Source organism: Curtobacterium sp. VKM Ac-2865, from assembly GCF_015350905.1.
Lineage (GTDB): Bacteria > Actinomycetota > Actinomycetes > Actinomycetales > Microbacteriaceae > Curtobacterium.
The window spans coordinates 167,859-225,529 of record NZ_JADKRZ010000003.1 but is presented as its reverse complement, the minus strand read 5'-3'; the positions used below and the strand labels follow the sequence as shown (position 1 = coordinate 225,529).

General features: G+C 70.0%; 48 protein-coding genes and 1 pseudogene (2 of these 49 cut by a window edge). 28 read left to right on the top strand and 21 right to left on the bottom strand.

Translation table 11 applies throughout. The features are described from left to right. Positions 1 to 1,087 carry the 5' portion of a hypothetical protein gene (locus ITJ54_RS09865; protein ID WP_194627827.1) on the bottom strand. Its footprint begins 620 nt before the window's first position, so only the first 1,087 of its 1,707 coding nucleotides appear in the window; it begins with the start codon at positions 1,085 to 1,087; the stop codon falls past the left edge of the window. Positions 1,088 to 1,163: 76 nt separating this feature from the next. Between ITJ54_RS09865 and pyrE the strand changes: the two genes are divergently transcribed. Both pyrE and ITJ54_RS09855 read left to right on the top strand, forming a co-directional pair. Continuing rightward, positions 1,164 to 1,715: an orotate phosphoribosyltransferase gene (pyrE, locus tag ITJ54_RS09860; RefSeq protein WP_071272457.1), complete on the top strand. Its 552-nt coding sequence runs from the start codon at positions 1,164 to 1,166 to the stop codon at positions 1,713 to 1,715. After that, a complete protein-coding gene (locus tag ITJ54_RS09855; RefSeq protein ID WP_194627826.1) occupies positions 1,712 to 3,370 on the top strand; it encodes a hypothetical protein in 1,659 nt (552 codons plus the stop codon). The genes pyrE and ITJ54_RS09855 overlap by 4 nt, the downstream gene beginning before the upstream one ends. A 70-nt stretch (positions 3,371 to 3,440) precedes the next feature. Here ITJ54_RS09855 and ITJ54_RS09850 read toward each other — a convergent pair whose 3' ends face one another. Further along, complete coding sequence (locus ITJ54_RS09850; RefSeq protein ID WP_194627825.1) at positions 3,441 to 4,394, bottom strand: aldo/keto reductase; 954 nt, start codon at positions 4,392 to 4,394, stop codon at positions 3,441 to 3,443. Between the two features lie 91 nt (positions 4,395 to 4,485). Here ITJ54_RS09850 and ITJ54_RS09845 point away from each other — a divergent pair, with 91 nt between their 5' ends. Beyond that, the gene (locus ITJ54_RS09845) at positions 4,486 to 5,130 is read left to right on the top strand and encodes a HEAT repeat domain-containing protein (RefSeq protein ID WP_194627823.1); all 645 of its coding nucleotides are present in this window, start codon (positions 4,486 to 4,488) and stop codon (positions 5,128 to 5,130) included. A 64-nt stretch (positions 5,131 to 5,194) separates the two neighbouring features. Here the strand turns inward: ITJ54_RS09845 and ITJ54_RS09840 are convergent, their stop codons facing one another. Continuing rightward, the gene (locus ITJ54_RS09840; RefSeq protein ID WP_194627820.1) at positions 5,195 to 5,884 is read right to left on the bottom strand and encodes a metal-dependent transcriptional regulator; all 690 of its coding nucleotides are present in this window, start codon (positions 5,882 to 5,884) and stop codon (positions 5,195 to 5,197) included. Positions 5,885 to 5,905: 21 nt separating this feature from the next. Here ITJ54_RS09840 and ITJ54_RS09835 point away from each other — a divergent pair, with 21 nt between their 5' ends. Further along, positions 5,906 to 6,835: a CPBP family intramembrane glutamic endopeptidase gene (locus ITJ54_RS09835; protein WP_194627818.1), complete on the top strand. Its 930-nt coding sequence runs from the start codon at positions 5,906 to 5,908 to the stop codon at positions 6,833 to 6,835. 103 nt (positions 6,836 to 6,938) lie between these two features. Then, positions 6,939 to 8,510: a phosphatase PAP2 family protein gene (locus ITJ54_RS09830; protein WP_194627816.1), complete on the top strand. Its 1,572-nt coding sequence runs from the start codon at positions 6,939 to 6,941 to the stop codon at positions 8,508 to 8,510. A 781-nt stretch (positions 8,511 to 9,291) separates the two neighbouring features. Here the strand turns inward: ITJ54_RS09830 and ITJ54_RS09825 are convergent. Further along, positions 9,292 to 10,098: a methyltransferase domain-containing protein gene (locus tag ITJ54_RS09825; RefSeq protein WP_194627814.1), complete on the bottom strand. Its 807-nt coding sequence runs from the start codon at positions 10,096 to 10,098 to the stop codon at positions 9,292 to 9,294. Between the two features lie 4 nt (positions 10,099 to 10,102). Continuing rightward, complete coding sequence (locus ITJ54_RS09820; protein ID WP_194627812.1) at positions 10,103 to 10,900, bottom strand: HAD-IIA family hydrolase; 798 nt, start codon at positions 10,898 to 10,900, stop codon at positions 10,103 to 10,105. A gap of 95 nt (positions 10,901 to 10,995) precedes the next feature. On the opposite strand from ITJ54_RS09820, the gene ITJ54_RS18310 reads away from it, so the two are divergent. Together ITJ54_RS18310 and ITJ54_RS09810 are read left to right on the top strand one after the other, a co-directional pair. Then, positions 10,996 to 11,685, top strand: coding sequence for a TetR/AcrR family transcriptional regulator C-terminal domain-containing protein (locus tag ITJ54_RS18310; RefSeq protein ID WP_194627810.1), 690 nt, complete (start codon positions 10,996 to 10,998; stop codon positions 11,683 to 11,685). Further along, positions 11,682 to 12,326, top strand: a complete 645-nt coding sequence (locus tag ITJ54_RS09810) for a TrmH family RNA methyltransferase (protein ID WP_194627808.1) — start codon at positions 11,682 to 11,684, stop codon at positions 12,324 to 12,326. Before ITJ54_RS18310 ends, ITJ54_RS09810 begins: the two co-directional genes overlap by 4 nt. A 66-nt stretch (positions 12,327 to 12,392) precedes the next feature. Here the strand turns inward: ITJ54_RS09810 and ITJ54_RS09805 are convergent, their stop codons facing one another. Then, positions 12,393 to 13,400 (bottom strand): LacI family DNA-binding transcriptional regulator, encoded by a 1,008-nt coding sequence (locus ITJ54_RS09805; protein WP_228509062.1) that lies wholly within the window; start codon positions 13,398 to 13,400, stop codon positions 12,393 to 12,395. A 188-nt stretch (positions 13,401 to 13,588) separates the two neighbouring features. On the opposite strand from ITJ54_RS09805, the gene ITJ54_RS09800 reads away from it, so the two are divergent. Together ITJ54_RS09800 and ITJ54_RS09795 are read left to right on the top strand one after the other, a co-directional pair. Then, a complete protein-coding gene (locus tag ITJ54_RS09800; RefSeq protein WP_323741670.1) occupies positions 13,589 to 15,040 on the top strand; it encodes a sugar porter family MFS transporter in 1,452 nt (483 codons plus the stop codon). A 226-nt stretch (positions 15,041 to 15,266) separates the two neighbouring features. Then, positions 15,267 to 16,067 (top strand): NAD-dependent epimerase/dehydratase family protein, encoded by an 801-nt coding sequence (locus ITJ54_RS09795; RefSeq protein WP_194627804.1) that lies wholly within the window; start codon positions 15,267 to 15,269, stop codon positions 16,065 to 16,067. 42 nt (positions 16,068 to 16,109) lie between these two features. Here the strand turns inward: ITJ54_RS09795 and ITJ54_RS18305 are convergent, their stop codons facing one another. From ITJ54_RS18305 to ITJ54_RS09780, 3 genes are read right to left on the bottom strand one after another with little or no spacing between them, the layout of a single operon-like run. Further along, positions 16,110 to 18,341, bottom strand: a complete 2,232-nt coding sequence (locus ITJ54_RS18305; RefSeq protein ID WP_194627802.1) for a YhgE/Pip family protein — start codon at positions 18,339 to 18,341, stop codon at positions 16,110 to 16,112. Next, positions 18,338 to 19,033, bottom strand: a complete 696-nt coding sequence (locus ITJ54_RS09785; protein WP_194627800.1) for a hypothetical protein — start codon at positions 19,031 to 19,033, stop codon at positions 18,338 to 18,340. The genes ITJ54_RS18305 and ITJ54_RS09785 overlap by 4 nt, the downstream gene beginning before the upstream one ends. Further along, positions 19,030 to 19,683 carry a TetR/AcrR family transcriptional regulator gene (locus ITJ54_RS09780; protein WP_194627799.1) on the bottom strand — a complete coding sequence of 218 codons (654 nt, stop codon included), beginning with the start codon at positions 19,681 to 19,683 and terminating at the stop codon, positions 19,030 to 19,032. The genes ITJ54_RS09785 and ITJ54_RS09780 overlap by 4 nt, the downstream gene beginning before the upstream one ends. A 151-nt stretch (positions 19,684 to 19,834) precedes the next feature. Between ITJ54_RS09780 and ITJ54_RS09775 the strand changes: the two genes are divergently transcribed. Continuing rightward, positions 19,835 to 23,434 carry a S8 family peptidase gene (locus tag ITJ54_RS09775; RefSeq protein WP_194627796.1) on the top strand — a complete coding sequence of 1,200 codons (3,600 nt, stop codon included), beginning with the start codon at positions 19,835 to 19,837 and terminating at the stop codon, positions 23,432 to 23,434. A gap of 186 nt (positions 23,435 to 23,620) precedes the next feature. Further along, complete coding sequence (locus ITJ54_RS09770; RefSeq protein ID WP_194627794.1) at positions 23,621 to 23,791, top strand: hypothetical protein; 171 nt, start codon at positions 23,621 to 23,623, stop codon at positions 23,789 to 23,791. Between the two features lie 73 nt (positions 23,792 to 23,864). On the opposite strand, the gene ITJ54_RS09765 is transcribed toward ITJ54_RS09770, so the two are convergent. The 3 genes from ITJ54_RS09765 to ITJ54_RS09755 form a co-directional block, all read right to left on the bottom strand. Continuing rightward, the gene (locus ITJ54_RS09765) at positions 23,865 to 24,038 is read right to left on the bottom strand and encodes an antitoxin (protein ID WP_194627792.1); all 174 of its coding nucleotides are present in this window, start codon (positions 24,036 to 24,038) and stop codon (positions 23,865 to 23,867) included. 89 nt (positions 24,039 to 24,127) lie between these two features. After that, entirely contained in the window at positions 24,128 to 25,006 is an 879-nt protein-coding gene (locus ITJ54_RS09760; protein ID WP_194627790.1) for a L,D-transpeptidase, read from the bottom strand. A gap of 74 nt (positions 25,007 to 25,080) precedes the next feature. Then, positions 25,081 to 26,370 carry a hypothetical protein gene (locus ITJ54_RS09755; RefSeq protein WP_194627788.1) on the bottom strand — a complete coding sequence of 430 codons (1,290 nt, stop codon included), beginning with the start codon at positions 26,368 to 26,370 and terminating at the stop codon, positions 25,081 to 25,083. 379 nt (positions 26,371 to 26,749) lie between these two features. On the opposite strand from ITJ54_RS09755, the gene ITJ54_RS09750 reads away from it, so the two are divergent. Both ITJ54_RS09750 and ITJ54_RS09745 read left to right on the top strand, forming a co-directional pair. Beyond that, positions 26,750 to 28,048 (top strand): adenylosuccinate synthase, encoded by a 1,299-nt coding sequence (locus ITJ54_RS09750; RefSeq protein WP_194627786.1) that lies wholly within the window; start codon positions 26,750 to 26,752, stop codon positions 28,046 to 28,048. Then, on the top strand, positions 28,048 to 28,662 hold the full coding sequence (locus ITJ54_RS09745; RefSeq protein ID WP_194627783.1) for a low molecular weight phosphatase family protein: 615 nt from the start codon (positions 28,048 to 28,050) through the stop codon (positions 28,660 to 28,662). The genes ITJ54_RS09750 and ITJ54_RS09745 overlap by 1 nt, the downstream gene beginning before the upstream one ends. A 57-nt stretch (positions 28,663 to 28,719) precedes the next feature. Here ITJ54_RS09745 and ITJ54_RS09740 read toward each other — a convergent pair whose 3' ends face one another. Then, positions 28,720 to 29,697 (bottom strand): hypothetical protein, encoded by a 978-nt coding sequence (locus ITJ54_RS09740; RefSeq protein WP_194627781.1) that lies wholly within the window; start codon positions 29,695 to 29,697, stop codon positions 28,720 to 28,722. Between the two features lie 85 nt (positions 29,698 to 29,782). Here ITJ54_RS09740 and ITJ54_RS09735 point away from each other — a divergent pair, with 85 nt between their 5' ends. Continuing rightward, the gene (locus ITJ54_RS09735; protein WP_194627779.1) at positions 29,783 to 30,226 is read left to right on the top strand and encodes a hypothetical protein; all 444 of its coding nucleotides are present in this window, start codon (positions 29,783 to 29,785) and stop codon (positions 30,224 to 30,226) included. 9 nt (positions 30,227 to 30,235) lie between these two features. Here ITJ54_RS09735 and pip read toward each other — a convergent pair whose 3' ends face one another. From pip to ITJ54_RS09720, 3 genes are all read right to left on the bottom strand, one after another. Continuing rightward, positions 30,236 to 31,207, bottom strand: coding sequence for a prolyl aminopeptidase (gene pip / locus ITJ54_RS09730; protein ID WP_194627777.1), 972 nt, complete (start codon positions 31,205 to 31,207; stop codon positions 30,236 to 30,238). A 118-nt stretch (positions 31,208 to 31,325) separates the two neighbouring features. After that, complete coding sequence (locus ITJ54_RS09725; RefSeq protein WP_194627775.1) at positions 31,326 to 32,618, bottom strand: PP2C family protein-serine/threonine phosphatase; 1,293 nt, start codon at positions 32,616 to 32,618, stop codon at positions 31,326 to 31,328. A 107-nt stretch (positions 32,619 to 32,725) separates the two neighbouring features. Continuing rightward, positions 32,726 to 33,448, bottom strand: a complete 723-nt coding sequence (locus tag ITJ54_RS09720; RefSeq protein ID WP_194627773.1) for a CPBP family intramembrane glutamic endopeptidase — start codon at positions 33,446 to 33,448, stop codon at positions 32,726 to 32,728. Positions 33,449 to 33,607: 159 nt separating this feature from the next. Between ITJ54_RS09720 and ITJ54_RS09715 the strand changes: the two genes are divergently transcribed. From ITJ54_RS09715 to ITJ54_RS09690, 6 genes are all read left to right on the top strand, one after another. Beyond that, positions 33,608 to 35,050, top strand: coding sequence for a polysaccharide biosynthesis tyrosine autokinase (locus tag ITJ54_RS09715; RefSeq protein WP_194627771.1), 1,443 nt, complete (start codon positions 33,608 to 33,610; stop codon positions 35,048 to 35,050). 13 nt (positions 35,051 to 35,063) lie between these two features. Beyond that, complete coding sequence (locus ITJ54_RS09710) at positions 35,064 to 36,020, top strand: hypothetical protein (protein ID WP_194627769.1); 957 nt, start codon at positions 35,064 to 35,066, stop codon at positions 36,018 to 36,020. Further along, positions 36,004 to 37,500 (top strand): sugar transferase, encoded by a 1,497-nt coding sequence (locus ITJ54_RS09705; protein WP_194627767.1) that lies wholly within the window; start codon positions 36,004 to 36,006, stop codon positions 37,498 to 37,500. The genes ITJ54_RS09710 and ITJ54_RS09705 overlap by 17 nt, the downstream gene beginning before the upstream one ends. Further along, entirely contained in the window at positions 37,500 to 38,714 is a 1,215-nt protein-coding gene (locus ITJ54_RS18465) for a glycosyltransferase family 4 protein (RefSeq protein WP_416354902.1), read from the top strand. Before ITJ54_RS09705 ends, ITJ54_RS18465 begins: the two co-directional genes overlap by 1 nt. Positions 38,715 to 38,779: 65 nt before the next feature. Then, on the top strand, positions 38,780 to 39,988 hold the full coding sequence (locus ITJ54_RS09695) for a hypothetical protein (protein WP_194627763.1): 1,209 nt from the start codon (positions 38,780 to 38,782) through the stop codon (positions 39,986 to 39,988). Beyond that, positions 39,988 to 41,289 (top strand): O-antigen ligase family protein, encoded by a 1,302-nt coding sequence (locus ITJ54_RS09690; protein WP_194627761.1) that lies wholly within the window; start codon positions 39,988 to 39,990, stop codon positions 41,287 to 41,289. Before ITJ54_RS09695 ends, ITJ54_RS09690 begins: the two co-directional genes overlap by 1 nt. A 23-nt stretch (positions 41,290 to 41,312) precedes the next feature. Here the strand turns inward: ITJ54_RS09690 and ITJ54_RS18460 are convergent. The 4 genes and pseudogenes from ITJ54_RS18460 to ITJ54_RS09670 all read right to left on the bottom strand — a co-directional run. Next, positions 41,313 to 41,483, bottom strand: a pseudogene (locus tag ITJ54_RS18460) (DapH/DapD/GlmU-related protein); the annotation flags it as partial. Between the two features lie 356 nt (positions 41,484 to 41,839). After that, positions 41,840 to 42,928, bottom strand: coding sequence for a glycosyltransferase family 4 protein (locus ITJ54_RS09680; protein ID WP_194627759.1), 1,089 nt, complete (start codon positions 42,926 to 42,928; stop codon positions 41,840 to 41,842). Continuing rightward, on the bottom strand, positions 42,925 to 44,097 hold the full coding sequence (locus tag ITJ54_RS09675; RefSeq protein WP_323741668.1) for a glycosyltransferase: 1,173 nt from the start codon (positions 44,095 to 44,097) through the stop codon (positions 42,925 to 42,927). The genes ITJ54_RS09680 and ITJ54_RS09675 overlap by 4 nt, the downstream gene beginning before the upstream one ends. 641 nt (positions 44,098 to 44,738) lie before the next feature. Next, the gene (locus ITJ54_RS09670; protein ID WP_194627755.1) at positions 44,739 to 45,887 is read right to left on the bottom strand and encodes a glycosyltransferase family 4 protein; all 1,149 of its coding nucleotides are present in this window, start codon (positions 45,885 to 45,887) and stop codon (positions 44,739 to 44,741) included. A 113-nt stretch (positions 45,888 to 46,000) separates the two neighbouring features. Here ITJ54_RS09670 and ITJ54_RS09665 point away from each other — a divergent pair, with 113 nt between their 5' ends. The 6 genes from ITJ54_RS09665 to ITJ54_RS09640 all read left to right on the top strand — a co-directional run bounded on the left by ITJ54_RS09665 (position 46,001) and on the right by ITJ54_RS09640 (position 52,316). Next, complete coding sequence (locus ITJ54_RS09665) at positions 46,001 to 47,266, top strand: glycosyltransferase family 4 protein (RefSeq protein ID WP_323741667.1); 1,266 nt, start codon at positions 46,001 to 46,003, stop codon at positions 47,264 to 47,266. Next, the gene (gmd, locus tag ITJ54_RS09660; RefSeq protein ID WP_194627753.1) at positions 47,263 to 48,291 is read left to right on the top strand and encodes a GDP-mannose 4,6-dehydratase; all 1,029 of its coding nucleotides are present in this window, start codon (positions 47,263 to 47,265) and stop codon (positions 48,289 to 48,291) included. Before ITJ54_RS09665 ends, gmd begins: the two co-directional genes overlap by 4 nt. Beyond that, a complete protein-coding gene (locus ITJ54_RS09655; RefSeq protein WP_194627751.1) occupies positions 48,291 to 49,262 on the top strand; it encodes a GDP-L-fucose synthase family protein in 972 nt (323 codons plus the stop codon). Before gmd ends, ITJ54_RS09655 begins: the two co-directional genes overlap by 1 nt. A 98-nt stretch (positions 49,263 to 49,360) precedes the next feature. Next, positions 49,361 to 51,115 (top strand): DUF4012 domain-containing protein, encoded by a 1,755-nt coding sequence (locus tag ITJ54_RS09650; RefSeq protein ID WP_194627749.1) that lies wholly within the window; start codon positions 49,361 to 49,363, stop codon positions 51,113 to 51,115. A 374-nt stretch (positions 51,116 to 51,489) separates the two neighbouring features. Further along, complete coding sequence (locus ITJ54_RS09645; RefSeq protein WP_194627747.1) at positions 51,490 to 52,050, top strand: sortase; 561 nt, start codon at positions 51,490 to 51,492, stop codon at positions 52,048 to 52,050. Between the two features lie 80 nt (positions 52,051 to 52,130). Further along, positions 52,131 to 52,316, top strand: coding sequence for a hypothetical protein (locus ITJ54_RS09640; protein ID WP_194627745.1), 186 nt, complete (start codon positions 52,131 to 52,133; stop codon positions 52,314 to 52,316). Here the strand turns inward: ITJ54_RS09640 and ITJ54_RS09635 are convergent. Continuing rightward, on the bottom strand, positions 52,303 to 53,193 hold the full coding sequence (locus ITJ54_RS09635) for a VanZ family protein (RefSeq protein ID WP_194627744.1): 891 nt from the start codon (positions 53,191 to 53,193) through the stop codon (positions 52,303 to 52,305). The two genes, ITJ54_RS09640 and ITJ54_RS09635, sit on opposite strands and share 14 nt — an antisense overlap. Positions 53,194 to 53,416: 223 nt before the next feature. Here ITJ54_RS09635 and ITJ54_RS09630 point away from each other — a divergent pair, with 223 nt between their 5' ends. Together ITJ54_RS09630 and ITJ54_RS09625 are read left to right on the top strand one after the other, a co-directional pair. Next, complete coding sequence (locus ITJ54_RS09630) at positions 53,417 to 54,187, top strand: hypothetical protein (protein ID WP_194627742.1); 771 nt, start codon at positions 53,417 to 53,419, stop codon at positions 54,185 to 54,187. Positions 54,188 to 54,214: 27 nt separating this feature from the next. Beyond that, a protein-coding gene (locus ITJ54_RS09625; RefSeq protein ID WP_194627739.1) for a hypothetical protein crosses the window boundary here: on the top strand, positions 54,215 to 57,671 show its 5' portion. Its footprint extends 302 nt past the window's final position; 3,457 of the gene's 3,759 nt are visible here — the first part of the coding sequence; it begins with the start codon at positions 54,215 to 54,217; the stop codon falls past the right edge of the window.

The window sequence follows — 57,671 nt, the reverse complement described above, 5'->3', positions numbered from 1 at the left end:
CGATCGTCACCGCGGGCAGCAGCGACGCCACGAGGACGGTCCTGGCAGTGCGGACCCGCCAGGCCCACACCGTCCCGCCGACCGCGAGCAGGACCCCGACGAGCATCAGGAACAGCCCGACGTCGCCCTCGCCGGACCCCGCGCGGTCGTCGGTCAACGACGCGAAGAACCCGAGGGTCGACGCCGCGCGCGACGGGTGCACGTACGACGAGGGGTCGAGCGACACGAACGGCCGGAGCGGGATGCGCACCAGGGACCCGACGACCGCGCCGGCCACGACGACGCCGGACAGCCACAGTGCCGGCCGCCACGGCACCCGGCGCAGCAGCGCCACCAGGAGCAGCGTGACGACGACCGGCCCACCGGACCACGGCACGTACAGCGGGTTCGACGCCGTCGTGCACGCGGCGACGAGGCCGAGCGTGACGAGGACCGCCACGGACGCCCGCCCGACCCGGACCGCACGGAGCACGAGCGCCGCCGTGGCGAGCAGCGCCAGCACGACGCCGTAGTAGTACGTCGTGGTCAGGAGCAGCGACGTGAGCTCGAGCGACGTCGCCGAGGCCGAGGACTCCGTCAGGACCTGCAGCGTGAGGAACCCCACGGCCAGCACGGCGACGGCGATCCGCGCCGACCGACGCGCGGAGGGCATCAGCTCGTTGGCGACCGCACGGACGAGCGCGTAGACGCCGAGGAGCACCAGCACGCCGTTGAGCGCCAGTGCCTGCTGCGGCGTGGCGGTGACGACCGAGCAGAGCAGGTAGACCGGCAGCTCCGGGAAGAAGAACAGCGCGGGTGACATCGCCCACTCGAAGGGCTCCCCGGCCCGGATCGACCGGACTACCAGGGGCAGCAGCACCGAGTCGCCGTCGTACCAGAGCAACGAGACCCGGGCCGAGGCGAGCACGTGACGGAGGGCGATGACGGCGAGGGCGACCGCGACGAGGGCGCCGAGGGCCTCGCGACCGACCGCGCCGACGCGGTCCCGCGGCGACCGCCCACGGTCGAGCTCACGGTCGCGCCCGCGGTCGGCCCCGGCACGACGGGACCCGCCGGCCGCTGGACGCGACGGGCGTTCGAGGGACACACCAGGCAGCGTACCGACGCCTCCCCGACAGCTCCGATGAGCGCCGTGTGGGCGGGACCGACTACCCTTGTGCGCTGTGACGGACGCGCGCGAGCAGTTGATCGACCACATCACGGCTGAGGCCGTGTTCCACGGTGACTTCACGCTGACCAGCGGCAAGAAGGCGACGTACTACATCGACCTCCGCAAGGTCAGCCTGGACCACCGCGTCGCCCCGCTGATCGGCCAGGTCATGACCGACCTGATCGCCGGTGTGCCCGACGTCTCGGCCGTCGGCGGGCTCACGATGGGCGCCGACCCGATCGCCGCCGCCGTGCTCCACCAGTCGGCAGCGCGAGGCGGCACGTACGACGCCTTCGTCGTCCGCAAGGAGCCAAAGGACCACGGCCGCGGCAAGCAGGTCGAGGGCCCGGACCTGCGCGGCAAGCGCGTCATCGTCCTCGAGGACACCTCCACCACCGGCGGCTCCCCGCTCAAGGCCGCCGAGGCCCTGGAGCGCGAGGGCGCGATCGTGGTGGGCGTCGCGGTCGTCGTCGACCGGGACACCGGCGCCAAGGAGACGATCGAGGCAGCCGGGTACCCGTACTTCGCGGCGATCGGACTGGCCGACCTGGGGCTGTCCGCGTGACCGCGGAGCGTCCGGACGACGCGCGCGAGCCCGACGACGCCGCCCGCCCCGAGCACGGGGCAGACGGCCAGGAGGCCCCGCCCGCTCCCGCCACGGACGCTCGCTTCCCGGGACTCCGCAGTGCCGCCGACATCTTCGGTGCGCCGCGGACCGCCGACGAGTGGCCCTCGCGCCGCGAACGTCGCGAGGCGGAGCGCGCCGCCGCCGAGACCGGCGAACCGCTCCCGGAGCCCTTCGAGCCCGCCACCCTGCCGGACGCGGAGCCCGCCACCGCGCCGGCACCCGAGCCCGTCACACCGGCGGACGCCGAACCCGCCTCGGCGCCGGCACCCGAGCCCGCACGCGCGCCGCTCGACGCGGACGCCACCCAGGCCATCTCGATGCCCGAGCAGCTCGCGGCCCCCTCGCACCCGGCCTCCGACCCCGACCGGTCACTGCTGAGCGGTCGCATCCCGCCGGCCTCCGCGGTCCCGCCGAGCACCACCGCGCCGCACCCCAGCTCGATCCAGCTGCCGTTCGCGCAGACGAACCGCGACCAGCGCGCCGCGGAGACCCAGGCGATCGAGGACGAGCGCCGACGCACCGACCCCCTCGGGCTCGGCCGTGACGACGTCGACTTCCTCGGCCGCGCCACCGGCTCGCGCCCGACCCCGACCGGTCCCCTCGCACAGCAGCCGCTCGGCGTGGGGAACGCGCTGCCGCCGAGCGACGAGCCGCCGACGTTCACCGAGCTCCTGCGCCTGCCCGGCGGTGACGGTGCCGAACGCCCCGACGCGGGACGCCCCTTCGACTGGGCCGTCCACGACGACGACGCGGGCGAGGTCCCGACCACGCTGACCTCGGACTCGTTCGACACCACCACGCTCGGCGGCGGGTGGTCGTTGGCGGACGAGGCCGACGACGACGCCGTCATCGACGACGAGCCCGTGGGCCCTGCGACCGTGGCGATGTCCGTCCCCACGCCGCCGGTCCCCGCGTCGGCACTGCCCGTACCGGAGACCATCGACTCCGACGACGCCGGCAGCTGGTCCCTCAGCGACGACGCCGCCCGTACCGGCGAGGTCTTCCCCGGCGACACGATGGACACCGAGCGCCCGGCGCCGCCCGTCGAGCACCAGGCCCCGCCCGTGGAACACCAGGCCCCGCCCGTCGACCGTCAGGCCCCGCCCGAGCGCCCCGTCACGCCCCCGCCCGCACGGCTCGACCTCGACGAGCTCGACCAGTCCGAGTGGGACGGCCGCGAGACCAGCGACACGAGCGCGATCAAGGACCTCTTCGGCACCCAGGCCGTCAACCAGCTCGGCTCCACCGGGTACGACCCGCACGACACCGGCACGCAGATGATGCCCGCCGTCCACACCCCGGCCCCGACGCCGGCCCGGTCGCCGTCCCAGGCAGCTCCGACAGCGCCCTCGGCAGCGGACGGCGGCAACTTCATCAACGAGGGCTTCGCCCGCCTGCGCGGCGAGGGGAAGCGCGGCAAGCAGCTCCTCATCGGCGGCGCGGTCGTGATCATCCTCCTGATGCTCCTGGCGGTGGTCCTCATCTCGCTGTGGATCCGGTCGAACACCCTCGACGAGCAGCTCACCCCGACGAAGTCACCGGCGGCGGCAGCGATGGTCACCACGGGCGGTCCACCCGCCTCGACGGCGTAGCCAGCCCCAGGACAGACGGGAGGCTCCCCACCGGACCGGTGGGGAGCCTCCCGTCCGTCACGGGCCGCGGTCAGACCGCGGTCGGCACCTTCGCGGAGGCGTCGGCGAGCGTCTGCAGCTCCTCGACGTCGAGTTCGAGGTCGGCCGAGGCGAGGAGCGCCGGCAGCTGCTCGGTGTTCCGCGCCGACGCGATCGGCGCGACCACGTCGGGCTGGGCCTGCAGCCAGGCGAGCGCGACCGTGGCGATCTCGACGTCGTGTGCGGTCGCGATGCCCTCGAGCGCGTCGACGACCGCGAGCCCGGCGTCGGAGAAGTAGCCGGAGACCTGGCCCTCGCGGTCCTTGCCGGCGAAGTCGTCCTTGGTGCGGTACTTGCCCGTGAGGAACCCGGCGGCGAGCGAGAAGTACGGCACGACTCCGAGGCCGGCGTCGTGTGCGAGCGGGGCGATCTCCGACTCGTACGGCTGGCGGGTCACGAGGTTGTAGTGCGGCTGGATCGCGACGGGTCGGGCCAGGCCGTTCGCCTCGGCGATGCGGATCCACTCGGCGGCACGCTCGCGTGAGTAGTTCGAGATCGCGGTGTACCGGACCAGGCCCTCCTGCACGAGCTGGTCGAACGCGCGCACGGTCTCCTCGAGCGGGGTGTCCTGGTCGTCGAAGTGCGCGTAGTACAGGTCGATCCGGTCGGTGCCGAGGCGCTGCAGGCTCGCGCGGGCACCCTTCGCGACGTTGTCGGCCGACAGCCCGGGGAACTCGGGGTGCTGGGAGACCTTCGTGGCGATCGTCACGTCGTCGCGCTTGCCGGACGCGGCGAACCACGAGCCGATCACGGTCTCGGACTCACCGCCGGAGTTGCCGTCGGCCCAGGCGGAGTACACGTCGGCGGTGTCGATGAAGTCGCCGCCGGCGGCCGTGTAGGCGTCGAGGACCCGGTGCGAGGTGGACTCGTCCGCGGTCCACCCGAAGACGTTGCCGCCGAGGGCGAGGGGGAACACGTGCAGGTCGCTGCTGCCGATGCGGGGCATGCGGATTCCTTTCAGGTCGGAACGGTTCGTCGTCCACGCTAGGCCGGTGCGCTTGACAACGTCGCAGCGTCAGGGTGTCGTGGACCGGGACATGACCACGCTTGCCTCGTACCTCGCCGACCCCCACCCCGCCGTGCGCCTGCGGGCGGTGATGGCAGCAGGCACCGAACCGTCGACGGACGACCTCGAGCTGTTGGTCGAACAGTGCGCGCACGAGCCCGACCTGCAGGTGCGGGAGATGCTCACGTGGGCGCTGCTGCGGCTGCCCGCGGAGGTCGTCGTGCCGCGGGTGCTCCGGGAGCTCGACCGTCCGGAGCCGCAGGCGCGGAGCCAGGCGCTGCACACCCTGTCGAAGATCCGCGACGGGTCGGTGTACCCGCAGGTCGCAGCCCGGCTGGAGGACCTGGACCCCGGAGTCGTCCGCACCGCCTGGCGTGCCGCCGTCGTGCTCGTGCCGGATGCGGCCCGTGCCTCGCTGGCGGCGTCGCTCGCGGTGCAGCTCGGGCAGGGCGACCGGGAGACGCGGCTCGCCCTCAGCCGGGCGCTCGCCGGACTCGGGGCCGAGGTCACAGCTCCCGTCCTCGACGCGGCGGCCGAGCACCGGAACCCCGACGTCCGCGAGCACGCGGCCGACACCGAACGGCTGCTGCACGACCCGGACGCCGGGTCCGCGCTGGCGCTCGAGCGGGCTCGTCGCGAGGTCGCCCTCGGGCGCACGCGGTCCGCGAAGGGCTGACCGGGCGCCGGGCGCGCGGCGAGCGCTGGGCGCCGTGCGCCGTGCGCGCGGCGAGCGTCTGGCGTCAGTCGTCGTCCGGCGCGAGCCAGATCGCCGCGGCCGCCGCTGCCGGCAGGTCGACGAGCGACTCGGTACCGTCGGCGTCCCGGCGCGCCACGGCCACCACGCCCGCGTAGTCGCGGACCTGCTCCACGCGGAGGTGGGTGCCGAGCCCCACGCCGAGCTCGTCGAAGTACCGCAGCAGGGACGGGTCGTCGTCGGAGACCCGGTCGACGGTGCCGCACGCTCCGGGCACCACCGTCGTGAGCAGGGCGCCCGGCGAGGACGGCAGGGACCCGTCGGCGCGGGGGATCGGGTCGCCGTGCGGGTCGTGCGTCGGGTGCCCGAGGTCGGCGTCGACCCGGTCGAGGAACGTCTCCGACACCGCGTGCTCCAGCGCCTCGGCCTCGGTGTGGACCTCGTCCCACGAGTACCCGAGCCGGTCGACCAGGAACGACTCGATGAGCCGGTGCCGTCGGACCATCGCCACGGCGACCTGGTGCCCGAGCGGGGTCAGCACGACGCCGTAGTACGGGGTGTGCTCGATGAGGCCGTCGCGGTCGAGCTTCCGCAGGTTGCCGGACACCGTCGATGCCGACACCCCGAGCGCAGCGGCGATGTCCCGCGTCGCGATGCCCGGGTCGCCGCGCTCGGCGGCCTTCCAGATCAGCTTGACGTAGTCCTCCGCCATGGTGGAGAGCGGAGGGAGGCGCATACGGCAATGGTACAAACAGGCATGCCCGTCGATCCCACGACCACCCGGCGTCGCCGTCGTCGGTGGCCCGTCCCGCCCTCGCTCCTGGTCGGCCTGGCCCCGCTCGTGCTCTTCGCGGCGATCAGCGCCTGGCGCGCCCGGCCGAGCGACGACTACCCCTCGCTCGGTCTCACGGTCGACAGCGTCGTCTCCGCGCTCGTCGTTCCCGAGGGCATCGCGGCGCTCGTGCTCGCCGTCATCGTCACCGGGCTCGGGTGGTGGCGCATCGCGACGGTCGACGCCACCAGGGGGCGTCCGCGCTGGGCCTGGATCGCCCCGGCGCTCATCGCCGTCGTGTGCCTGGTCCGGCTGCCGCTCGTCGGGTGGGGTGCGCTGCCGTGGCACTACTTCGCGTTGCTCGCGCTCGGGGTGCTGTTCGTCGGGGTGTTCGAGGAGCTGATGACCCGCGGCGTGCTGCTCGTGGGGCTGCGCCGACGCCTGCCCGAGTTCGGCGTCTGGATCGTGTCCTGCGTGCTCTTCGGGCTGCTCCACCTGCTGAACGCGCTCGCCGGCGCGGGCATCGGCGTCACCGTCGTCCAGGTCGTCTTCGCCGCGTCGTTCGGGTCGACGCTCTACGTCGCGCGACGCCTGAGCCGCGGTCTGCTGCTGCCCGTGCTGCTCCACGCCTTCTGGGACTTCGGCTCGATCGCCGTCTCCGCCACCGTGCGGCAGGGGGCCGGTGACCTCATCGCGGCGGGTGGCATCGGGCTGTTCGCGTTCGCGGTCCTGGCGTTCGGCATCGTCGCCGGCGGCATGGTGGCCTGGCGCGACGACCGTCCGCGGCGGCTCCGTCGACGCTGGCGCGGGGTCCCGCGGAACCCCGACGCCGATCCGCTCCCCGCATCCGAGGTCGTTCCGGCGTGGAACGGTCTGCGAACCCCCACAGACACCCCGGCCGGTTCACCCGCCTGACGGGGACTGTTCGCCTGCTGGACACCGGGTCTCCGCACCATGGCCGGGATCCCAGTCGGTCCACAGAGAGGAGCGTCGCCTGCGTCGCAGGCGGCCACCACGAATGCGTTCATCTGCACGCGCGATCGCCACCGGGGTGACGGTCGCAGCGATCGCGACCTCCCTGGTCGTCGGCAACCCCCTCGCGGCCTCCGCCGCCACCTACCCGAGCGACAGCACCCCGCCTGACCTCGTCTCGCTGCTGAGCGGCTACGACTCCTTCTGGCAGTCCAGCGGGGCGAACGACCTGCACGGCACCGTCGTCGGGCCCGCGACCCTCGCCCAGAACGACGCACTGACGTCCTGGATCAACCAGCACGCCACCGCGGCGCAGCAGTTCAAGGCGCTCCAGGACTCCGAGTACGAGAACGCGACGAACACTGCGTACGACCAGTCGTCCACCGTGTCGCAGGGGCTCGGCGACGTGCTCGAGAAGGCCTACGTCCAGGGCCGCGCGTCCGGGGCGCTCCCCCTGACGAGCGCGTTGATCAACAGCTCGAACGGCACGTCGGGCGCCTACGTCGGCACCGGCACCGCGAAGGCGCACTTCAGCTACCCGCGGCCGTACCTGCCGGCGTCGACGACGGCCACGCTGCCCGCCGGCGACGACCAGGTCGGCTGTGCGCCCACGACGGTGAACAGCTCCTCGGTCGCACCGAACCGCGTCGGCAAGGCGTACGCGAGCGCCGACGGCAGCCTCGACGTCACCCGCGTGGCACCGCAGACGGACACCACGAAGGAGTTCTCGCCGAACGACGTCGTGCTCGACGCCGGCTACGGCACGAAGGGCATCTGCACGGGCGGCTCGTTCCCCAGTGGCCACACCACGACCGCGTACCAGGCGGGCATCACCCTCGCCACGCTCGTGCCCGAGCTCGCGCCCGAGATCCTGGCCCGCACCTCCGAGGCCGGCAACGACCGCATCGTCCTCGGCGTGCACTACCCGCTCGACATCATGGGCGGGCGCATCGACGGTGAGGCTGCACTCGCCGCCCGCTGGTCCGACGCGTCGTACCGCACCGCTGTCCTCGAGCCGGCCCGCAAGGAGCTCGTCAGCTACCTCGAGACCGCCTGCGGCACCACGCTCTCGAAGTGCATCACGGCCGAGAAGCCGTACCAGGACGACCCCTACGGCGGGGCAGCGATCCCGGGTGGCACCGCGCAGGTCGTCACGGACCGCGCCTCGGCCGTCAAGGTCTACCAGGAGCGCCTGACCTACGGCTTCGCCAAGACCGGCACCACCGGCCTGCCCGCCAGCGTCCCCACCGGCGCCGAGAACCTGCTGCTCACCACGTTCCCGACGCTCACTGCCGCCCAGCGCACCGCGGTGCTCGCGCAGACCGAGATCGCGTCGGGCTTCCCGCTCGATCAGTCCGGGTCCGCAAACGGGTCGTGGGAGCGCCTGGACCTCGCCGCCGCCACCAGCGCGACGGTCGCCGTCGCCCAGGACGGTTCCGTGAAGGTCGTCTCCACCGGTGGTCAGGCACGCGTCCTCGCCCCTGCGGCGACGCCCACCCCCACGCCGACCCCGACTCCGGTCACGCCCGGCACCCCGGTCGCACCGGCTCCGGTGTCGGACCCGGGCACCGCGGGCACCGTCCCGACCGGCGTCCACCTGCCCGTCGTCAGCGGCTGAGCAGAGACCAGCCGACCGACGCGCACCTCGCGTCGGTCGGCTGGTGCCGGCCCACCCGGCCAGGAGGCGCGACTCGCCTGCACGGGACCGCGCCAGCGAGCGTGGCCTCACCGCCGCGACCCTCGCACCGCCACCGCCACCGCCACCGCCACCGCCACCGCCACCGCTACCGCCACCCGCCGTCGACGGCGAGGGCGAGGGCGGACTTCGTTTTCAGCGGTGACGGATCTGGTGGTCTCGGCCCGCGTTCCGTGAACCGGATCCGTCATCGCGCCGGAAGGAAACGGGTGAGTTCCGCCGTTGCAGTGGCCGACCCCGTCCCCGTCCCCGTCGCCGTCGCCGTCGGCGCCGCGGGACGGATTTCGTTCTCGGCGGTGACGGATCTGGTGGTCTCGGCCCGCGTTCCGTGAACCAGATCCGTCATCGCGCCGGAAGGAAACGGGTGGGTTCCGCCGTCCCCGTCCCCGTCCCCGTCCCCGTCCCCGTCGCCGTCGCCGTCGGCGCCGCGGGACGGATTTCGTTCTCGGCGGTGACGGATCTGGTGGTCTCGGCCCGCGTTCCGTGAACCAGATCCGTCATCGCGCCGGGAGGAAACGGGTGGGTTCCGCCGTTGCCGTTGCCATGGCTGTCCCCGTCCCCTCCGCAGCGCCGTCGGCGTCGTCGACGCGGGACGGTCTTCGTTCTCGGCGGTGACGGATCTGGTGGTCTCGGCCCGCGTTCCGTGAACCAGATCCGTCATCGCGCCGGGAGGAAACCGCTCAGGAGGCCGAGGGGCGTCCGGTCAGCGCTTGCGGCCGACGGCGAACACGCGGCGGAACGGGTAGACCGTGCCGTGGGGGCCGCTCGGGTACGCCTGCCGGAGTCGGGCGGCGTAGGCGTCCTCGAACGCGGCGGTCAGCCCGCCCTCGGGGTCGGCGGTGTCGAGCGCGGCGAGGGCCGGTCGGAGTCCCGTGCCCCGGACCCAGGCGAGCACCGGGTCCTCGCCCGACAGCAGCTGCAGGTACGTGGTCTCCCACGCCACCGTCGCGAAGCCGGCCGACTCGAACAGGTCGAGGTAGCTGGCACCGTCGAGGACCGGGTCGGCACGCAGCACGCCGTCGAGCGCCGACGCCCACGGGCCCTCGGAAGCCACGGCCCGCATGAGCGCGTGCGAGGGGGAGTCGAAGTTGCCGGGCACCTGCATCGCGAACCAGGCGCCGTCGGGCATCGCCTCCAGCCACTGCGGCAGGATCGTGGTGTGGGACGGGACCCACTGCAGCGCCGCGTTCGTCACGACGACGTCGTCCTCGGGGCCGGGTGTCCAGTCCTCGATGGCGCCGAGCTCGAACGACAGCCGGGAGTGGTCATCGGCCAGCGGTGCCGCGTCCGCCAGCATCTCCGCCGAGGAGTCGACCCCGACGACCTGGGCCGTCGGCCAGCGGTCGGCGAGGGTGGCCGTGAGGGCCCCGGGACCGCAGCCCAGGTCGACGACGCGACGGGGAGCCTCCTGGCCGTCCTGGAAGGGACCACTGATGCGGGCGACCAGGTCGTGGAACGGCCGTGACCGCTCGTCGGTGAAGGCCGCGTAGCGGGCTGGGTCCCAGCGCACCGTCCTACATCTCGACTTCGATGGGCTCCGCGCGGACGAGCTCGTGGACGCCGGAGATGACCTCGCTCGGGCGGAACGGGTAGCGGTCGATCTCGGCCTGGTCGCTGATGCCGGTCATGACGAGCACGGTGTGCAGCCCGGCCTCGATGCCGGCCTGCACGTCGGTGTCCATCCGGTCGCCGATCATGCCGGTGTTCTCCGAGTGGGCGCCGATGCGGTTCATCGCCGAGCGGAACATCATCGGGTTCGGCTTGCCGACGACGTAGGGCTGCTTGCCGGTGGCCTTCTCGATCATCGCGGCGATGGCCCCGGTGGCCGGCAGGACGCCCTCGGCGCTCGGGCCCGTCGCGTCGGGGTTGGTGACGATGAAGCGGGCACCGTCGCGGATCAGCCGGACGGCCTTGGTGATCGCCTCGAACGAGTAGTTCCGCGTCTCGCCGACGACGACGTAGTCGGGGGAGGTCTCGGTCATGATGAAGCCGGCCTCGTGCAGGGCGGTGGTCATGCCGGCCTCGCCGATCACGAACGCGGAGCCGCCGGGCATCTGGGACTTGCAGAAGTCGGCCGTCGCGAGGGCGGAGGTCCAGATGCGGTCCTCGGGCACGTCGATGCCGGACCAGCGGAGCCGGGCGCTGAGGTCGCGCGGGGTGAAGATCGAGTTGTTCGTGAGCACCAGGAACTCGGTGCCCTCGTCGAGCCACTGCTGGATCAGCTCGGGTGCTCCTGGCAGTGCGTGGTTCTCGTGCACGAGCACGCCGTCCATGTCCGTCAGCCAGCACTCGACTTCGTCGCGGGATGCCATGGGGCTCACCCTACTGGCCGTCCCTGCCACGCTCAGGTGCGTCGAGACCGACCTCGCTAGGGTCTTCCGGACAGTCCCGATCCGAGGAGGAGCTCGTGCTCGTCGACCCGACCGCCACGGCCACGTCCCCCGGTCCCGCGACCCAGCCGCGTCGTCGCGGGCGCCCGAACGTCCTGAGCCGCGAACAGGTGGTCGACGCCGCGACCGCCATCGCGAACGAGGACGGCCTCGACCGCCTGTCCTTCCGCGCGCTCGGGCTCCGACTCGGCGTCGCCCCGATGACCGTCCACCGGACGATCGGCGGCCTCGACGACCTGCACGCCGAGCTCGTCCGCCGCACCGTGGACGAGTTCACCGCCACGTTCGTGTGGCCGGACGCGTGGCAGGACGTCGTGCGGACCTTCGCCGTGACCTTCCGCGAGCTGATGACCACACACCCGCTCGTGCTCGAGTCCCACAGTCGCCGGGCGCCGCTGGTGTCGAGCGAGTCAGACGTCGTCCTCGCCACCGTGGTGGAGGCGCTGCGTGCCGCGGGGCTGCCCGACGCCGAGGCGATGTACACGTTCTTCGTCGTCTACGACTTCGTGGTGGGCCACGCGGGCGTCCAGGTCGGGCGCGGCGACTCCGAGGCCGGGCGCCCGGAGCGGCAGCAGCTCGTGGGGGAGATCCTCGGCGAGCACTCGTACGACGACCGCTTCGCGCTCGGGCTCGACATCCTGCTCGCGGGCATCGAGGCCCGCGTGGCCGCCGTGGGCTCCCCGGCCGCCGTACCCTCGGAGTCGTGACCGACCAGCCCGCGCCAGCGCCCGAGCCCTCGCACGAGCGCACCACGCACGGGGTCGGACCGCACCCGGAGCCCTGGCCGGACGACCCCCGACTCGACCCCGAGCTGCTGCGGCTCGGCGACACCCGCAACGTCGTCGACGCCTACCGGTACTGGTCGATGGAGGCCATCGTCGCCGACCTCGACACCCGCCGGCACGGGTTCGACGTGGCGATCGAGAACTGGCAGCACGACCTGAACATCGGGTCGATCGTGCGGAGCGCCAACGCGTTCCTGGCCGGCACCGTGCACATCATCGGGCGCCGTCGCTGGAACCGCCGCGGCGCGATGGTCACCGACCGGTACCAGCACGTGCGGAACCACCCGGACGTGGCCGCGTTCCTCGAGGCCATGCGCGCCGAGGGCCGCCCCGTGATCGCGATCGACAACACCCCGGGCGCGGATCGGATCGAGACCGCCGAGGTGCCGGAGCGCTGCGTGTTCCTGTTCGGGCAGGAGGGCCCCGGGCTGACCGACGAGGCCGTCGCCGGCGCGGACGGGCACCTCGAGATCGCCCAGTTCGGCTCGACGCGGAGCATCAACGCCTCGGCCGCCGCCGCGATCGTCATGCACACCTGGATCGTCCGGCACGCGACGCCCTGACCCGGCCACGTCGGATGCCGGAGCCGGCGGGGCGGGCCGCAGCCGAGCCTCCAGGCCGGGGGTGGGTCAGCGCGGGGCGGTCGTGCGGCGCGCGACCAGGTGGGGTTCGACGAGGACCTCGGTGGCGACCAGGCCCGGGTCAGCGATCCGGGCGAGCAGGCGCTCGCCGGCCCCGCGGCCGATCTCGACACTGCGGTCGTCGATGCTCGTCAGGCCGACGAAGCGCGTCGCGGCGATCGGGGTGTCGTCGTAGCCGATGACCGAGACGTCCTCGGGCACGCGCAGGCCGCGAGCGGCCAGCTCCGACATGGCGCCGAGCGCCATCACGTCGTTGGCCGCGAAGACCGCGGTGACGTCGGGGTGCTCGTCGAAGAGCGCGCGGGCGGCGCGCATGCCGGCGTCCTCGGTCAGCTCCTCCGGGAGGATCGTGGTGGCGACCGTCGCGCCGGTGCGGCCGTCCGCGACCCCGGCCTCGAACCCGGCCCGCCGCTCGACGGCGGCTGCTGACCGCGCGCCGACGAAGCCGAGCGTGGTGTGGCCGAGGCCGAGCAGGTGCTCGGCGGCCATCCGACCGCCGGCGCGGTCGTCGTTCGCGACGGTGTCGGCGCGGGGGATCGCCGCACGGCCGCCGGCGATGACGATCGGGGTGGACGCGGGGACGGCGAGGTCGGTGTCGGGTTCGCCGGCGATGACGATGCCCTCGACGCGCATCGAGAGGAAGCCCTCGACGGGTGAGGCGTCGAGTCCGGTGTTGAGGAAGCGGTCGGCGACGACGAGGCGGTGGCCCTGGTCCTGCAGGGACTCGCGGAGCCCGGTCAGCAGGTCGACGAACCACTGGTTGCGGAAGTCGTCGAGCACGACGCCGATGGTCCGGCTGCGGGTGCCCGCGAGCGAGACGGCCGCGGTGGAGGGGCGGTAGTCGAGCTCCTGGATCGCCTGGAGCACGGCCGCTCGACGCTGGTCGCTCACTCGTGGGGACCGCTGCAGCACGAGGGAGACGAGCGACTTCGACACCCCTGCTCGGGCGGCGACGTCGTAGATCGTCGCTGGTCTGGCGTCTCCCACAGTCATCATCGACCTCTCGGCTCGGGTGGTTCGATCGTAGCGGTGCCTCCTGGGTCGTCCCGTTGCCGATGGCGCGCTCCAACGCTGATCGGGGGTTTTCCTTTTCGGCGAGTTGGTCTTATTGTCATGACATGAGCCCGCGGCGGCGCAGCACTGCTGCCCGACGTGAGACCGTTTCCTTGACCAACGGAGGACAAGTGGCAACCGCGCAGACCGGCCCAGCATCCAGCACGGGGGCACTGCCCCCGCTCGTGAACGGCCCGCACACCAAGCGACTCGGCGTCGTCGCCGTCATCGCGACCTTCGGCGGGCTGCTCTTCGGGTACGACACCGGCGTCATCAACGGTGCCCTGCAGCCGATGCTCGACTCGGGCTTCGTGCCGAACGCCACGGCCGAGGGCTTCATGACCTCGTCCATCCTGATCGGCGCGGCGATCGGGGCGTTCTTCATCGGACGCATCTCCGACGCCTGGGGCCGCAAGCCCACGATCAACACCCTGGCCGTGCTGTTCTTCTTCGCCGCGGTGGCCTGTGTGCTCGCGCCGTCGTGGGAGTTCCTCATGGTGTCGCGGCTGTTCCTCGGCGTCGCGGTCGGCGGAGCGTCGGTCACGGTGCCGGTGTTCCTCGCCGAGCTCGCCCCCACCGAGAACCGCGGTGGGCTGGTCAGCCGCAACGAGCTGATGATCGTCGCCGGGCAGCTCGCGGCCTTCGCGATCAACGCGGTCATCGGCACGATCTGGAGCGAGGACGGCAACGTCTGGCGCTACATGCTCTCCGTCGCGGTGCTGCCGGCGATCGCCCTGTTCATCGGGATGTTCACCGTCCCCGAGAGCCCGCGGTGGCTGCTCGGCAAGGGCCGGCGCGAGGACGCACTCGCCGTGCTGAAGCAGATACGCGCAGCCGACCGGGCCGAGGCCGAGATGGCCGAGGTCGAGGAGCTCGCGGCACAGGAGGCCGAAGCCAAGCGCGCCCGCATCAGCGACCTGCTGGCGGCGCCGTGGCTCCGGAAGATCCTGTTCATCGGGATCGGGCTGGCCGTCGCGCAGCAGCTCACCGGCATCAACTCGATCATGTACTACGGCACGCAGGTGCTCACCGAGTCCGGCTTCTCCGGCTCGACGGCCCTGATCGCCAACGTCGGGTCGGGCATCATCGCCGTGCTCGCGATGGTCGTGGCCCTGCGCGTCATCAACCGCTTCGGGCGTCGCTCGATGCTGATCTTCGGGTTCACCGGCACGACGGTGTTCCACCTGCTGATCGGGCTGTCGTCACTCGTCCTGCCCGAGGGCACACTGCGTGCAGTCGTCGTGCTCGTGTTCGTCATCTGCTTCGTCGGCACGATGCAGGGCACGATCGGACCCCTCGTCTGGCTGATGCTCTCCGAGATCTTCCCGCTCAAGCTCCGCGGCGTGGGCATGGGGCTCACGGTGCTCATCCTCTGGCTGACGAACTTCGCGGTGTCGACGCTGTTCCCGATCGTGGTGAGCGCAACGGGCATCTCCACGACGTTCTTCATCTTCGCGGTGCTGAACGCCCTGGCACTGGTCTTCGCGATCACGAAGGTGCCGGAGACGAACGGCCGCTCGCTGGAGCAGCTCGAGGAGGACTTCTCCACGGGCGCGATCTACACGCAGAAGGCGCACGGGTAGGCGCGGATGCGATCTCCGCGGTGGCTGCGGAGCGACGGAGTTCGTCTGCGTCGGTGACGGATCTGGTTCTCTCGCCCCGAGTTCCGTGAACCAGATCCGTCATCGCGCGGGGCGAGGACCGCTCCGGGACGACGCTCGGCCCTGGCGCACCTGGCGCACCTGGCGCACCTGGCGCACCTGGAGCTCCTGGCGGCGCTGCTCGGGAGGTCCGCGTAGCCTCCGCGGCATGGCGACGCTGCTCATCACCGGTGCGGCCGGGCGGATCGGGACGGCCCTGCGCCCCCGGCTCCGTGCCGCCGGACACGACCTCGTGCTGCTCGACGAACGGACGCCCGACGACCCGGTCGTCGCGGGGGAGCGGCTGGTGCTCGGGTCGGTCAACGACCTCGACGCCCTGGAGAACGCGCTCGTCGGTGTGGACACGGTGGTCCACCTGGCGGGCATCCCGTCCGAGGACGACTGGGACGCCCTCGTCACCGCGAACCTCACGGGGACGAAGAACGTCCTGGAACGCGCGGCGGAGAACGGCGTGCTCCGGGTGGTGCAGGCGAGCTCCATCCACGCGGTCGGTCGGGTCGCGGAGGACGTCCCCGCGGGGAGCGTCCCCGGTGACCGGCTGCCGCGCCCGGACTGCTACTACGGCGTCACGAAGGCCGGCATGGAGCTGCTCGGCAGCCTGTTCGCCGACCGCTACGGCATGTCGATCGTCTCCGCGCGGATCGGCGCCTTCGGGGAACGACCCTCGTCGCGCCGGGCACTGCTGATGTGGACCTCGGCCGACGACCTCGCGCGGCTGGTGCGCACGACGGTCGACCTCACCGAGCCGGGCCACCACGTCGTGTGGGCGCTGTCGCGGAACAGCGGGTCCCCGGCCGACTTCGCCGCGGGTGAGGTGATCGGCTTCCACCCCGTCGACGACGCGCGCACCGTCCTCACCGCCGACGAAGTCGACGCGCTCCCCGACGAGGACACTCGCTGGCTCGGTGGGTCCATGGCCGTCGACGCCCTCGGCCGCCCCCGTTCCTGACGAGAGCGCGCGGCCCGCCCGGGCACCGGGCACCGGGCCCCGCTACCCGATCAGGCTCGGGCGCAGATCGCGGAGCGTGCGGGAGCGACCCTGGCGAGCAGCCACCACGAAGGTGACCAGCAGCGCGCCGAGCATCCAGCACAGCAGGACGCCCGCGTCCGACCACACCGCACCCGTCGACCCGCCGTACATCGTCTGGCGCAGGGCGTCGACGGAGTACGACATCGGCAGAGCGAAGTGCAGCGCTGCCAACGGCCCCGGCAGGGTCTGCCACGGGAAGGTCCCGCCGGCCGTGACGAGCTGCACGAGCATGAGGACGAGGCCGAGGAACTGCCCGACGGACCCGAGCAGCACGTTGAGCGCCATCAGGATCGCCGCGAACGTCGCCGAGGCCAACACCATCACGCCGATCGTCGCCGCGGGCCACTGCACGCCGAGGTCGAGCGCGAACCGCACGATGAAGAACAGCGCCACCATCTGCACGACGCCGAGCACCACGGGCGTCAGCCACCCGCCGAGGACGATCTGCACGGGCTTCTTCACCGCGGTGATCGCGCGCTTCGAGATCGGTCGCAGGATGAGGAACAGCGCGTACATGCCGATCCACGCCGCGAGCGAGATGAAGAACGGGGCCAGGCCGGCGCCGTAGTTGTCGGCCGCAGCCACGTTGTCGTCGCCCACCCGCACCGGGTCGGAGATGACCGACGCCTGCGACTCACGCTGGGACGCCGTCGACGCGGGGATCTTCGTCCGCCCCTGGTCGAGCGAGTCAGCCAGCTTCGACGAGCCGTCCTTGAGCGAGTGCAGCCCGGTGTCGAGCTTCTGCGCGCCGTCGTCCGCCGTGGCGGTCCCGGTCGCGAGCGACTGCGCCCCGTTCGTCAGGGTCGGCGCGGAGGCGGCCAACGTCGACGTTCCCGAGGCGACCTGCGCGGCGCCGCTCGACAGCGTGGACGCACCCGAGGCGGCGGTCCCGATGCCGTTCGACAGGGCGGGTGCCGCGGCGGCGAGCTTGCCGGTGCCGGCGGCCAGGGCGTCCGAGCCGTCGGAGAGCCGCTTCGCGCCCGAGGTCAGGCCCGGTGCCTTGGTCGCGAGCTCCGACGCCCCGGCCGCCACCTGCGCGCTGCCGGTCTTCAGCGCGCCGAGGTTGCCGGAGAGCGCCGCCGCTCCCGTCCCGAGCTGCTGCCCCGACGCGGCGAGCTGGTCGAGCGTCGCGAGCAGTGCCGTCTTCTGGTCAGCGGGGAGCGCCGAGGCCTCGACGACGGGCTTCAGTTGCGCCGCCAAGGCAGGGGAGTCCGCAGCGAGCTGCTGCACACCGGTGATGAACGGCGCGGCCTCGTCAGCGAGTCGCGCGTTGCCGTCCGCGACGCGGGACGCGCCCTGCGCGAGCGTGGCGGACTGCGAGGGCAGGGTCGCCGTCTGGTCCCGCAGCTGGTGCAGCCCGGACTGCAGCTGGTCGGCACCTTCGTTCAGCTGGCTCGTCTGCGCGGGCAGGGTCGCCGTCTGCTCCTGCAGCGTCGACAGCCCCGAGGACAGCGACGCCGCCCCGGTCGCGACCTGCTGCGCACCGTCGTTCAGCTTCGTGGTCTGTGCCGGCAGCGCCTTCGTACCCGTCGCGAGCTGTGCCGCGCCGTCCCGGAGCGCACTCGTGCCCGACGCCAGCTGGTCCGCACCGTTCGACGCGGACGCTGCACCGGACGCGAGCGTGCCCGCACCGTCGACGGCGTCGCCGAGGCTGTCCCGCACGTCGGCGAGCCCGACCAGCAGGGTCTTGGCGGCTTCTTTCCCGACCTGCTCGGCCACCGCGGTGCGCATGGTCTTGCCGGCCTGCTCCGCGATCGTCGAGGCGAGGTAGGAGTTCGTGTCGGCCGTCGTCATCACGAGGCGTGCCCGCTTCGGGTCGTCGGACTGCGCCGAGACGAGCGACTCGGAGAAGTCGTGCGGGATCGTCACCACGAAGTCGTAGGTGCCGTTCCGCACGCCGGAGCGCGCTTCGGCCGCCGTGGCCCGCTCCCACTTGAACGCGTCGCCGTCGATCGCACGCTTCGCGACGTCCTTGCCGTAGTCCACGGTGTGGCCGTCGAGCGTGGCGCCGGCGTCCTGGTCCACGATCGCCGCCGGGACCTGGTCGAGCTTGGCGTAGGGGTCGCGGTTGGCCCAGAGGTAGGCACCGCCGTACAGCAGCGGCACGACCATGAGCGCGATGAACGCCAGGCGTGCGAGCGGGGTCGCGGTGAGTCGCGCGAGTTCGGCGCGGACGAGCGAGGTGGTGGTCACGAGCTGGTCTCCAGGGGAGCGGTTGCTGCGGTTGCGTCGGGGTCGGGAACAGGATCGGACGGGAGGCTCGGGTCGGCCGGCACGGGGATGGTCGCCAGGAGCTGCGCTGCCGTCTCGGCTGCCGCCTTCGAGGTGACGAGCACGACGGTGACGCCGCGCGCTGCGACGTCACGGACGACGGCGAACCAGTCGGCCACGACGCCACCGTGGCGCTCGGGCGACGTGATGACCAGGGCGGTCACGTCCTCGCGGAGCAGGGCGAGCTCGGCGAGGAGCCGGACCCGCACGTCGGTGGGCACCCGCTGCACGTGGGTGTCGGCGTACGCGGACATGCCGAGCTCGTCGAGCACGGTGTCGACGTGCTCTCGGGAGGGGCGCCGTCCGGCGAACGCCAGCTCCTCGCGCACGATGCGGCGGAGCGTCATCACCGGGAAGGGCTCGGCGATCCCCGGGGTGTCGACGAGGGCCACGACGCGGCGGAGCGCAGCGGCGTCCTCGTGTCCGTCGACCAGCACCCGACCGGTGTCCGGCTGCATCCGCCCGCCGGCGACGAGCGAGGCGAGCACCGGGGCCTGCTCGGTCTCGACGGCCAGGATGCCCGGGCGGTGCGGGCCGGCGACGGCGGAGACGACGGGGAGCGGTGCGCCCGGCTCGTCGCCGATGCCGGCGCGGTCGATCTCGATGGTGGTCATGCTGACTCCTCGGAGACGGAGCTGACGGAGCTGACGGGTTCGGTGAGCATCGCGGTGCGCCAGTCGATGCCCGCCATGCCGAGGGCCGAGACGACCACCATGCGGCGGCCGTCCTCGTCGGACGTGCCGGAGCGGGTGGCCTCGTCGAGCACCGCGATGCACGCGCCCTCGACCAGGCGTCCGAGCGTGGCGGCGTCGACGTCCGAGCGCATCGAACCGTCGGCGATGCCGAGTGCGCACGCTTCGCGCACCTGGGTCCGCAGCGGCGCGAAGACCTCGGCGACGGAGGCGCCGAACGGGTCCCGCACGGCGATGCGCGCCATCGACCGGACGTGGGAGACCTCGGACCAGAGGGTGACGGCGATGGCCGCGATGCGCGCTGCGGGCGGGAGTTCCCCGAGGTCGGTCGTGGTCGGCATGGCGGCGAGGATCCGCGCCGCGCCCGCGGTCACGACGGCTCGGACGAGGTCGTCACGCGAGGGGAAGTGCCCGTACACGGCACGTCGGGAGAGCCCGGCGTCGGCCGCGATCGTCTCGAGCGAGGCGTCCGGATCCCGCTGCAGTGCTGTCTTCGCGGCCTCGATCAGGGCTGCCCGGTTCTCGGTGGCGTCGCGGCGCGGAGCCCGCAGGGGTGTCTCGGATCCGGTCATGTCCCCAGCCTAATAACCTGCACACACCTGTGCAACTTAACGGATTCATGTGCCCCGTTCGGGTGCCGTCCCCCAAAGTGCCGACTCCCTGCCCTGAGAGGAGCCACATAGCTTCAGAGGCATTCCCCCAGCTCACCGGACGGAGCAACACGTGCGCCCACCCACTTCACCAGACCCGAGACGCCGCAGCATCAGCAGGATCACGGTCGCGCTCGTCGCGGCCGGCGCGCTGACGTGCGGCGGCCTGGCCCTCGGCGGGACGGCCTCGGCCGCGCCCACCGGCCTGTCGGTCGCCGACCTCAAGCTCGCGGCACCGCTGCGGGACGCGAAGCCCCAGAAGACCGTCGCCGCCTTCGTCCGGACCACCGGCGAGGGCGTCCTGGCGGTCGACGCCAAGGCCAAGGGCGGTGACCTCACCCGCTCGAAGACCCCGTCGACGGCAGCCAAGCAGCGGCTGTCCGCGGTGACCTCGACGGTCGCGAAGGTCCGCGCCGCGGTCAAGCAGGCCGACGGTGACGCGACCGAGCTCTACGCGACCGAGTACACCGTCCCCGGTGTCGCCGTCGTCGCGGACGTCTCGGCGCTCAAGGAGATCGCCGAGCGGTCCGACGTCGCCAGCGTCATCCCGCTGACGCCGAAGAAGATCGTCGACCCGACCAGCACCGAGGCCGCCGGCTCCACCCCGAGCGGCGTCGACCCCGACGCGGTCGAGCCCGGCGTCGACGGCGTCGCCCCGAAGAACGCGGCGAGCGACATCTACACGCGCTCGCTCGACGCTTGGCAGCAGACCGGCCACACGGGCAAGGGCGTCAACGTCGCCGTGCTCGACACCGGCCTCGACTACACGCAGGCCGACTTCGGTGGCCCCGGCACGGCGGCTGCCTACGACGCGGCACTGGCGAGCACGAGTGCGCCGGACCCCAGCTGGTTCGACGCCGACAAGTTCCTCGGCGGCCACGACTTCGCCGGCCCCACGTACAACGCCGACCCGTCGAGCCCCGCGTACGACCCGACCCCGGCGCCGGACGAGAACCCCATCGACGGCAAGGGCGGCGATCACGGCACGCACGTCTCCGGCACCATCGCCGGCTACGGCCTGACCGCCGACAAGGCGACCTTCACGGGCAGCTACAAGAAGCTGACCGCGCAGAAGGTCCAGGACATGTGGATCGGTCCGGGCACCGCGCCCGAGGCCGGCCTCTACGCCCTCAAGGTCTTCGGTGACGCCGGCGGTTCGACCGACGTCACGGGCGCCGCGCTCGACTGGGTGGGCCAGGCGCTCACCGAGGGCAAGGACATCAACGTCCTCAACCTGTCGCTCGGCTCCGACTACGGCGCACCGGACGACCCCGACAACGCGAAGATCGACGCGCTCACCGCCCGCGGTGTCCTGCCCGTGATCGCCTCGGGCAACGCCGACGACTTCACCGACATCGGCGGCTCGCCGGGCAACGCGGAGGGCGCCCTCACGGTCGCCGCGAGCGCCACCGGCCAGAGCCTGTTCGACGGTGTCCGCGCGACCGCCCCGGCGGACGTCGCGAAGACCTACGCCGCGCAGTACTCGCAGAACTACCAGGGCACGCTGCCGGTCGAGGGCGACGTCGTCGTCCCGACCACGAACATCGACGGGTGTGCCGCGTTCAGTGCCGCGGACGCCGCAGCCGTCACGGGCAAGGTCGTCTGGCTGAAGTGGACGGACGGCGCCCTCGAGTGCGGTTCCGGTGTCCGGTTCAACAACGTCCAGGCCGCCGGCGGTGTCGGCGTCCTGCTCGCCGGGACGATCAACACCTTCGACAGCGGCATCGCGGGGAACACGACCATCCCGGGTGCCGAACTGACCAAGGACAGCGCGGCGAGCCTCCAGGCCGCTGCCCAGGCCGGGACCCTGCACGTGCAGTTCGCCGACGAGCTCAAGGGCTTCCAGCTCGCGACCGACGCCGACGCGGTGAACACGCTCGCGCAGTTCACCAGCCGTGGTGTCCACGGTTCGTTCGACGACATCGTCAAGCCGGACATCGCCGGCCCCGGGGTCAACGTGATCTCCGCGGCCAACGGCACCGGTGACGGCCGCATGTCGATGAGCGGCACCTCGATGGCGACGCCGGACGTGGCGGGCATCGCCGCGCTCACGTTCGAGTCCCACCCGACGTGGTCGGCTCCCGACGTCAAGGCGACACTGATGAACACGGCGACGCACGACGTCCGCGACGGTGACGGCACCGCCACGCTGCTCCGACAGGGCACCGGCCGCGTCGACGCGCTCCAGGCGGTCACCGCCGGCACCACGGTGCGGAGCGTCGAGAACGACCAGCTCGTCACGGCGTCGTTCGGCGTCGTCGAGGTCGCCTCGCCGACCACCGAGAAGCGCACCCTGCAGATCCGGAACACCGACGGCCGACCCCACACGTACGACGTGGCCTACGAGTCCCGCGTCGCCCAGGGCGGCGTCGCGTTCTCGGTCGACAAGCCGCGCGTCACGGTCGTCCCGCACGGCACCGCCACCGTCACCCTGACGATGACGATCGCCGACCCGACGAAGTTGTCCCGCACGATCGACCCCACCCAGGAGTCGGTCGAGCAGGGCTACCAGCGGGAGTTCGTCGCCGCGGCCACCGGTCTCGTGACGTTCACGCCGACGGAGAAGCGGTACAACCCGCTGCGCCTGGCGACCTACGCAGCCCCGAAGGCGGTCAGCGCGGTGCACGGTTCGGACGTCACCTTCGCTGCGGCATCGTCGACGGCCGACCTCGAGCTGGCCGGTCGCGGAGTCAACGGTGCCCTCGTGGCCCCGTTCGTCCTCGGCGGCACCGACCCGCAGGAGTCGTTCCCGGACGGCTCGGCGAAGCAGTCGCTGCAGGCGGCCGACGTGCGCACGTTCGGTGCGAGTGCGGCTGACGGCACGCTCGCGTTCGGCGTGCAGACGGCCGGTCCCGACGCCAACCCCGGCGCCGTGACCAACGTCGAGGTGCTCATCGACGCGAACCGCGACGGCACGCCGGACTACCTGCTGTACGACGCCAAGTCGGCGGCGGTGGACGCCACCCTCGCGACGACGATCGACCTCGCCACGGGGAAGACGCTCGACGCGCAGCCGCTGAACGGCGGGGCGCCCGGGCAGGACGTCAACACGTTCGACAGCGCGGTGAAGGTGCTGACGGTCTCGCAGCAGGCCATCGGCGTCACCGGAGCGTTCGACTACTCGGTGCTCACCGAGTCGGCGTACGCACCGGCCCAGGCGACGAGCGGTTCGGCGGTGGTCGACGAGACCTCGACGGCCACGTTCGACCCGTCCGCACCCGGGCTCGCGTTCGCCCAGGGCGGGACTGCCGGCGTGCTGTTCTCCGACACCGGTGCGCTCCAGGTGACCCGTGCCGCTGACAGCACGACGACCCCCCGGGTCCTCCTGCTGCACCTGCACAACGCGGTCGGCGACCAGGCGGACGTGCTGTCGACCTCGGTCGCGGCACCGGTCCTGGCGCTCCGCGAGGGCAGCGCGGTGACCGTGTCGGGCACACCGACGGTCGGCAAGAAGCTGACCGCCAAGCCCGGCGACTGGAACGCCCGCGGTGTCACGTACGCCTTCCAGTGGCTCCGTGACGGCGTCGCCGTCGAGGGTGCCGACGAGAAGACGTACAAGCTCGGTTCCTCGGACGCGGGACACCGCTTCCAGGTCCGGGTGACCGCGTCGGCGAAGGGCTACCAGAACGGCTCGGCGACCTCCGCCCAGACCGCAGTGGTGGCCAAGCGCTAGCACCAAACGCTCGCTCCACATCGAGGGAGCAGGAATCGTCGGGTCGCACCCCCGGGCCCGACGATTGCTGCTCCCTCGATCGCGTCCCTGTCCCGTGAACGCACCCGGACCGCCCCGGGGGACCTCTGAGTGCGGCTCTCGGACAGGTAGTTAGACAAACTAGCGACACGGTGCCACGGTGGAGCCATGGCAGCGACGAACCCCCTGATGCAGCTCCGTCAGAACCCCCTCGAGTGGCGCCGCCGTGGGCTCACCCCGCCGGACGTCATCCAGGCGATGGTCGAGGAGCGCCTCGCGCAGCCGGGCCACAACCAGCCGGTGGGCGACCCCAGCTACGCCGACTTCTTCCGCGGCTGATCCAGGAACCACGAGCACAGACGGGAGGCTCCCCACCAGCTGGTGGGGAGCCTCCCGTCGTTCGTCGTGCCGGTCAGTGACCGATCTTGCCGTCGGCGGCGTCCGCCGCCTTGTCGATCTGGTCGCCGTGGCCACCACCGGTGGCCTTGTCGGCCGCGTCCGAGGCCTTGTCGAGACCGGCGTCCGTCGCCTTCTCGCCCTTGTCGCTGTCCAGGAAGTCCTTCGCCTTGTCACCGAGGTCACTCATTGGTGCTCCTTGTCGTCGTGGGTCTGGGAGGCCAACGCTGCTCGTCGGATGCCGAGAGTGGGTCCAGCGTCGGGCGACGGGGCCGATCGCTAGGCGACGATCTGCACGACCGTGCCGAGGGGCAGGGCGTTGACCGCGTCGACGGCGGCACCGTCGAGTCGGACGCACCCGTGCGACACCGCACCGCGGGCGACGGACTCGTAGTGCACGCCGATCAGACCGCCGTCGTTGCCGCCGTACGGTTCGTCGGCCGCCGACGAGTGCAGCGTCGTCAGCTGGATGGGGTGCACCGTCTGGTTCTGCGCCGGGTCGAGGTAGCGGGCCTGGATGTACCCGATCACGCCCGTCGGGGTCGGGGTGCCGCCCGCACCGACACCGGCCGGGAACTCCTTGACGGTCTTGCCGTCCGACCCCACGATCGCGACGGTCTGCTTGCCGACCGAGATCACGACGTGGTCCTGCAGCGAGGTCTTCTTCGTCAGCAGGTCACGGCGGACCCACGCGGCACTCTGCGCTGCGGCGCCGGACTTCACGGCTGACGGGAGCGCCTGGCGTGCCGGCGTCATCACCATCGCCCACGCGCCGGACACCTGGACGGGGACGACCACCGTGGGGTCACCCAGGAAGTTCTTCGCCGCGAGCCGCGCGACCGGCTTCGTGCGGTCGTCGCCGTAGAGCGGCGCGTCGGCGGCGATCGTGTAGGACTCGTCCGCGGTCTTCGGGATCTTGGCGTCGTAGTAGGGGAGCAGTCCGCCGATGACGGCGTTGTACGCCGCCTCGGGCAGAGTCGAGACGACCGCCGCGCTCGGTGCTCGGTACGGGTCCGCCGTCGGCGTCGCGCTCCGGGTCGTCGTCGGCTTCGTGCTCGTCGTGGTGTCCTGCGCGGTGCAGGCGGTCAGCCCGAGGGTGAGCAGGAGCGCGGCGGCGAGCGTGGTGCTCGCCACCCGGACGGTGCGGGTGCGGGGCATGCGGTGGTTCCTTCGATGGAACGCGAACGGGGGCACGACCGATGGTCGTGCCCCCGTCTGCGGATCTGGTGTGACTAGCCTGCGACGACCGGGAGGGTGCCGGCCGGACGGGTGCCGGTGACCGGCGCGGTGCCGGTGCCGGTGCCGGTACCCGGCGTGGTGCCGGTCGCGACGGCGGGCAGGATGATCGAGAAGTCGATCGAGTCGACGACGGTGAGGTCGGCGTCGACCTCTCCGACCGTCAGGTCCTGCGTGGTCGCCGCCGAGTCGGAGAACGTGCCCGTGGTGGTCCACGAGCCGTCCGCCGCCACGATGGTGGCCGGGGCGACGACGTCACCGGCGGAGCTGACCACGGCGATCGCGTCACCGGGGGTGCCCTTGCCCGAGTAGGTCACGGTGCGCGACGCGACCTTGGAGCCGTCGGTCGGGGTGACCAGCGTCAGGGGCGTGGCGACCGGGGCGGTCTCCGCTGCCGGCAGGGTGATCGTGAAGGACACGGTGCCCTGGCCCTGGCCGCCACCGACCTGGTTGACGGACAGGTTCTGCACGACGGGCGCGTCGTCGGCGAAGGTGCCCGTGGTGGTCCATGAGCCGTCGGCCGCGACGAGCACCTGCGGCGCGACGCGGTCGCCCGCGGCGTTCAGGGTGTTGACCAGGTCGCCGGGGGTGCCGGTGCCCGTGAAGGTGACGGTGCGCGACCCGACGGTCGTGCCGTTCTTCGGGGTGGTCAGCGAGAACTGCGCGGCCGGGGTCGCTGCCTCGGCGGCGGCGGTGAAGCTGCCCTGCGCCTGGACCTGGAAGTTGTTGTTCTCCTCGAGCACGTTGTACGTCACCGTGCTGGTGCCGGCGCTCGCGGGGATCTCGTACGTGAAGGACCAGTTGCCGTTGCCGTCGATGCGGGTGCGGGCGATCGGGGCCGACTGCGGGTCGATCTGCACCGTGTTGCCGGGGGTGCCGGTGCCGGACGCCGTGATCGTGCGGCCGGAGACCGTGTGGCTCGTGATGGCGAAGGCGACCTGCGCGGCGACGGTGATCGTGGTGCTGCCGTCGGAGTTCAGACCGTTCTGCTGGTCGAGCTCGTAGGTGTGCGCCGCGGTGTCGGGGAGCGTGTAGGTGATCGTCCAGGTGCCGTCGGCGGCGATCGGGAAGCGCTCCGCCGGGAAGCCCTTCTGCAGGATCACGTTCTCGCCGGGGGTGCCGAGGCCCTTGAGGGTCAGGACGCCGCCGGTGACGGTCTGGCTGGTGACCTTGAGGTCGGCCGGGTCGGCCATGGCGGGAACGGTGCCGATGGCGACGCCGCCGAGGACGATCGCGGCGCAGACCGGCAGGGCCAGGGCCTTCTTGGTCCAGAAGGACTTGTTCATCGATGAACTGCTCTCTCCGTGCTGCACATGGCACGGCGATCGGGCTCCGGTGCTCGGGTGACCACCGGTCGATGCCGCACGGATGAGGCACCGGGAAGTTGGGGCGGGAAACCCCGAGGCATCGTCAGTTGAACGACACCGATCGAACACTACGACGAAACCGCGGGATCGTTCCGACTCGGAACGGATTGTCCCCCGTTCTGGGGGCCACAGGGGTCAGCGTGCTCCGGCGTGGTGCGGTTCGCGGACTGCCGTCGGTCCGCGGAGCGCCCCGGGTCCGTCGGTCGTCCCGGTGACGCGGAGATGGACGTCCGATAGACTCGGGTGGACCACCGGCCCGACGCCGTGTGAGGTCCTCCGCCAACGTGAGGAGAACCAGATGCCCGCAGCAGTCATCATCGGCGCCCAGTGGGGCGACGAGGGCAAGGGGAAGGCCACCGACCTCCTCGGCAGCCGCATCGACTACGTCGTGAAGTTCAACGGCGGCAACAACGCCGGCCACACGGTCGTCGTCGGCGGCGAGAAGTACGCGCTGCACCTGCTGCCCTCCGGCATCCTCACGCCCGGCGTCACCCCGGTCATCGGCAACGGCGTCGTCGTCGACCTCGAGGTCCTGTTCCAGGAGCTCGACGCCCTCAAGGCCCGCGGTGTCGACGTGTCGAAGCTCCGCGTCTCCGCGAACGCGCACGTCATCACGCACTACCACCGCACCATCGACAAGGTGACCGAACGCTTCCTCGGCAAGCGTCAGATCGGCACCACCGGCCGCGGCATCGGCCCGACCTACGCGGACAAGATCAACCGCGTCGGCATCCGGATCCAGGACATCTTCGACGAGAACATCCTGCGGCAGAAGGTCGAGGCAGCGCTCGACCAGAAGAACCACCTGCTGGTGAAGGTCTTCAACCGCCGTGCGATCGACGCCGAAGAGGTCGTCGAGTCGCTGCTGTCCTTCGCCGACCGCCTGCGCCCGATGGTCGCGGACACGGCCCTCGAGATCCACCGGGCGCTCGAGCGCGGCGAGACCGTCCTGTTCGAGGCCGGCCAGGCCACCATGCTCGACGTCGACCACGGCACCTACCCGTTCGTGACGTCCTCGTCCGCGACGGCTGGCGGCGCCGCGACCGGTTCGGGCATCGGCCCGGGCAAGCTCGAGCGCATCATCGGCATCGTCAAGGCGTACACGACCCGCGTCGGCGCCGGACCGTTCCCGACCGAGCTGTTCGACGAGTCGGGGGAGTTCCTGCGCGCCAACGGCTTCGAGTTCGGCACCACCACCGGTCGCCCGCGCCGCTGTGGCTGGTACGACGCCCCGATCGCCCGCTACACGGCACGCATCAACGGCGTGACCGACTTCGTGCTCACCAAGCTCGACGTCCTGACCGGCCTCGAGACCATCCCCGTGTGCGTCGCCTACGAGGTCGACGGCCAGCGGGTCGACGAGGTCCCGGTCTCGCAGTCGGACTTCCACCACGCCAAGCCCGTGTACCAGGACTTCCCGGGGTGGACCGAGGACATCACCGGTGTCCGCGAGTTCGAGGACCTGCCGAAGAACGCGCAGGACTACGTCCTCGCGGTCGAGGCCATGTCCGGCGCGCGGATCTCCGCGATCGGTGTCGGCCCCGGCCGTGACGCGATCGTCGTCCGGCACGACCTGCTCGGCGAGCGCGGGGCCTGATGCGCGTCCTGTTCGTCTGCAGCGGCAACATCTGTCGGTCGCCGCTCGGCGCGCAGGTCCTGGAGGCCCGGCTGGCATCCGGCGCACCGGCTGCGGTCGGGGCCGCGTCCGGGTCCGGGGCTGCGTCCGGCTCCGGTGCTGCGTCCGGCTTCGTCGTCGAGTCCGCTGGGACCATCGCTGACGACGGTGCCGCGATGGACGACACCGCCGCGGCGCAGTCCCGTCGGCTCGGTGGCGACCCGTCGGCCCACCGCTCCCGGTACCTGACCGCCGGGATCGTGGAGGGTGCGGACCTCGTGCTCACGGCCGAGCGCTCGCACCGCGCGGCCGTCGTGACGCTCGCGCCGCGGGCCTCGCGTCGGACGTTCACGATCAAGCAGTTCGCCCGGGTGCTCGACGGGCTGGAACCCGGCGACCTGGCGGACGTGCACTCCCCGCAGGACCTCGTCGACCGGGTCGCCCGGCTCCGTGGGGTCGTGCCGCCGCCCGCCGATCCCGCCGACGACGACGTGGACGACCCCTACCGCCGCTCCGAGGCCACCCACGAGCGGGTCGCCGACGAGATCGACTCCGCCCTGGCGACGATCGCGGACGCGCTCCGGGCGGTCAGCTAGCCGAGCCGAGCCGGGCCGCGTCGCCGACGTGGCCCGGCCACCCCGTCGGCGACGCCGTCACTCGGGCAGCCGGTACGACCCGACCGTGACCGCGTGCGCACCCTGCCCGGCGAGGACCCGGACGACGGCGTCCGCCCGGGCACGGTTCGGCACCGAGTCCTTCGCCGCCCACGCCGCCAGCGCGGACTGCAGCTCGTGGTCGTTCGTCACCACGCGGGTCGTGACGGTGCCGCTGCGGTCCTCGGACTGCACGAACGCGGTGGCCGACGGCGACGAGTAGTAGACGCACGTGTCGAACCACGTGCGGGCGGTGCCGGTGTGCTCGTCGACGAACTTCGCGAGCCGCCGGGCCTGGGTCCGGACCTGCTGCGCGGGTGATGCCCCCTTCGCCTGCACCCGGACGCGCCACCAGTTCTCGGCCTCCTCCTCGTGGTTGAGGACCTTCCGGCTCTGCACCTGCACGGCGAACGGCGGCACGAGCGACGACTCGTCGACCAGGGAGCGGAACGCCGGGTGCACCGCGCTCGGCTTGCGGCCGTCGAACACGATGCCGCCCCAGCGCTTGCTCTCGATGACCAGCCCGCGGCCGGACTCCGAGACGAGCACGTGGTCCGCCTGCGCGACGAACTGCCGATACGAGCCCGACTCCGTCTCGCCGACGGGCATGAAGACGACGTTGGTCATCAGCACGCCGTTGACGCCAGCGCCTCGGCAGGCCTGCAGGATCGCCTGCTCCGACCCGGCTTCCCACTGCATGCCCTTGCGGGCGAAGGCGCGGCTCTGCTCCGCCTCGGTGCGCGCGTCACGCCGTTCGGCATCGGCCGCGGCGACCTGCCGGTCGCGGTCCGCCTCGACGCGGGCGGTCGCCTCGCGGTGCTCCGACTCACGTCGGGCGAGTTCGTCGCGGCGGGCCTGCTCGGCGGCCTCGAGTGCGGAGCGGGCAGAGGATCGGTGGCGCTGCAGGAGGAGCACCAGGACGACCACCACGACGGCGAGCCCCCCGGCGACCACCCACGGCACGATGGCGCTGGTCATGGGACCACCCCACCACGCGGACGGGCCTGGAGGCTCGTCCCGCGTCGGCGCGTCCCCTCGCCGCCGCCGTCGGTACGGTGAGCGCATGAGGGAACGGCAGACAGGGACCAGGGGCTGGTGGCTCTGGGCCGTCGGGGGTGCGGTCGTGTGCATCGCAGCGGTGGTCTTGCTCGAACCGTGGTTCCGCGTGACGTCCACCGCGTCGATCGGCTGGGCCGTGTTCGCCGCGGTCTCGTTCACGGACCGCCGGCGGATCGACGTGCGGCGCCCGGTGTTCTGGTGGCTGTCCGCTTCGATGGTGCTGCTGGGCGTCGGCCTGTCGCTGGTCCTCGGGGCGGTTGGTCTGAGCAACGACGACCGCACGGACAGCGTGGTCCCGGGCGCGGTGCTCGGCGGGGTGATGATGGTCCTCGGCGCTCTCGGTCTCCTCGTGGCGGCCATCCGGCACCGGCGACGTGCCGTCGATGCCGAGGTCGAGCGGGTCCGCGACGAGCAGACCCCGACGGCGACCGCCGACGACCGCACCTGACCGCGTCGGTCAGCCCGCGGCGCCCGCGAACCGGTCCGTCGTCTCGAGGAGTGCGTCGAGGATCCCCGGCTCGTCGAACGCGTGCCCGGCGTCGTCGATCATCCGGAACTCGGCGGAGGGCAGCGCCCGGTGCAGGTCCCACGCCGTGACCGCCGGCGTGCAGAGGTCGTAGCGCCCCTGGACGATGACGGTCGGGATGCCCTCGAGCCGAGCGGCGTCGCGGATCAGCTGGCCGTCCTCGAACCAGCCGTCGTGCGTGAAGTAGTGGTTCTCGATCCGGGCGAATGCCAGCGCGTACGTCGGATCGGCGTACCGAGCGACGAGGTCGGGCCGGGGCAGGAGCGTGATCGAGGCCGCTTCCCAGCTCGCCCACGCAACGGCTGCCGGCCCGTGCACGGCGGGGTCCGGGTCGGCGAGCAGGCGCTCGAACGCGCGGACCAGTCCGCCGGGGTGCCGCTCGTCCTCCGGCACCGGAGCCAGGTACCCCTCCCAGAGGTCGGGCAGCACGTTCGCGGCACCGCCCTCGTAGAACCAGTCGACCTCGCTCTGCCGCAGCGTGAAGATCCCGCGCAGGACGAGCTCGGTCACCCGCTCCGGGTGCGTCTCGGCGTAGGCCAGGGCGAGCGCGGAGCCCCACGATCCGCCGAACACCTGCCAGGCGTCGATCGACAGGTGCTCGCGCAGCCGCTCCATGTCGTCGACCAGGGTCCACGTCGTGTTCGCCGACAGGTCCGTGGCGGGGTCGCCCGCGTGCGGCAGGCTGCGGCCGCAGTTCCGCTGGTCGAAGAGCACGATCCGGTAGCGCGCGGGGTCGAACAGGCGGCGGTGGTCCGGCGAGCACCCGGCACCCGGTCCGCCGTGCAGGAACACGACCGGCTTGCCGTCGGGCGAGCCGCACTCCTCCCAGTACACCTGCTGTCCGTCGCCGACGTCGAGCATGCCGGAGCGGGTGGGTTCGAGCGGTGGGTGGAGCTGGCGCACGGCGGGTCCTCTCGGAACGACACGGATCCCCGTCACCGTACCGCCGTGGCACGACCCGATGACGGACGGGAGGCCCGGTGCCAGCTGGCGCCGAGCCTCCCGTCCGGTGGTCCGCCGGTCAGACGGCGCGGGACGCGACGCCCTCGATGGTGGCGACGGCGGGCAGCTGCGCTGCCTCGCGCCGGAGCACGACGACCGTGACGTCGTCGTCGTGCGGGACCTCGCCCGCTCGCGCGGCCAGCGCCTGCACCAGGGCCTGCGGGTCGCGGTGCTCGCGGGTGAGTGCCGCGACCGCGTCGACCGCATCGTCGTCGAACAGGTCGAGCACGCCGTCGCTGAAGGTCACGAGCACGTCGCCCGGCTCGAGGACGGTGCTCGTCGTGCGCCACGCGTTCAGCAGCTCGAGTCCGAGGCCCAGCGGCAGGTCGCCCGACAGCAGCCGCTCCACCCGGCCGTCGGCGCGGATGATCGAGCTGAGGCCGTGGCCGGCGTCGGCCCACTGCAGGACGCCCTCGTCGGAGACACGGGCGTGGAACAGCGTGGTGAAGGTCACCTCGGAGCTCAGGGTCTCGGCGGCCAGGCCGTCGGACGCACGCTTGAGCGCCTCGGACGCGTCGTCCACCGTGCGGGCGCTGCGCAGCGTCGATCGGACGGCGGCGGCGATGAGGCCGGCTCCGACGCCCTTGCCCATCACGTCGCCCAGGCTGAAGGCGATGCCGCCGGGGGTCGGGTACCAGTCGAAGAAGTCGCCGCCGACGGTCTTCGCCGGCAGGCAGGCACCGGCGATCGTGACCGAGTGGCCGGCGTCCAGGCCGGTGCTCGGCAGGAGTGAGCGCTGCACGGTCGCGGCCCGGTCGATCTCGGCCCGGACGGCGTCCTCGTTGCCCCGCGCTGCCGCGACGCTCCGACGCGCGTTCCGTGCCAGTTCGTGGACGATGACGGCGACCATGCCGAAGACGACGACGGTGATCCCCAGGCGGACGAGTTCGCTGCCGGCCGGCGGCTGCGCGGGGTTGATCGCGAACGGCGTCAGGATCACGACCGCGACACCGACCGCGGCGTAGACGATGTTCCACCGGCCGGGCCGTGACGCCGCCCACACGACCGGCAGGATCACGAGCGAGGTGAACACCGAGGAGCCGTTGCCGGTGCCGGCGCGCAGCAGGGCGACGGCGATGAAGTCGATGGCGGGCAGGACCGCCCCGAGCAGCACGAGCCGGGGCAGGCCGGCCGCGGTCGCTGCCACCAGGGTCGCGATCGCCGTGACCACGAAGCTCGCCAGGAAGGCATGGGGCTGCGTGATCTCGAGGACCGGCAGCGCCACGGTGAGCAACGCGGAGAGTGCGACGAACGCGCTGATCGGGGCCTGACGGACCAGCGGGTTGTCGTAGATGCTGGCGCGGTTGGGCATGCTCACTGAAGTCTAGGGACCGTCAGTGTCGGCGTTGGCCCCTCTTCGGGGGCCGGTCTGGGCCGGTTGCGGCCGCTTGCCGAGGGCTGCTTGCTGCTCGCCGCCGGTCAGCGCGGCCAGGTGAGGACGACCGCGACCGTGTTGAACAGCACGTGCGCCAGGATCGCTCCGCCGATGCGACCGGTCATCGCCACGAGCGCGCCGGTGAGCAGGCCGAGCAGGAACGTGGTGGTGAACACCTCGAAGCCGACCAGCGACGACGCCGGGCTGCTGATCAAGACGTGCAGCAGCGCGAACAGGAACGCCGTCAGCAAGACCGCGAGGAACCGGGTGCGCGGCGTCAACGCGTCGGCCAGCCGGCGCTGGAACAGCCCGCGGAACACGACCTCCTCGAGCACGGGGCTGACCACGCACACCCCGATCGCGGACACGACGAGCAGGACCACGTCCACCTGGCCGAGGGTGGGCGCCGGACGCAGGCCAGAGGTGCCGAAGAACGAGATCGACATGGCTGCGTCCACGGCGCGGGACACGATCACGATGCCGACGGCGACGATGGCGTCGCCCCAGCCGAGGCTGAGGCGGCTGATGACGTTCGGCCTGGAGGCTCGGCGCAGCACCCACAGGGCGCCGACGGTGAGCGGGACCCACACCGCCAGGTCCGCGGCCAGGACCTGCAGGACCGGCGCGGGGATGCCGCCGCCCCGCGCGAAGCCGGTCACGAACCGCGCCAGCACGACCGCCACCCCGACCGCGACGAGCAGGGTGAAGAGGTCACGCTGGCGGGCGGTCTCGACATCGGTGGTCGTCCGGTCAGGGGCGCTGCTCATGGCGACACCGTAGAGGACTCTGGGACCACATCACGGAATACAGCCGAGGCGGACTCATTCGTGTGGCACTATTTCCATGCCGCTCGCTGGGACAACCCCGGTGTGCCTGTTCTCGGGACAGAACAGGGATGCGGCTCATCGTCGGGGAAGGCGGGCCGCGTGGAACTACGCGACTACATCACGGTGCTGCGCAAGGGATGGGCTCTCATCCTGGTGTTGGCACTGATCGGGGTGGCCGCGGCCGCGGGCTACTCACTGCTGAAGAAGCCCGTGTACTCCACGTCGGCGCAGGTGTTCGTCTCGACGCAGACGAGCGGCAGCGCGAGCGACCTGGCGCAGGGCAACGCCTTCACGCAGCAGCGGGTGCTGACCTACTCGAACCTGGTCACCACGCCGATCGTGCTCCTGCCGGTCATCTCGAGCCTGAAGCTCGACATGACGACGGACCAGCTGGCGGGCATGATCACGTCCACCGCGCCGACGAGCACGACCCTCATCGCCATCAGCGTCGAAGGCACCAATCCCGTGCAGGCGGCGGACATCGCGAACGCGACGTCCCAGAGTCTGACGAACGTCGTGCAGAACATCGAGGCGACGGACGCGGACGGACAGAGCACCGTCAAGCTCACCCGGGTGAAGCAGGCTGACGTCCCGAGCAAGCCCGTCAGCCCCAACGTCCCGGTCAACGTCGTGCTCGGACTACTCATCGGGCTCGCCCTCGGCGTCGGCATCGCCGTGCTCCGCGAGACGCTCGACACCCGCGTCCGCACCGAGCTGGACGTCGAGAAGATCAGCGCGAAGCCCGTGGTCGGCGGCATCGCCTTCGACAACAAGGCAGCCGAGCGCCCGCTCATCGTGCAGGTCGACCCGCGCAGCCCGCGTGCCGAGTCCTTCCGTACGCTCCGCACCAACATCCAGTTCCTCGACATCGGCAGCAAGTCGCGCACGTTCGTGATGACGTCGTCGGTCCAGTCCGAGGGCAAGAGCACGACGATCGCGAACCTGGCGATCGCCCTCGACAGCGCCGGCTTCCGGGTCATCCTGATCGACGCCGACCTCCGCCGCCCGCGCGTGGCCGAGTACATGGACGTCGAGAGCAACGCCGGCCTGACCGACGTGCTCATCGGTCGTGCCGAGCTCGAGGACGTGGCCCACCCCTGGGGTCGCGGCAACATGGTCGTGCTCCCCGCCGGACCGATCCCGCCGAACCCCTCCGAGCTCCTCGGCTCGCAGGCGATGCAGAAGCTGATCGAGCGACTCGAGTCGGAGTTCGACTACGTGCTGTTCGACGCACCGCCACTCCTGCCGGTCACGGACGCCGCCATCCTGTCGAAGAAGGCGTCGGGTGCCATCGTCGCCGTCGCCTCGGGCAAGACGCACAAGGGCCAGCTCGCCGGTGCCGTCGCCGCGCTCGAGAACGTCGGCGCCCCGATCGCCGGCTTCGTCATGACGATGATGCCTGTACGTGGCCCCGGGGCGTACGGCTACGGGCGCTACGGCTACGGATACGGCATCGGGTACGGCACCGACGAGGACGACGCCCGTGTGAAGCCGGACAAGCGGAGCGCCAAGCTCGGCATCCTCCGTCGCGCAGAGCGGTGAGGGTGTCGACCTGATGTCATCAGGCCGGGGGGCCCGAGGCCTCGCAGGTTCGCTGTCGCGCAACGCCCTGCTCTGGGTCGCGGCGGTCGTGGTGCTGCTCGTCGTCATCGACGTGGTCCTGGTCGCGCTGGCGCTGTCGCGCACCGCTCCCCAGGACTCGGGGGAGTCCGGCCCGATCCCGACCTTCACGAGCCCCCCGTCCCCGCGGCCGACCGCCACGGCGACCAGCACTGCTGCCCCGTCTGCGCCCGCCGGAGCGATGCAGTCCTCGTCCGGCCGCCACCTGCTGACCGCAGTCGACGGAACAGCGGCCTGGCGTGCGTCGGCGGGTGTCTGCGGCGGCTCCGGGGAAGTGCTGCAGCACACCACCGACGGTGGGGCGAGCTGGCAGTCGGTCCGCCTCGGCGAGGACGTCGAGTCGATCCTCGCGCTCCGAGCCTCCGCCACCTCGATCTCCATGCTCGTGGCCGCCGGCCCCGACTGCGAGGTCGTCGTGCGCACCAGCGCCGACGACGGAGCCACCTGGAGTGCCGGCACCGCTGGTGCTGCCGGCGCCGGGATCGGCCCCGACGGGCTCGTCCTGAAGTCCGGCACCGTCGATCCGCCGTGCTCGGACCCGACCGAGGTGTTCCAGGGCGACTACACGACCGCAGTGATCTGCCAGGACGTCCTGGAGTGGCGCTCCGGCACGGGTGCGTGGGTCGAGGCCCCGATGAAGGGGATCCGCTCGCTCGCCGACGCCGGCGACAACTACACGGTGGCGTTGGTCGGCGCTGATGACTGCTCCGGCGTGCAGATCGCCTCCGTCGGCGCCGCGAAGGTCACCCCGACGTCGACCGCGACCGCCGTCGGCTGCGATGCCGATGCGGACACCGACGGCCCGGTGACCGTTGCCCGCAACGGTGAGCACGTGTGGCTGTGGGCCGGCAAGTCCGTGGCCGTGTCGTCGGACGGTGGCGTCACGTGGTGACCGGAGCGTCACGGTGACCGCCGGCGCGGTCCGTCTGCCGCGGTCGACCGGCTCCACCGCAGAGTGGAGCCGTACCTATTCGCGGCGGGTCCTGATCACCGACCTGCTCGCGCTCATCTGGGTCGTGTTCGGGGTGCAGATCGCCTGGCTCGGTCTCAGCTCGAACCTGGCCACGGACACGGCCGACCTCCGCCTCAGCTACACGGGGATCTCGATCGTCGTGATCATCGTGTGGATGGCCGCGCTCGCGATCTACGACACACGCGGTGCTCGCGTCATCGGCGTCGGCAGCACGGAGTACCGGCTGATCGCCGACTCGAGCGTCCGGGTGTTCGGGCTCCTCGCGATCGCGGCCTTCCTCTTCCACGTCGACCTCGCTCGTGGGTATGTCCTCATCGCCTTCCCCGTCGGGATCCTCGTCCTCCTGGTGTCCCGGTGGATGTGGCGACAGTGGTTGGTGGCGCAGCGGAAGCGCGGGCACTACTCGGCGAAGGTCCTGCTGGTCGGTTCCCCCGCCAGCGTCCTGCACATCGCCAACGAACTCGCACGGTCACCGGAGGCCGGCTACCGCGTGATCGGCGCGACCGTGTCGACCGGACACCGAGGCACGCTCCCCGGGTCGACGATCAACAGCTTCGGCGGCTTCGACGACGTGGGGCACGCGCTCGCCGCCAGCGGTGCAGACACCGTCGTCATCACGAGCTCGGACGACCTGCCGCCAGAGCGCGTCCGTGAACTCAGCTGGTCCCTGGAGCCCGGTCGACAGCACCTCGTCGTCGCTCCGAGCCTGACAGACATCGGTGGCCCACGGATCCACACCCGACCGGTGCAGGGGCTTCCCCTGATCCACGTCGAGACGCCTACGTACTCGGGGCGGAAGCTCTACACGAAGCGGGCGTTCGACGTCGTCGGGTCGGCCTTGCTCATCGCGGTCCTCTCGCCGGTCCTCGCAGTGCTCGCGATCTCGGTGAAGCTCAGCTCGCCTGGACCTGTGCTGTTCCGGCAGGAGCGGGTCGGCCTCAACGGCGGCACCTTCCGCATGATCAAGTTCCGATCGATGGTCGTCGATGCCGAGACGCGGTTGCAAGAGTTGAGCACACTGGACCGCGCGGAGGGCAACGCCGTCCTCTTCAAGATGCGAGACGATCCACGTGTCACGCGAGTCGGCTCGTTCATGCGCCGGTTCAGCCTCGATGAACTGACGCAGCTCTTCAACGTGCTGGTCGGCGACATGTCCCTCGTCGGTCCGCGCCCACCGTTGCGACGTGAAGTCGACCGCTATGACTCGCACGTTCATCGTCGGTTCCTGGTGAAGCCCGGCATGACCGGGCTCTGGCAGGTCAGCGGCCGTTCCGACCTGTCGTGGGAGGACTCCGTGCGACTTGACCTGTTCTACGTCGAGAACTGGTCCACCATGGGCGACCTCGTCATCCTCTGGAAGACCGGACGAGCTGTCGTCGCTCGGGAAGGGGCGTACTGATGCCGGCCGCGTGGACCGTCGCTGCCCCGTACCCGGAGGGTGCTGTGATGCAACTTGCAGCTGCGCTTCACACTCGTGGCAGCCTCCGAGAATTGGTGATGCCGAGTCGCCGGGCAACTCGATCCGCCGCTCGTTTCGCTTCCCTCGTCCTGCCGTCCGGCGCGAGAAGACAGAGGTACCTCTCCGTTGACCACGGGCCTCTACCCTCAGAAGTCGGTCCGGTGCTGGAGGGCTTGCGCTTGCTGGCTCGGGTCGGGCTCGCACCGGGTGGGGCTGCTGACCCGATGCGCGCGGTGAGACAGCCGTTCGATCGTGCTGTGGCTCGCCGGCGGCGGCAGCACGGCGTAGGGGACGTTCTCCTGGGCATGCCAGGGGCGACGCGGACAAGCTTCCTCGCAGGTGGTGACGCGTACCGCGTCCTCCACCAAGTCGACGGACATCCGGATGCTCGGAACGAAGCTCTGGCCGTGTTCGGTGAGCGTGCGCGACGTGAGTTGGTTCCCGTCCCGCTGTCGGACGGGATCCGACGTGAACTCGATCTCGCAGAGGTCGTGCTCGTCCCATCGGAGGCCGTTCGACGGCAGCTCATCCACGCGGCTGTTGATCCACGAAAGCTCTTCCACGTTCCGTATGGCGTCAACGTCGATCGATTCCAGGCCCCGGGTTCCGAGCGCCAGCCGGGACCTCGCCGTTTGCTCTACGTCGGCCAGGTCAGCTATCGCAAGGGAATCCCTTTCCTCGTGGAGGCGTGCCGGAGAGGTGACTTCGTTCTCGATCTCGTGGGTCCGTTGATCGCCCCCGAACTCATCCGGAATCTCCCGGTCAACGTGCGATATCGAGAAACTGTCTCCAACGCGGATCTCACGACGCTCTTCGCTCAGGCAGACGCGTTCATCCTTCCGTCGGTGGAGGACGCGTTCGGCTTGGTGGTCACGGAAGCCCTCGCTTCGGGCTTGCCCGTCATCACCACGCGCCAAACTGGCGCTTCCGAGGTGATGGAGGGCGTTGATGGCGTCGTGCTGGAGGCTGGTGACGTGGACCGACTTCGCAAATCTCTCCAGGAGATACCGGAACTAAGTCTGTCCGACCGGAGGACGCGGGCAGGCCGATTCCGGGACCGGGTCGCTTCGGGCGACGTTCACAGCTGGGGCACCTACACGGCCGCTGTGATCTCCGGGATCGAAGATCGTCTCCGACTTCGGACGGACCACTGATGCCGTCCTCGAGTCGATCGCCGCTGAGCCGGCACGCATCGCTGAGCGTCGGGTACGGAACGAACATGGTGGCCCTCGCGGTCGCGGGCCTTGCACTCATACCGGCGCTGATCGCCACAGTCGGACCCCGTGATTGGGCGGACATCGCGGTCGCCCAAGCGATCGGAGGGTTCTGCGGGGTCATCACCGGCTACGGCTGGGGCTTGGCAGGCCCCGCTTACGTCGCGCGTGCCGACCCCAGGACTCGGGCACTGAGGTACGCGGAGTCCTTGCGAGGACGTGCGCTGGTGGGCATCGTGATGCTGCCGGTCGGTGCAGTTGTCCTCTCGCTCGTCATCGACCGGGTGGCTCTCGTTCCGATCCTGGCGTTGTTGACGACAGCAGCAGTCGCACTCAGCCCGGCTTGGTTCTACGTCGGCGTGGCTCGCCCCTGGACCCTCATCGTGATCGACACGATCCCGCGGGTGATGGGCACGGCCTTGGGCATCCTGCTGCTGCATCTCGGATTGCCGACCGGCTTTGCATTCGTGTCACAGTTGACCGGCATCGGAGTCGGTCTGGTGGTCGCCACACTCACCATCCGTCGACAGGCCGGGGGAGCTCGAATCTCAGTGAGTTGGCCGCGCACCCTGAGCGTCCTCCGTGATCAGTCACACGGCATGGTCGCTGCGGGAGCGTCTGCCAGCTTCGCTGCGCTCCCGGTCATCCTCGTCGGGTTGATCGCTCCCGCTGCCTTGCCGGTCTACGCGGTCTTCGACAAAGTCCAGCGGCAGTTTGCCTCGGCAGTGTCGCCCGTGGTGCAGATGTCGCAGGGATACGTTGCACGTGCTGCGCCAGCGGACCGGGCCAAGGCTGTCAGGAGAGTGACGCTGGTCACTGGCGTGTTGTCGCTCTCCGGGATGGCACTGTTCGCTGTCATCGGGGGTTGGTTCCTCCACCTCCTGGTCGCACAGACGATCACGTTCACGCTCGTCGAGGTCGGGATCCTGGGAGTGGCACTCGGACTGATCCTGTTTGAACAGGTGTTCGGCCACGCAGTCCTGGCTACGGCAGGTCGAATGAAGCCGCTCGCTGCCGCTACCTCTGTCGGGGCGGTCGTTGGACTGCTCCTGGTGAGTCTGGGGGCAGCCAGTAGCGGTGCGCTCGTCGCACTGGTCGGATTCGAGGTCGGGCTCGGCGTGACCATCGTGCTCGAGGTCGTAACGGACGCTCGGGCGGAACGAACAGCCAGACGTCCGCGGAACGCCGCACACGACGTGGAGCTGACGAACTGATGTCGCGTCCGCAGCTTGCCTACGTGTTGCAGGACTCGACCGCCGCGCACGATCGCCCGAACCGTCTCCTCCTGCTCCTCCTCCTCGCCGCCGCGATGACGTCCCCGTGGACCGGGGTGCGGATCGCAGGCCTCAACCTCGCGGATTTCTTCCTGGTGGCCTCGCTGGCCCTCGCTCTGCTGCTGGGCTTGACTCGTCGGGTGGCGGTGCCGATGCCGTGGCAGTTCGTCGTGCTGCCGGTCGTCGTGCTCGTCCTCATGGGGCGAGACGCCGTCTTCTTCGACCGTCTGCCGTTCCAGACGCTCGAAGCGGCACAGTTCACCACGGGTGATGCGCTCGGCGAGACAGTGGGGGGCTCGGCGACGTTCCTCGTCAGGCTGGTGTTGTGCTGGACCGCCGTCGGGCTTTCGGTCGGAGCCTTCCACCGGTTCCCGAGGGCGCTGGTCTCGATCATCGCGGCCTGGCTCCTGGGCATAGCGATCGGAGTGTCCTGGTCGATCCTGCAGTTCACCTTCGCGCTGCCTGATCTGCCGTTCGTGTTCCACATCGACTCAGCGGCCCGTGCCGTAGGCCTGACGAATCACCCGAACTCGCTTGCGGAGACCATCGGCGTGGGGCTGCCTCTGGCAGTGTTCCTGGCGTTGGGCCCACGCGCGGGACTGGTTCGCCGCGCGGGCGGATGTGCGCTCGTCGTCCTGTCGATGTGGGGCCTGTTCTTGACTGGGTCTCGAGCCGGCCTCGCCGTCGGCTTCTTCGCCTTGGTCCTCAGCGTGATCATCCGGCTGATCTGGAGCGGCAGAGGAGCGTGGGGTCTACCGCTGGGCTTGCTGTCGATAGTGGGCGCGGTGCTCTGGCTGCCGTCCGTGTGGGCGACCACGAGGTTCTCGCAAGGCGTCGCGGAGGCTTCGGACAGCGCGCGGGTCCAGGCCTTGACAGAGGGTCTCGGGATCTTCCTGCGTCATCCTCTTGGCGGAGCCGGCCTCTCAACCTGGCTTGGCGAGATGGTGCCGTTGATCCTCTTGTCCGGCGGTGGGGTCATCCTCTTCGCAGCCTTCTACAGCAGCCTCGGCAGCGTCTTCCGGAGAGTGTGGCGTGCGCGGGGCCAGGAACTGAATGCGCACCTGGCAGGTGCAGGCCTGGTGGTGTTGGCTTTCGGGCTGTTGAACAACGGGCTGGTCGAACGGTACCTCTACTGGCCCCTCATCGTCGGCTTCTACCTCGCCAGCGCCCGACTGCGATCCAGCGATCCACTTGAGACGGTCGAGTCAGAGCCAGCCAGGACGCCCAACCACTCTGAGTGATCCCGGGCGCTCCGGTTGCAGACTCAGAGTTCCCAGGTGACGTCGGTGGAGATGACTCGCGCGGGGGAACCAACGACGAGGGCACGTGGTGGAACGTCGCGGGTGACGATGCTCCCGGTGCCGACGATTGCTCCGTCTCCGATCGTGACGCCCTTCAGGATGCGAGCGCCTTGGCCGATCCAGACGTGGTCGCCGACTCTGATCGGTGCTCGGCCGTAGACCCCGTTCACACTGTGCGCGTCGTTGTCCATGATGAGCACGTCCCACGCGATGGCACAGTCGCTGCCTATGTCGACCGACGTGGAGCAATTGATCTCCACGTTGCGATTGAAGTACGTGCGGGCTCCGATCCGCACTGAAGCACCCGGGCGAGTGAGACTCAACCGCACTCCGGGAAACAACCGAACACGGGCGCCGACACGGACCTCAGTCCGAGCGGTCCGGTGCACTCGTGGGAACCCATCCAGGCGTCCGAGCCCATCTGCGCGGATGCGTCGCATCTTCGTCCAGATCAGGAACCGGACGACTCCGAGAGCCGTCGTGGGAGAGATCACGAGGACATTCCTCCAGAGGGGACCAGCGCCCTCGTGAAGACGTCCGCGAAACGGTCCGGCGTGTGCGCGAGTATCTCGGGCGTCTCGATCAGGCCTACCCCGGCTTTTCGGGCCTTCACCAGTGCGTCTTCGATGCCGGTCTCGGTCGGCGAGGTCACGAACACTCGAGTCATCTCCGCCACGGAAGCGGCGACGCCCGCGTTCTCGCTGACGACGACTCCCAGTCCGGCTGCGAGCGCTTCATTGACGACCAAGCCCCACACCTCTTCTTCGGACGGCAACACGAGCGTGTCGAAATGATGAAGACGTCGTGCCAGTGCCTGGTTCGACAAGGCGCCCTCGAATTCCACGACCTCGGCGAGGCCCAAACCAACGGCCTCGTTCCGGAGTACCTGCATCTGTTCCCCCGTACCGACGTAGCAGAGGGTGTCGTCAGACAAGCGGCTCTTCGCGAACGCTCGCAGGAGCAGCAACGGGTTCTTCCGTTGGATGAGCTGTCCGACGAAGACGAATCGATGTCCCGGGCCGTGCGGCTCCGGCCTCGATCGAGCCGCCGAGTGGAACGCCGTCACGTCGACCGCGTTGAAGCCCTGGTGTATCCGCGAGCTTTCGACTCCGAAGCTCTCCAGAGCACGCCTCGCGGACAAACCGGGAACGACCACGGCGTCGAGCGAGCGGTAGAACCGAGATCGGGCCGCTGCGACAGGACCGGACCGATGTCGGTTGGACTGCAGCGTCGACTCGTAGAACCCGACAGTCCGGATGCGCCGGACCTTCGCCTCGAGGAGCACTTGCCAGTAAACCGGTGACTCCCACGCCCCGATGAGCACTGCCGACGTTCCACGGGGTACGACGGGCGCTGAACGGGCAACGTAGAAGGAGCGTTCGCCCCGGCGGATGGTGACGTTGGGCACCCACGTGTATCGGGAACCCTGCGGTGCCTTCCAGTCGTCGGGACGGCGCCCCTCGCGGTCGAGGGAAGCGCTCGTCTCGAGGAGATGGACGCGGAGGGGGTGTTGTTCTTCTATTCGTTCCCAGAGCGGGATCCGATACGGAGCAGCGACGTTCGTGAACCATCTGATCATTCGTCTGGCCTGTCCGTACGAGGGGTGAACGCGTATGCGGCCATGACCTCGTCGTTGACACGAGCGAGCGTGAACGACTGCGCCAACTGCCTGCCTCTGGCCCCACGTTCAGCGAGCTCGGCAGGGTCACGCAGCGCTTGATCGATCGCATCATCCAAGCTGAGGCCCGGGTCACCGAAGACGTAGCCAGTCCTCGCTTCTTCCACAACGGAAGCAAGTGCGGCGGTCTTGTGTATGAGTACCGGAGTGTTCTGCGCTAGAGCTTCCAAGATCGTCAGACCGAACGGCTCGCCAACAGCAGGGAGGACGTAGAGCAGGCTGTTCGCCATCTCACTGGGAACGTCTTCCGGAGACAGAGCGCCGGTAACGACGAGGTTCTTCGGTGAACCCGCGTCAAGGACAGCTTCGTGCACCCGCGCTCCGTCGCCTTCGTCCGGACCGGCGATACGGAACTCGACTGCGGGCCAGTCCGGCGCCAGCCTTCCGGCAGCTGAGGCGAATTCAGATGCGCCCTTCCTCGGGTGCAGACGCGCCAGGAAGAGAACTGTGCGTCGATCGTTTTGGAGAAGTGTGCCCAGACGGATGCCGTTCGATTGGATGGACAGCCGGTGGGATGGGGTCCCGAGGTGAGCGAAGTGCTCTTGCTCCGTCGGAGTGAGCACCAGCACGGCGCGAGCGCCACGAGCGGATGGTCGGAGTGCGAAGCGGTCGAAGAGGCTGACAAGGACGCCCCGTCCCGGTTCGACCATGCCATGCGTCTGCAAGATGAAGCGAGCCTTGAACAAGTTCAAGGAGAGCGCCGCCACAGTCGTGAGCGAATCGCGTGCGATGTGGATGTGAAAGACGTCAGTTGCGTGACGCGCACGCAGGACGTGGTGTATCAGTGCAACAGAGAAGAGGCCGGAGTACCCCTGGCGCGTGATCCGCCGTGCGGGGAACGCGCGTAGCGGGACGCCCTGGAATTCGTGGGGAAGTTTGTCGTACCCCTCGTACGTCGCCACGAGTCTTGCATCATGGCCGTTGGCACGTTGTTCTCGGGCCAAGTCCGCTGCGACTCGGAGCGGTCCCCCGTACCGACCGTCCGGGCTGACATGGGCAACTATGTGAACGATCTTGCGTCGGGTTCCGTCGCTGCGATCAGGCAATCTCGTCTCCGAAGCGCGATCCACGAAGTTCAGCTGGGTTGCCTCCCGCTATCGCGCCGGCCGGGATGTGTGAGTTGACGAGCGACATCGGTTGGACGAGCGCTGAGCGACCCACCCGTGCGCCACCGAGGATCATGCATCGTGAAGTCACCCAGGCGCCGTCCTCAATCCAGATCGGTCGCGTGACGAGCGCCATGTCTCGGCGGTGAGCGTGACTGCCAGTGGTCAGGAATGTCTCTTGTGAGAGCACCACGTCGTGCCCGACATGAATGTGGTCCTGATTGTGGAACCAGACTCCTTCGCCGATCCAGCTGTTCGCCCCAACGTGCAACTTCCAGGGGAATCGCACGCGAGTGCGAGGTCGGAACACCACACCGTCGGCGATCTCCGCGCCGAACAGTCGGAGAGCGGCGACTCGCAGTCGAGACGATATCTGCCAAGGGTTCGTGACGAGGGACAGTTCAACGACCCCCCAGAGGTACACGATTGCCTTGGGGCGTCCCCAGGTAGTGCGTTCGCCTGGCGCATCCGCGAGCGGAATGACGTGGTCGTGGTCTGTCGTCGACATCAGAGGTCGAGCTCCCGTTCTCGCCTCGACAGGGCGAGGCGACGTCCTCGTCGATCCTAGGAGCAAGGGGGGCTCCTTGCCGAGCGCCATGTCGGGATCAGCTGTTGGGATGCGTTCGGACGCGACGACCGTCATGCACGAGCGAGCTCACGGCGCCGACCATCTCCGTGACCATCATGTCAAGTGTGTGCGACCCTGCCGCTGCTTCGATCGCTTCGGAAACACGCGCGACCTCAGAAGGAGACTCACTCAACTGGACCATCATCTGTGCTAGAGCTGGCGCGTTCGGCGGGATGACGAACAGATGGGCCTCAGGAGTCAAGTAGTCGAACTCCGGTCCGTGCCGCGCGGTCTTGGTGGTGATGAGCGGGAGTGCCATCACCATGCTCTCGACTGCGATCAGACCCACCCGCCCCGGATTGACGAGAGCGATCGCCACGCGAGCAATCCGACCCTTTTGCGCATCGTCGACGTAGCCGAGCATCCGCACTTGTCCGCGGGCGCGAGCAGGTGCGAACAGCACATCAAGTTCGCCATGACCGCCGACGATGAGTTGAATGGATGACCCTTGCGACCAGAGGATGTCCAGAGCATCAACAACCAGGTCCACTCGCTTGGTGGCGTCAACCCCGCCGATCATCGCGAAGACAGGCCCCGAGGACACGCCGAGCTCAGCTCGGATCGCCGACGGGGTGCGCCCGCGCTCGAGAAGAACAGCGGCCTGCAGAACAGATGTGTCGATGGTGTTGTGGAGGACCGTGATGTTGTGAGGAGGGACGCCGTATGCCTCGGCGGTGCGCGCTCCGCGCTCGGTGTAGGCCAGGACTCTGTCAGCCCGGCGTGCCTGCCAGCGCCGGAGGGCACGCGTGACACGCGTGTCCGCAGTGACATACGCCCCAACGTGACCCCAGACTCCAACGGCTCGTCGGCGTTGGAGGAGAGCGCCGTAGGAGGCGATCGAGCCGGCCGCGAGTTCGACGATCACGACATCTGCTGAACGCCAGACGGACCGAGCGCGCGTGTACCGGAGCTGGAAGCGACCGGCCCGGAGGACGCGGACGCGAAGAGGCACGTGCGTGACGTTCCGTAGGTGAACGGAGTCGAGACGAGCGCTCTGGGGCCCCGTCGGTTCGCCGCTCGCGACGACGAGATCGTGGCCTTCGTCGTGCAGCCGCCGCCCCAGGGCCTCGAACAAGGGCGCGCGATAGGTGGGTACGTACGGCTGGACGATCACGATCTTGGCCACAGTGCCACTTTCTTCGTGCTCGGATGTCGCGAGAAGGATACGTGATGTTACCGGGGCGAGATCCCGGTTCTGCGGTGCGCCGATGAGACACAAGCACCTGTTATGTTCACCGAGTGACGAACCCCTTGTCGGTCTTGCTGGTCGGCATCAACTTCGCCCCGGAGACCACGGGCATTGCTCCGTACTCATCGGCTCTCGCGGCGGCTCTCGTGCAGCGCGGCAACAGAGTGCGAGTCATCACGGCGAACGCGCACTACCCGCAGTGGGCCTTCAACGGCAGCCCGCGCCGCCATGTCCGAGAAGCCCGTGGTGGCTTCCGTGTGGACCGTTTCCGACACCTCCTGCCCAGGCGTCCTGGTGGCTTGTCACGTGCCCTGTCCGAGATGTCGTTCGGCATTGCGTCTGCGATGACGCGCTTCGGGCGGCCCGATGTGCTCGTTCTGGTGTCACCGGCCCTGCTGTCCAGCGCCCTCACGCTCGTGCGCGCGAGACTCTTCCGACGAGTACCGGTCGTTGTCTGGGTTCAGGATCTCTACTCACTCGGGGTCCGCGAGCTCGGTGAAGGAGGATCACGCTGGGCCGTACGCACGATCTGCATGATTGAGCGGTGGTTGCTCAGGCGGGCAGACGCCGTGGTCGTGATCCACGATCGCTTCCGGGAGACCGTGGTCACCGAGATGGGCGTGCAGCCGGCAGCGGTGACGGTCGTGCGCAACTGGTCTCACCTGGACGGTCCCGTCTCCTTTGATCGCGCGGCGGTGCGAGCCCACCTCGGATGGGATGACGACGACGTCGTTGTCCTCCACTCCGGGAACATGGGGGTCAAGCAAGGGCTCGAGAACGTGATCCTCGCGGGCCGTCGTGCACAGGAGCGTGGCAGTGCCGTGCGTTTCGTCCTGCTCGGCGACGGGAACCAACGTGACGTGCTGGCAACAGCTGCGCGTGAAGTCCCGACAGTGCAGATGCTCGGCTCCGTGCCGGACGAGCAGTTCCGCAAGGTCCTCGGCGCAGCCGACGTGCTCTTGGTCAACGAAAGGCCCGGTGTCGCGGGTATGGCTGTACCGAGCAAGCTCACCTCGTACTTCAGCACTGGCCTCCCGGTGATCGCGGCAACCGATCCTGGAAGCGTCACCGAGAGCGAGGTGCTGTTGTCCGGTGGTGGAGTCGCCGTTCCGGCAGGTGACCCAGATGCCCTTCTGCGAGCTGCGGAGGGACTTGCTGAGGACACTGCAGGAGCGGCGGCTATGGGACGAGCCGGGATGCACTTCCGCGCCACACAGCTCTCGAGCGAGGCTGCGCTTGAGACCTATGCTCAATTACTTGCGAGGTTGGCCAACGGTCAGAAGGCCTCCAACTTCCGAGAAGCGGGGAACAGTTGACGAAGCGCGCACTCATCACGGGCATCACCGGACAGGATGGGTCATACCTGGCCGAGCTCCTGCTCCGCAAGGGGTACGAAGTGCACGGGATCATCCGCCGCGCATCAACGTTCAACACATCGCGGATCGACCACCTGTACGTGGACCCGCACAACCCGGATGCCAAGCTCTTCCTGCATTACGGCGACCTGGGTGACGGCGCTCGCCTGGTCAGCCTCCTCGGGGAACTGAAGCCAGACGAGGTCTACAACCTCGCGGCCCAGTCGCACGTGCGTGTCTCCTTCGACGAGCCGGAGCACACCGGTGACGTCACTGGTGTCGGGGCGATGCGCATGCTGGAAGCGGTGCGGATGTCCGGCATCCACACGCGCTTCTACCAGGCGTCGTCGTCCGAGATGTTCGGTGCGACCCCGCCGCCGCAGAACGAAGAGACACCGTTCTGGCCGCGCTCGCCCTACGGTGCGGCGAAGGTCTACAGCTACTGGGTGACGCGCAACTACCGCGAGGCCTACGGGATCTTCGCCGTCAACGGCATCCTGTTCAACCACGAGTCCCCGCGTCGCGGTGAGACGTTCGTGACGCGGAAGATCACGCGCGCGGTCGCTCGCATCAAGGCTGGCATGGAAGACCACGTCTACCTCGGCAACCTCGACTCGATCCGCGACTGGGGCTACGCCGCGGAGTACGTCGAGGGCATGTGGCGGATGCTGCAGGTCGACGAGCCCGACGACTTCGTGCTCGCCACCGGTGGGAACTTCACCGTCAAGGACTTCCTCGCAACCGCCTTCTCCCACGCGGGCCTGCAGTGGGAGGACCACGTCCGGTTCGACGAGCGCTACCTCCGGCCGAGTGAGGTCGACGCCCTGGTCGGCGATGCGTCCAAGGCGAAGGACAAGCTCGGGTGGGAGGCGACGGTCGACACAGCTGAGCTCGCGAGGATCATGGTCGACGCCGACATCGAGGCCCTCGAGCACGAGGGCCGTCCGTGGATCGACAAGGTCCGCCTGCAGAGCTGGGAGTCCTGATGCCCGACACGGAGTTCGCCGCAGGGCCGCTCGACCGTTCCGCCCGCGTCTACGTCGCTGGACACGGTGGACTGGTCGGGTCCGCTGTCTGGCGCAAGTTGGAGTCCGAGGGCTTCACCGATCTGGTGGGTCGGCGGTCGTCCGAACTCGACCTGAAGAACCGGGATGCCGTCTTCGCGTTCTTCGCCGAGCAGAAGCCGCGCTACGTGGTGCTCGCTGCGGCGAAGGTCGGCGGGATCATGGCGAACAACACCTACCCGCAGGACTTCCTGAGCGAGAACCTGCAGATTCAGGTCAACGTCATGGACGCCGCCGTGGAGCAGGGCGTCGAACGGCTGATGTTCCTCGGATCGTCGTGCATCTACCCGAAGTTCGCGGAGCAGCCGATCCACGAGGACGCGCTCCTCACCGGCTACCTCGAACCGACGAACGACGCCTATGCGATCGCCAAGATCGCCGGGATCATGCAGGTCCAGGCAGTGCGTCGTCAGTTCGGACTGCCCTGGATCTCAGCGATGCCGACCAACCTCTACGGCCCCGGCGACAACTTCTCGCCGACCGGTTCGCATGTGCTGCCAGCGCTGATCCGCCGTTATGACGAGGCCGCTCGTTCCGGAGCTGACCGGGTCGAGAACTGGGGGACCGGCACACCTCGGCGTGAGTTCCTCCACGTCGACGACATGGCCGCCGCCGTCCTGCACCTCATGGAGCACTACGACGGACCGGCACAGGTCAACGTCGGTACCGGGACGGACGTCACGATCAAGGAGATCGCTGACACCATCGCAGGCATCGTCGGCTTCGATGGCGAAACGGTTTGGGACACCTCGAAGCCGGACGGGACACCGCAGAAGCTGCTCGACGTGTCCAAGCTCGGCGATGCCGGTTGGAACGCGCAGATCGGGCTCGAAGACGGCCTGCGGAGCACCATCGACTGGTACCACCAACACGTCGACGAGATTCGCGGATGAGCTCGGGGTCGGACATGAGCGACCACAGCACTGTCCCCATGTCCGACCTTCCTGAGTCGGGACGGACCACAGCACGCCGGGGTTCCAGGGGCCGGCCGGTGCTGTGGGTCGTGCTGGCGCTCGTCCTGTTGTTGATCCTCGCTGTCGCCTGGGTCGGCGTGCGTGGCCTGATGGCCAAGCGCGACCTGGAGCAGTCCGTACAGCTCGTCGGCACGCTCCGTTCGGAACTGGTCAGCGGCGACAGCACTGCTGCGCAGAAGACCGCTGAGGACCTGCAGGACCACGCCGCCTCAGCCAGGTCACTGACTGGTGACCCGGTCTGGAGCGCCTTCCAGGTCCTCCCGTTCGTCGGCTCGAACCTGCGTGCGGTGCGCGAGGTCGCCGTCGTTGTGGACGACGTGGCGACGGGAGCGGTGAAGCCGGTGGCCGGCGTGATCGGCAACGTGAACGTGAAGGCGTTCGCGCCGAAGGACGGCAAGGTCGACCTCGCTCCGCTGGTGAGGGCACAGCCGGCGGTCCAGCGCGCGACGACGACGCTGGCGAAGGCGGATCGGGCCGCGGCAGCGATCGACACTTCGGACACCCTCTCGCCGGTGACCGGCGCCGTGAACCAGCTCCGAAACGCGGTCGCGTCGGTCGCGGCTCAGGCGGACGTCGCGAACCGGGTGGTGCAGCTCGCGCCGGCCATGCTCGGGCACGACGGTGACCGGCGGTACCTGCTGCTGTTCCAGAACAACGCCGAGCTCCGCGCCGGGGGAGGCATCCCCGGAGCCGTCGCGCTCCTCGACGTCAAGGACGGCGCGATCCACCTGTCGAACCAGGCGTCGGGTTCGTCCTTCGGCCAGTCGGAGCAGCCGGTCCTGCCGCTGTCGACCGACACGCAGGGTCTGTACGGCGCCATCACCGGCGAGTACATGCAGGACGTCACGCTGACGCCACGTTTCGACGTCTCGGCCAAGCTCGCCCGCGAGATGTGGAAGCAGCGGTTCGGCCAGCAGGTCGATGGCGTCCTCGCGATGGATCCGGTGACGTTGGCCTACATCCTCAAGGCCACCGGTCCGGTGCAACTGCCGACCGGCGATACCTTGACGTCGGACAACGCGGTCAAGCTGCTCCTCAGCGACGTCTACGCCAAGTACCCGGACCCGCAGGTGCAGGACGCCTTCTTCGCCTCGGCCGCGAGCGCGGTCTTCGCCAAGGTGTCGAGTGGCGCGTTCGACCCGAAGGCCTTCATCACGGCACTCACCGACGGTGTCCAGGAGAACCGACTGCGCCTGTGGATCGCGGACGAGTCCGAGCAGACCCAGCTCGCTGGGACCGCCGTGACCGGCCCACTGCCGACGAGCAGTGCGTCCGAGCGGCAGTTCGGGATCTACCTCAACGACGCCACCGGGGCAAAGATGGACTTCTGGCTGCAGAAGACCGTCGCCGTGGGCAGCGCCGTGTGTCGGGCGGACGGCCGGCCGACATCAGTGGTCCAGGTCACCCTGAAGAACACGGCGCCGGCAGACGCCGCGACCAGTCTCCCCGCCTACGTGACCGGGGCAGGGGACTTCGGGGTGGCACCCGGCAAGGTCCAGACGAACGTCGCGGTCTATGCGGCGAAGGACGAGATCTACCTCGGCTCGACGCAGGACGGCAAAGCGGCCGCACCGCACACCGCGGTCGACGGGGACCACCCGGTCGTGCAGGTCCAGACCCTGCTCGCGCCCGGCCAGAGCACGACGTTCCGGGTGACGTTCCTGGGGTCCGCGAAGCAAGCGAGGGCGGCTGTCACAGCCATGTCGACCCCCACCATCACGCAGACCACGGTGCAGCCCGCAGCCGTCGATTGCGGGAAACCTGCGGGTTGACGTCACGGTTTCTGGACTTTCCGGCTCAGATCGTGCCCCCATTCCGGGGGAGAAGTGGGTGTCGGCGACTTGTGCGCGGAGCGCGTGTGGATGTCTGCACCAAGCGTTCGCAGGTCATCACGCGGCCCTGACCAGGGAAAACCTAGCGACCGTGAGGGGATCGGCCCACCAGGCCCCTCTAGACCGGTGCTTCTGCCAACACGAGAGTTCACGCGTTCGACACAAAGTTCTTGCGTGGCACCTGTGAAGTTCGGGTACTTTGAGGGAACTTCGCCAACCGCACTTCAGGGAACCAGTGTCGATCGGTTGCTTTGCGAGGGGTCAGGGCTCTGGGTCTCAGGGTCTGAAGGATCAGATTCTTAGGGGAACACTTCATGAAGAAGCTCATTGCTGCGGTCGTGCTGGCTGGCGCCGCACTCATCGCGACCCCGGCTGCTGCCAACGCCGCCGGCTACGTCCCGACGTCCAACGTCTCCGTCTCGGGTAGCTCCGTTGCTGGCGGCACCACCGTCATCAACTTCGGCCCGGGTTCGTTCGTCGGCAACGAGACCGTGAACATCTCGGTCACCGGTGCCGGTGCAGTCACGCTGGGTGCCCTCCCGACGACCACCGTGTCGAAGGCGTACGTCGCCTCCGCCTCGGGTGCCGTCAACCCCCGCATCACGCTTCCTGCTGGCGCGTCGGGCACCTACACCCTGACCGCCACGGGTGCGACCTCCGGCAACGTCGGCACGGCCGCCGTCACCGCGACACCGGCCGCTGGCGCTGCTGCTGTCGGTGGCGCGGGCTCCGGCACCGGCTCGCTCGCCTTCACGGGTGGCACCATCTCCGCTCTCGCCCTCTGGGTCGGCGGCGGCGCTGTCGTCCTCGGTGGCGGCCTGCTCGTGGTCCGCGGTTCGGTTCGTCGCCAGCGCGACGGCCAGATCGCAGCCTGAGCACCTCTGCACCAACGAAGCCGCTGGGACCTCGGTCCCGGCGGCTTCGTCGTTCCCGGAACCCGAGAAGTACGGACTCCGTGGAACCCGGTCTCCCGGAGAACGAGGTCCGTCAGCGCGACAACAACGCCACGATGACCAGCCCCACCGCGACCACGCCCAGCACCGCGATCCCGACGAACACCCACACCGGCGTGCCAGGTCGGGTCGGCGGACGGGGACGATCACGAGAGGCCATGCGCGAAGCCTGGGTCATCGAGATGTGAGGGACCCGCTCCGGCCCACCACCACGACCCCCACCAGCGCCCCGATGACCGCCCCGCACGTGTTCGAGACGACGTCGTCCACGGACCCGAACCGCGCCGGCAGGAACAGCGACTGCGACACCTCGATCACGACGCTCAGCAGGAACCCCGTCCCCGCGCCGACCCACCACCGGCGCGCACCGAGCAGCAGCACCACGAAGACCCCGAGCGGCACGAAGAACACCACGTTCGCCGAGAACTCCGTCGCCGCGTAGTCGAACCACGCAGGCAGGCCCACGCGATGCAGGCGCTCGAGCGTCCGCAGCAGCCACGGCTGTGCCCCGGCGTCCACCGGTGAGCCCGTGAACGCGATGACGCCCACGAGCGCCGCGTAGAGAGCCCCGAGGACGACAGCCGCTCGCCGACTCCGCCCGTCCGCCCGCAGCGCGCTCCGACCCGCGTCACGCAGCGTCCGGTGTGCGGCCAGGCCGAGTGTCCCGAGCGCCACCCCGACGGCTGTAGCGGTCACCAGGGACCGGAACGTGGTCGACGGATCAGCACGAACCAGGGCGAGCGCCAGCGCGCCCACCACCGCCACCAGCAGGCTCACGAGCGCGGCTCGCCGGATCGGCAGGGGCTCCGGCCTGGAGGCTCGGCTCGCCCCCGCCACGAGCGCCGGCAGACAGGTGGTCGCCCCGGTGACGACCGCAGCCAGGATGAAGTCGTCGGACAGGGTCAGCGTGCCGTGTCCGACGTGGGTCCGGAGGGCGTTCGCGACCCGGAGCGCGACGGACACCGCGACCTGCGCCGTCGCGGGGACGAGGACCATCGCCAGCACGACCACCCCGAGCACGACCAGGAGCGCCCGTGCGAGCAGCTCGATCCGTCGCGGCGTCATGGGAGCGACCGTATCGTCCGCGGGGCCTTGTCCCCGAGATGAACGAACCGGCTGCCGACGTCATCCAGGACGACGGCGACGGCGAGCCACGGCGGGTCGCGCGAGATGGCGTGGCCTGAGACCTCGCGAGCCGGACAACAGTCCGCGTCTGGTCATGAGCGCGCTGGGACGACGCAGTCGGCACTGAGCAGGCATCTGGCTCGGAGCGCAGCCACATTGCTGGATGCAGGCGGCTGGCCCGGCACCGAATATCGGAACAGCGTCCGGAGCGCCTGACCCACAACTGGGGGTGGTTCTGGCGATGGTGACGCTGGTCGCGTTGCTGGGGTCACTGCTGGCGGTGATCTCACCTCCCCAGGCGGCGCACGCTGAAGTGACTGGCACTGGTGGGCAGTACGTCCCGATGCCGGACAACGCTCGCGTGTTCGCCGGAGGTACCACGGCCGGGGTGTTCAAGACGGTCAAGGTCAACGGTGTCGACGGGCTGCCTGCAACGGGGATCGGCGCTGTGAGCGTGCTGGTGACGGTCGCAGACGCGGCGACGCAGGGGCAGCTCGTGGGCCGTCCGAACGCGGCGGACCCGGACACGCTGCTGATGATCTACGGCACCGGTGTGACCGGGAACACTTCGAACACGGCGCTCCTCGCGGTCGGTGACGACGGATCGATCCGGGTCCGGACCGGTACCACGCAGGCGAACGTGACGGTCGATGTCACTGGCTACTACACGAGCACTCAGAACGGTGCCGGCGCGGGCGGGTTCGTCCCGATGTCGGGAACCCGGATCGCGAACACCGTCAACGGCACGGGTGTCCGCCAGGGCACCCTTTCCGGTGCCAGCAGCATCACGTTCCAGGTCGCTGGCGCGAACGGCATCCCGGCGAACGCGGCCGCGGTCGCGCTCGGCGTGATCGTCCAGAACACCGGCGGCGGCGCCGACTGGGTGCGTCCGTACCCGACCGGCGGTGACAAGGGCTCCGGTGTGCTGAACTAGGTCTCCACCAAGGGCATCTCCACCGCGATGACGGCGCAGGTCGCGATCGGTTCCGACGGCAAGGTCACGATCGACACCCCCGCCGGTGGGGGCACGATCGACGTGATCGTGGACGTGCAGGGCTACTTCATGGCCAGCAACCCCGGCGGCGGGTTCACCCCGCTCACCGGACGCATCATCGACACCCGCGACAGCGCCTCCGTCGCGTCGAACGGCTCCCTCGCCATCCAGATCGCTGGCGCACGCGGCGGCCTGCCGAGTGTCGAAGGTGGGCTCGCGGCGGTCGCGATCACGCTGACCGCGGTGCACTCCGGAACCAACGGCGGCTACGCGAAGGTCTGGGGCGACGGGATGCCCGAGCCCGGCGCCAGCGCCATCAACTACGCTCCGACGACCTCGCTCCGGTCCACGACGACGATCGTGCCGGTGGGGACGAACGGGAAGATCCGGATCAAGAACGCCTCCACCACGGCGACGGACTTCGTCGTCGACATGCAGGGCGCCTACAACTCCCTGCCGAGCGGCCCTGCGTCCACGAACCTCACCGGCCAGCGGACCTCCGCGACACGCCTGCCGTTCACGATCACTGACCAGACGAACGCGTCGGTGGACGTCGGCACCGGGAACCTGATGGTCTCCACCGCGGCGATGTCGCTGCCGGGTGCGACGTCCTCGACTTCGATCGGTGTCTCCTACAACTCCCGTAGCAGCCGTGCCGCGAACACGAACACGATGGCAGCGAACCGGTGGCAGTACGCCCTCGCCGGCGCCGGGGACCTCACCGCGAACGCATCCGGCGTGGTCTACACCGACGCCGCGGGCACCGCATGGCAGTTCACCCCGTCGCTGGCGCTCGGCGTGGGCGCGTTCACGACGCCGGCGGGTCTGCAGCAGACCCTGACCCGGGTGAGCACGTCGACGACGAACGCGGAGTACCAGCTGAAGGGGTGGACCTCGAACCAGGTCATCCACTTCAACCTCGCCGGTCAGCCCACCTCGATCGTTGACCGCAACAAGAACCAGACCAGCTTCAACACCGCCGACGGGTACGGCCTGACGACTCTGGTGTCCACCGGTGGCAGCATCAGCGCCGACCAGAAGACCGGCGCCCGGGTCGCGACCTCCTCGTATGCCAACGGCGTGCAGACCTTCACGCAGACCTCCGGCAGCTCGAGCCGCGCAGTGTCGTGGGCGAAGAGCACTGCTGGGGACATCACGACTTACACGGACGCGACCGGCAAGCAGACCACGTACGGGTACACGAACGGGGACCTGACCTCGATCACCGCCCCGAACGGTGGCGTCACCTCGTTCACCTACGACAGCTCGGACCGGGTCACCCAGGTCTCGCAGGCGAACACCACCGCCGGTTCGCCCGGCACCGCGGTGACGCGCCTGTCCTACGCCAGCGACACCTCCACCCAGGTCGCGGACCCGCGCTCCGACCAGAACGCGACCGTCGCTGCCGCGAAGCACACCTCGTACACGCTCGACGGCAACGACCTCGTCACCAAGGCCGTCGACCCGGAAGGGCGTGAGCGGTCCGCGACGTACAACTCCGCCAACAACGGTGTCGCCACCTCGCAGGTCGGTTCGGACGGTGGGGCGAACACGGGCAAGAGCACGAACGAGTTCGGCGAGAACAACAACCAGTCGATCACCTCGTCGAAGGGCGGCTCCGGCTCCACCTCGACCGCGACGTACGGCAAGACCTCCGCGACAACGTACCTGCCGTCCAAGGTCACGAGCAGTTCGAGCACGAGCACGAGCGTGGGCTACGACGGCGTCGGCAACCAGATTTCGTCGCAGTCGGGTGACGACACGGCCGTGCAGGCCAAGGTGACGTACAACGACGATGGAACGGTCAAGACGGCGACCGCTCCCGGGAACGGCTCGAACGCGACCAACTACTCCTACGACGGTAACAAGCAGCTCACGGACATCACCCCGCCCTCTGGGACCAGCCTCGGTGTGAAGCACTACACCTACGACGCGTTCGGTCGAGTCGCCACGGAGACCGACGGTCGAGAGACCAACGGGCAGCCGAACACGACCACGTTCGGGTACGACAACGACGACCGAGCCACCAGCACCGCGTTCAGTGATGGCACCGCGACGGTGACCACCACGTACGACGGTAACGGGAACCAGACCGGTCAGAGCTCCGCGACCGGCACGATGACCAACACGTACGACCAGCAGAACCGCCTCGTGAACACGGTGAACACCGCCGGCGGCGGGCAGATCTCCTACGGCTACGACCTTGCCGGCAACACGGTCCAGGTCACCGACCCGCAGGGCGCAGTCACGCACGACTACGACTCCTCGAACCAGCTCATCGCGACTACCTACCCGACGAGCTCGGGGACGGCGAAGCAGCTGTACAAGATCGACTCGGACAACGGACGCCGCACCGACACGTGGCTCGCCGCGACGCCGAACGGCACCGCCGACCCGACGGCCTGGAAGGCGCACCAGAAGCTCACCTACGACAAGGGCGGCAAGGTAACCCACGTCCAGGCCTGGGCCGACAGCACCAAGCAGGAAGTCGTCGTCGACACCACGTACTGCTACATCGCCGGAGCCACCGCTGGCGGTAGCTGCGACGCGGACTCGACGAACGACCGCGACAAGCTGCAGTGGTCCAAGGACAACACCACCGGCCAGATCACCAGCTACGGGTACCTCGACTCGGACGGCAAGACCGCGACCAAGCACCTCACCGGCATCACGCAGACCGGCGGCAGCAACTCCACGAACTGGGCCTACACCTACGACGACGCCGGGAACCGCCTCACGGCAACAGCCACCAACGCGGCAACGGGCGCAGTCACCACGGACACAACGCTCACCTACAACGCGATCGGCCAGATCACCACGACCGGGTACACCTACGACGGCACCGGGAACCTGATCGCGGCTCCGGGAGAGACGTACACGTACAACGGCGCGCAGCAGATGACGTCCTCCACCAAGGACGGCACCACCACCCGCTACACCTACGCCGGTGGTGACATGAACAAGCTCCTCACCCAGAAAACCGACAGGGGAGCGGACTACACGTACACGTATGGCACCACCGACTCCAACGGAGTTCCCGTGATGACCGCCCGCGCCGTCACCGGCACCGGCACCACGGCGATGCTAACTGACCCGTCCACCGGCCAGGCGCTGGCCCTCCGCACCGCGGATGGGACCACGAGCATGCTCGTGATCGACGGCATCGGGAACTCTGCTGCCGCGATCACCGATCAGGGCACCAAGGCCTATACCGTCCAGTACTCCCCATACGGTGGCGAGACCGTGACATTCGGCGACACCAGCGCCCAGTGGAAGCAGAACCCGTACGGATTCAAGACCGGCATCCGCTCCAACAACACCGCGACCGGGCTCACGAAATTCGGCATGCGCTGGCAGGCCGCGGCGACGGGGGTGTGGATCGAACGCGATACTCTCGACGCGCCGCTCGACCCGATCAATGGAA

Bases quoted from the DNA above. Each gene is read 5' to 3' on its own strand.
- ITJ54_RS09630 (WP_194627742.1), top strand. From the start codon at position 53,417: ATGCAGGCGGCTGGCCCGGCACCGAATATCGGAACAGCGTCCGGAGCG.
- ITJ54_RS09780 (WP_194627799.1), bottom strand. From the start codon at position 19,683: ATGACCGGATCCGAGACACCCCTGCGGGCTCCGCGCCGCGACGCCACC.
- ITJ54_RS09710 (WP_194627769.1), top strand. From the start codon at position 35,064: ATGTCATCAGGCCGGGGGGCCCGAGGCCTCGCAGGTTCGCTGTCGCGC.
- ITJ54_RS09840 (WP_194627820.1), bottom strand. From the start codon at position 5,884: ATGCGCCTCCCTCCGCTCTCCACCATGGCGGAGGACTACGTCAAGCTG.
- ITJ54_RS09735 (WP_194627779.1), top strand. From the start codon at position 29,783: ATGAGGGAACGGCAGACAGGGACCAGGGGCTGGTGGCTCTGGGCCGTC.
- ITJ54_RS09655 (WP_194627751.1), top strand. From the start codon at position 48,291: ATGCCCGACACGGAGTTCGCCGCAGGGCCGCTCGACCGTTCCGCCCGC.
- ITJ54_RS09745 (WP_194627783.1), top strand. From the start codon at position 28,048: ATGCGCGTCCTGTTCGTCTGCAGCGGCAACATCTGTCGGTCGCCGCTC.
- ITJ54_RS09820 (WP_194627812.1), bottom strand. From the start codon at position 10,900: ATGGCATCCCGCGACGAAGTCGAGTGCTGGCTGACGGACATGGACGGC.
- ITJ54_RS09645 (WP_194627747.1), top strand. From the start codon at position 51,490: ATGAAGAAGCTCATTGCTGCGGTCGTGCTGGCTGGCGCCGCACTCATC.
- ITJ54_RS09725 (WP_194627775.1), bottom strand. From the start codon at position 32,618: ATGCCCAACCGCGCCAGCATCTACGACAACCCGCTGGTCCGTCAGGCC.
- ITJ54_RS09680 (WP_194627759.1), bottom strand. From the start codon at position 42,928: ATGATCAGATGGTTCACGAACGTCGCTGCTCCGTATCGGATCCCGCTC.
- ITJ54_RS09835 (WP_194627818.1), top strand. From the start codon at position 5,906: ATGCCCGTCGATCCCACGACCACCCGGCGTCGCCGTCGTCGGTGGCCC.
- ITJ54_RS09720 (WP_194627773.1), bottom strand. From the start codon at position 33,448: ATGAGCAGCGCCCCTGACCGGACGACCACCGATGTCGAGACCGCCCGC.
- ITJ54_RS09750 (WP_194627786.1), top strand. From the start codon at position 26,750: ATGCCCGCAGCAGTCATCATCGGCGCCCAGTGGGGCGACGAGGGCAAG.
- ITJ54_RS09830 (WP_194627816.1), top strand. From the start codon at position 6,939: ATGCGTTCATCTGCACGCGCGATCGCCACCGGGGTGACGGTCGCAGCG.
- ITJ54_RS09755 (WP_194627788.1), bottom strand. From the start codon at position 26,370: ATGAACAAGTCCTTCTGGACCAAGAAGGCCCTGGCCCTGCCGGTCTGC.
- ITJ54_RS09845 (WP_194627823.1), top strand. From the start codon at position 4,486: ATGACCACGCTTGCCTCGTACCTCGCCGACCCCCACCCCGCCGTGCGC.
- ITJ54_RS09785 (WP_194627800.1), bottom strand. From the start codon at position 19,033: ATGACCACCATCGAGATCGACCGCGCCGGCATCGGCGACGAGCCGGGC.
- ITJ54_RS09635 (WP_194627744.1), bottom strand. From the start codon at position 53,193: ATGACGCCGCGACGGATCGAGCTGCTCGCACGGGCGCTCCTGGTCGTG.
- ITJ54_RS09805 (WP_228509062.1), bottom strand. From the start codon at position 13,400: ATGATGACTGTGGGAGACGCCAGACCAGCGACGATCTACGACGTCGCC.
- ITJ54_RS09850 (WP_194627825.1), bottom strand. From the start codon at position 4,394: ATGCCCCGCATCGGCAGCAGCGACCTGCACGTGTTCCCCCTCGCCCTC.
- ITJ54_RS18465 (WP_416354902.1), top strand. From the start codon at position 37,500: ATGCCGGCCGCGTGGACCGTCGCTGCCCCGTACCCGGAGGGTGCTGTG.
- ITJ54_RS09765 (WP_194627792.1), bottom strand. From the start codon at position 24,038: ATGAGTGACCTCGGTGACAAGGCGAAGGACTTCCTGGACAGCGACAAG.
- ITJ54_RS09695 (WP_194627763.1), top strand. From the start codon at position 38,780: ATGGTGGCCCTCGCGGTCGCGGGCCTTGCACTCATACCGGCGCTGATC.
- ITJ54_RS09690 (WP_194627761.1), top strand. From the start codon at position 39,988: ATGTCGCGTCCGCAGCTTGCCTACGTGTTGCAGGACTCGACCGCCGCG.
- ITJ54_RS09760 (WP_194627790.1), bottom strand. From the start codon at position 25,006: ATGCCCCGCACCCGCACCGTCCGGGTGGCGAGCACCACGCTCGCCGCC.
- ITJ54_RS09770 (WP_194627794.1), top strand. From the start codon at position 23,621: ATGGCAGCGACGAACCCCCTGATGCAGCTCCGTCAGAACCCCCTCGAG.
- ITJ54_RS09795 (WP_194627804.1), top strand. From the start codon at position 15,267: ATGGCGACGCTGCTCATCACCGGTGCGGCCGGGCGGATCGGGACGGCC.
- ITJ54_RS09740 (WP_194627781.1), bottom strand. From the start codon at position 29,697: ATGACCAGCGCCATCGTGCCGTGGGTGGTCGCCGGGGGGCTCGCCGTC.